Source organism: Acinetobacter sp. ANC 3781, assembly GCF_004331285.1.
In the GTDB taxonomy this organism is placed as follows: Bacteria; Pseudomonadota; Gammaproteobacteria; order Pseudomonadales; family Moraxellaceae; genus Acinetobacter.
Genome location: NZ_SJOH01000008.1, coordinates 1 through 57,671 on the forward strand (window position 1 = coordinate 1; position 57,671 = coordinate 57,671).

General features: G+C 42.6%; 46 protein-coding genes and 4 tRNA genes (1 of these 50 running past the window's edge). 28 read left to right on the forward strand and 22 right to left on the reverse strand.

The genetic code is table 11. The features are described from left to right. Positions 1–273, forward strand: a 273-nt coding sequence (locus tag E0H89_RS07350) for a 4Fe-4S dicluster domain-containing protein (protein WP_171459141.1), incomplete at its 5' end; no start/stop codon positions are given. 148 nt (positions 274–421) lie between these two features. Here E0H89_RS07350 and tusA read toward each other — a convergent pair. Next, positions 422–679 (reverse strand): sulfurtransferase TusA, encoded by a 258-nt coding sequence (gene tusA / locus E0H89_RS07355; RefSeq protein WP_131215973.1) that lies wholly within the window; start codon positions 677–679, stop codon positions 422–424. Positions 680–881: 202 nt separating this feature from the next. Between tusA and E0H89_RS07360 the strand changes: the two genes are divergently transcribed. Together E0H89_RS07360 and lnt are read left to right on the forward strand one after the other, a co-directional pair. Next, positions 882–1,721, forward strand: a complete 840-nt coding sequence (locus E0H89_RS07360) for a CorC family transporter (RefSeq protein ID WP_131215975.1) — start codon at positions 882–884, stop codon at positions 1,719–1,721. Next, the gene (gene lnt, locus E0H89_RS07365; protein WP_131215977.1) at positions 1,718–3,277 is read left to right on the forward strand and encodes an apolipoprotein N-acyltransferase; all 1,560 of its coding nucleotides are present in this window, start codon (positions 1,718–1,720) and stop codon (positions 3,275–3,277) included. Before E0H89_RS07360 ends, lnt begins: the two co-directional genes overlap by 4 nt. Positions 3,278–3,503: 226 nt before the next feature. Here lnt and E0H89_RS07370 read toward each other — a convergent pair whose 3' ends face one another. The 3 genes from E0H89_RS07370 to gspF form a co-directional block, all read right to left on the reverse strand. Next, entirely contained in the window at positions 3,504–3,839 is a 336-nt protein-coding gene (locus tag E0H89_RS07370) for a hypothetical protein (RefSeq protein ID WP_131215979.1), read from the reverse strand. A gap of 282 nt (positions 3,840–4,121) precedes the next feature. After that, entirely contained in the window at positions 4,122–4,559 is a 438-nt protein-coding gene (gene gspG, locus E0H89_RS07375; RefSeq protein ID WP_131215981.1) for a type II secretion system major pseudopilin GspG, read from the reverse strand. Between the two features lie 39 nt (positions 4,560–4,598). After that, entirely contained in the window at positions 4,599–5,804 is a 1,206-nt protein-coding gene (gene gspF / locus E0H89_RS07380) for a type II secretion system inner membrane protein GspF (protein ID WP_131215983.1), read from the reverse strand. Positions 5,805–5,956: 152 nt separating this feature from the next. Here gspF and E0H89_RS07385 point away from each other — a divergent pair, with 152 nt between their 5' ends. The 7 genes from E0H89_RS07385 to E0H89_RS07415 all read left to right on the forward strand — a co-directional run bounded on the left by E0H89_RS07385 (position 5,957) and on the right by E0H89_RS07415 (position 13,730). Then, positions 5,957–8,179: a primosomal protein N' gene (locus E0H89_RS07385; RefSeq protein WP_131215985.1), complete on the forward strand. Its 2,223-nt coding sequence runs from the start codon at positions 5,957–5,959 to the stop codon at positions 8,177–8,179. Between the two features lie 59 nt (positions 8,180–8,238). Next, the gene (locus tag E0H89_RS07390; protein WP_131215987.1) at positions 8,239–10,080 is read left to right on the forward strand and encodes a monovalent cation:proton antiporter-2 (CPA2) family protein; all 1,842 of its coding nucleotides are present in this window, start codon (positions 8,239–8,241) and stop codon (positions 10,078–10,080) included. Positions 10,081–10,130: 50 nt separating this feature from the next. Next, positions 10,131–11,006, forward strand: a complete 876-nt coding sequence (hslO, locus tag E0H89_RS07395) for an Hsp33 family molecular chaperone HslO (protein WP_131215989.1) — start codon at positions 10,131–10,133, stop codon at positions 11,004–11,006. A 652-nt stretch (positions 11,007–11,658) separates the two neighbouring features. Then, a complete protein-coding gene (locus E0H89_RS07400) occupies positions 11,659–11,904 on the forward strand; it encodes a hypothetical protein (RefSeq protein WP_131215991.1) in 246 nt (81 codons plus the stop codon). Between the two features lie 142 nt (positions 11,905–12,046). Further along, positions 12,047–13,015: a DnaJ C-terminal domain-containing protein gene (locus E0H89_RS07405; RefSeq protein WP_131215993.1), complete on the forward strand. Its 969-nt coding sequence runs from the start codon at positions 12,047–12,049 to the stop codon at positions 13,013–13,015. 10 nt (positions 13,016–13,025) lie between these two features. Beyond that, positions 13,026–13,364: a chaperone modulator CbpM gene (locus E0H89_RS07410; RefSeq protein ID WP_131215995.1), complete on the forward strand. Its 339-nt coding sequence runs from the start codon at positions 13,026–13,028 to the stop codon at positions 13,362–13,364. Positions 13,365–13,463: 99 nt separating this feature from the next. Further along, complete coding sequence (locus E0H89_RS07415; protein WP_131215997.1) at positions 13,464–13,730, forward strand: HP1242/YdcH family protein; 267 nt, start codon at positions 13,464–13,466, stop codon at positions 13,728–13,730. Positions 13,731–13,857: 127 nt separating this feature from the next. Here the strand turns inward: E0H89_RS07415 and E0H89_RS07420 are convergent, their stop codons facing one another. From E0H89_RS07420 to E0H89_RS07445, 6 genes are all read right to left on the reverse strand, one after another. Next, positions 13,858–15,093: a magnesium transporter CorA family protein gene (locus E0H89_RS07420; protein WP_131215999.1), complete on the reverse strand. Its 1,236-nt coding sequence runs from the start codon at positions 15,091–15,093 to the stop codon at positions 13,858–13,860. A 258-nt stretch (positions 15,094–15,351) separates the two neighbouring features. Next, complete coding sequence (gene pnp / locus E0H89_RS07425) at positions 15,352–17,439, reverse strand: polyribonucleotide nucleotidyltransferase (RefSeq protein ID WP_171459144.1); 2,088 nt, start codon at positions 17,437–17,439, stop codon at positions 15,352–15,354. Between the two features lie 263 nt (positions 17,440–17,702). Continuing rightward, complete coding sequence (rpsO, locus tag E0H89_RS07430) at positions 17,703–17,972, reverse strand: 30S ribosomal protein S15 (RefSeq protein WP_067722305.1); 270 nt, start codon at positions 17,970–17,972, stop codon at positions 17,703–17,705. A gap of 978 nt (positions 17,973–18,950) precedes the next feature. After that, positions 18,951–20,726, reverse strand: a complete 1,776-nt coding sequence (gene recD, locus E0H89_RS07435; RefSeq protein ID WP_171459142.1) for an exodeoxyribonuclease V subunit alpha — start codon at positions 20,724–20,726, stop codon at positions 18,951–18,953. 63 nt (positions 20,727–20,789) lie between these two features. Further along, complete coding sequence (locus tag E0H89_RS07440; RefSeq protein WP_131216005.1) at positions 20,790–24,491, reverse strand: UvrD-helicase domain-containing protein; 3,702 nt, start codon at positions 24,489–24,491, stop codon at positions 20,790–20,792. A 6-nt stretch (positions 24,492–24,497) separates the two neighbouring features. Next, complete coding sequence (locus E0H89_RS07445; RefSeq protein WP_131216007.1) at positions 24,498–28,190, reverse strand: exodeoxyribonuclease V subunit gamma; 3,693 nt, start codon at positions 28,188–28,190, stop codon at positions 24,498–24,500. 184 nt (positions 28,191–28,374) lie between these two features. Here E0H89_RS07445 and E0H89_RS07450 point away from each other — a divergent pair, with 184 nt between their 5' ends. Next, entirely contained in the window at positions 28,375–28,881 is a 507-nt protein-coding gene (locus E0H89_RS07450) for a hypothetical protein (RefSeq protein ID WP_131216008.1), read from the forward strand. A gap of 67 nt (positions 28,882–28,948) precedes the next feature. On the opposite strand, the gene pap is transcribed toward E0H89_RS07450, so the two are convergent. Continuing rightward, positions 28,949–30,367 carry a polyphosphate:AMP phosphotransferase gene (pap, locus tag E0H89_RS07455; protein ID WP_131216010.1) on the reverse strand — a complete coding sequence of 473 codons (1,419 nt, stop codon included), beginning with the start codon at positions 30,365–30,367 and terminating at the stop codon, positions 28,949–28,951. Between the two features lie 207 nt (positions 30,368–30,574). Between pap and E0H89_RS07460 the strand changes: the two genes are divergently transcribed. From E0H89_RS07460 to E0H89_RS07525, 14 genes are all read left to right on the forward strand, one after another. Further along, a complete protein-coding gene (locus tag E0H89_RS07460; protein ID WP_131216012.1) occupies positions 30,575–31,279 on the forward strand; it encodes a DUF8198 family protein in 705 nt (234 codons plus the stop codon). A gap of 165 nt (positions 31,280–31,444) precedes the next feature. After that, entirely contained in the window at positions 31,445–32,389 is a 945-nt protein-coding gene (gene ubiE, locus E0H89_RS07465) for a bifunctional demethylmenaquinone methyltransferase/2-methoxy-6-polyprenyl-1,4-benzoquinol methylase UbiE (protein ID WP_131216014.1), read from the forward strand. A gap of 11 nt (positions 32,390–32,400) precedes the next feature. Then, on the forward strand, positions 32,401–33,069 hold the full coding sequence (locus E0H89_RS07470) for a ubiquinone biosynthesis accessory factor UbiJ (protein WP_131216016.1): 669 nt from the start codon (positions 32,401–32,403) through the stop codon (positions 33,067–33,069). Between the two features lie 6 nt (positions 33,070–33,075). Next, positions 33,076–34,695, forward strand: a complete 1,620-nt coding sequence (locus E0H89_RS07475) for an ABC1 kinase family protein (RefSeq protein ID WP_131216018.1) — start codon at positions 33,076–33,078, stop codon at positions 34,693–34,695. A gap of 167 nt (positions 34,696–34,862) precedes the next feature. Then, positions 34,863–35,942 (forward strand): patatin-like phospholipase family protein, encoded by a 1,080-nt coding sequence (locus E0H89_RS07480; RefSeq protein ID WP_131216020.1) that lies wholly within the window; start codon positions 34,863–34,865, stop codon positions 35,940–35,942. A 251-nt stretch (positions 35,943–36,193) separates the two neighbouring features. Next, complete coding sequence (gene hisIE, locus E0H89_RS07485; protein WP_131216022.1) at positions 36,194–36,985, forward strand: bifunctional phosphoribosyl-AMP cyclohydrolase/phosphoribosyl-ATP diphosphatase HisIE; 792 nt, start codon at positions 36,194–36,196, stop codon at positions 36,983–36,985. 10 nt (positions 36,986–36,995) lie between these two features. Then, the gene (locus E0H89_RS07490; RefSeq protein WP_131216111.1) at positions 36,996–38,501 is read left to right on the forward strand and encodes a UvrD-helicase domain-containing protein; all 1,506 of its coding nucleotides are present in this window, start codon (positions 36,996–36,998) and stop codon (positions 38,499–38,501) included. Positions 38,502–38,531: 30 nt separating this feature from the next. Continuing rightward, entirely contained in the window at positions 38,532–39,899 is a 1,368-nt protein-coding gene (locus tag E0H89_RS07495; protein ID WP_131216024.1) for an AAA family ATPase, read from the forward strand. 354 nt (positions 39,900–40,253) lie between these two features. Beyond that, positions 40,254–43,094 (forward strand): monovalent cation/H+ antiporter subunit A, encoded by a 2,841-nt coding sequence (locus tag E0H89_RS07500; protein ID WP_131216026.1) that lies wholly within the window; start codon positions 40,254–40,256, stop codon positions 43,092–43,094. Between the two features lies 1 nt (position 43,095). Then, the gene (locus tag E0H89_RS07505) at positions 43,096–43,461 is read left to right on the forward strand and encodes a Na+/H+ antiporter subunit C (protein ID WP_131216028.1); all 366 of its coding nucleotides are present in this window, start codon (positions 43,096–43,098) and stop codon (positions 43,459–43,461) included. Beyond that, positions 43,461–45,269 carry a monovalent cation/H+ antiporter subunit D gene (locus E0H89_RS07510; protein ID WP_131216030.1) on the forward strand — a complete coding sequence of 603 codons (1,809 nt, stop codon included), beginning with the start codon at positions 43,461–43,463 and terminating at the stop codon, positions 45,267–45,269. The genes E0H89_RS07505 and E0H89_RS07510 overlap by 1 nt, the downstream gene beginning before the upstream one ends. Before the next feature lie 2 nt (positions 45,270–45,271). Then, complete coding sequence (locus tag E0H89_RS07515; protein ID WP_131216032.1) at positions 45,272–45,793, forward strand: Na+/H+ antiporter subunit E; 522 nt, start codon at positions 45,272–45,274, stop codon at positions 45,791–45,793. After that, a complete protein-coding gene (locus E0H89_RS07520; RefSeq protein ID WP_131216033.1) occupies positions 45,790–46,065 on the forward strand; it encodes a monovalent cation/H+ antiporter subunit F in 276 nt (91 codons plus the stop codon). Before E0H89_RS07515 ends, E0H89_RS07520 begins: the two co-directional genes overlap by 4 nt. A gap of 11 nt (positions 46,066–46,076) precedes the next feature. Further along, positions 46,077–46,478 carry a Na+/H+ antiporter subunit G gene (locus E0H89_RS07525; protein ID WP_131216034.1) on the forward strand — a complete coding sequence of 134 codons (402 nt, stop codon included), beginning with the start codon at positions 46,077–46,079 and terminating at the stop codon, positions 46,476–46,478. 286 nt (positions 46,479–46,764) lie between these two features. Here the strand turns inward: E0H89_RS07525 and E0H89_RS07530 are convergent, their stop codons facing one another. The 11 genes from E0H89_RS07530 to tpiA form a co-directional block, all read right to left on the reverse strand. Continuing rightward, positions 46,765–47,064, reverse strand: coding sequence for a hypothetical protein (locus E0H89_RS07530; RefSeq protein ID WP_131216035.1), 300 nt, complete (start codon positions 47,062–47,064; stop codon positions 46,765–46,767). Between the two features lie 161 nt (positions 47,065–47,225). Beyond that, positions 47,226–47,630: a ribosome-binding factor A gene (locus tag E0H89_RS07535; RefSeq protein WP_131216036.1), complete on the reverse strand. Its 405-nt coding sequence runs from the start codon at positions 47,628–47,630 to the stop codon at positions 47,226–47,228. Continuing rightward, entirely contained in the window at positions 47,630–50,341 is a 2,712-nt protein-coding gene (gene infB / locus E0H89_RS07540) for a translation initiation factor IF-2 (protein ID WP_131216037.1), read from the reverse strand. Before infB ends, E0H89_RS07535 begins: the two co-directional genes overlap by 1 nt. A 10-nt stretch (positions 50,342–50,351) precedes the next feature. Then, entirely contained in the window at positions 50,352–51,836 is a 1,485-nt protein-coding gene (nusA, locus tag E0H89_RS07545; protein WP_131216038.1) for a transcription termination factor NusA, read from the reverse strand. Positions 51,837–51,875: 39 nt separating this feature from the next. Beyond that, positions 51,876–52,400, reverse strand: coding sequence for a ribosome maturation factor RimP (gene rimP, locus E0H89_RS07550; protein WP_131216039.1), 525 nt, complete (start codon positions 52,398–52,400; stop codon positions 51,876–51,878). Between the two features lie 211 nt (positions 52,401–52,611). Continuing rightward, a tRNA-Met gene (locus E0H89_RS07555) sits at positions 52,612–52,688 on the reverse strand. A gap of 92 nt (positions 52,689–52,780) precedes the next feature. Continuing rightward, positions 52,781–52,857 (reverse strand) — tRNA-Met (locus E0H89_RS07560). Positions 52,858–52,928: 71 nt separating this feature from the next. Then, positions 52,929–53,005, reverse strand: a tRNA-Met gene (locus tag E0H89_RS07565). A 47-nt stretch (positions 53,006–53,052) separates the two neighbouring features. Beyond that, positions 53,053–53,137, reverse strand: a tRNA-Leu gene (locus E0H89_RS07570). A 53-nt stretch (positions 53,138–53,190) separates the two neighbouring features. Continuing rightward, entirely contained in the window at positions 53,191–53,520 is a 330-nt protein-coding gene (gene secG / locus E0H89_RS07575; RefSeq protein ID WP_131216040.1) for a preprotein translocase subunit SecG, read from the reverse strand. A gap of 13 nt (positions 53,521–53,533) precedes the next feature. After that, a complete protein-coding gene (tpiA, locus tag E0H89_RS07580; RefSeq protein ID WP_131216041.1) occupies positions 53,534–54,325 on the reverse strand; it encodes a triose-phosphate isomerase in 792 nt (263 codons plus the stop codon). A 280-nt stretch (positions 54,326–54,605) separates the two neighbouring features. On the opposite strand from tpiA, the gene pilB reads away from it, so the two are divergent. The 3 genes in view from pilB to E0H89_RS16845 are tightly spaced (at most 29 nt apart) and all read left to right on the forward strand, a layout consistent with a single transcriptional unit that may run on beyond the window. Further along, entirely contained in the window at positions 54,606–56,318 is a 1,713-nt protein-coding gene (pilB, locus tag E0H89_RS07585) for a type IV-A pilus assembly ATPase PilB (protein ID WP_131216042.1), read from the forward strand. 29 nt (positions 56,319–56,347) lie between these two features. Continuing rightward, complete coding sequence (locus tag E0H89_RS07590) at positions 56,348–57,574, forward strand: type II secretion system F family protein (protein ID WP_131216043.1); 1,227 nt, start codon at positions 56,348–56,350, stop codon at positions 57,572–57,574. Next, positions 57,574–57,671, forward strand: the beginning of a protein-coding gene (locus tag E0H89_RS16845; RefSeq protein ID WP_131216044.1) for a prepilin peptidase. Its footprint extends 763 nt past the window's final position; the window shows 98 of its 861 coding nt (coding positions 1–98); its start codon is at positions 57,574–57,576; the stop codon falls past the right edge of the window. The genes E0H89_RS07590 and E0H89_RS16845 overlap by 1 nt, the downstream gene beginning before the upstream one ends.

Below are 57,671 nucleotides of genomic sequence, written 5' to 3' on the forward strand. Positions count from 1 at the left end.
ACGGTACATGAAGAAAACCAGCCGGCGCATTTGAAGCTAACCGATGCTTCAATTCCAGTCAACGTCAACCTGCCGAAATGGGATGAGCCTGCTCAGCGCTATTGCCCGGCGGGGGTTTATGAAATCATGGAAAACAATGACGGCTCGAAACGTTTTCAGATCAATGCAGCCAACTGTGTACACTGCAAGACCTGTGACATCAAGGATCCCTCTCAGAACATCACCTGGGTAACGCCGGAAGGCGGTGGTGGTCCAAACTATCCAAACATGTAATGTCCTTGCGGCAGGTTAAAACAGTGTTTTTCCCGCCGCATCTTGCGAAGCAATACTTCTCATATCCAAGCATGTAACTTTTAATAACCCCCCCCCTTTCGAGGGGGTTTTTTATGTCATCTTAAAATGAAGACTAAAATATTCTGAATTAGCCTTTCTTGACCAAATAATGAAATTCTTTATTACCAGCTTCATCCAGCACTTCTTCTTGTAATAATAATTCATGACCCAAATGTATACAGAATTTTGGAATATCCCAAGACGTCGAATTATCCGTAGCATACACTTCCACCACATCACCCGATTTTGATTTACGAATCGCTTGATGCAACATCATTACAGGTTCAGGACAACGTAGTCCTCGTGTATTTAGCTGAATAGTGGGAGTAACAAGCGGTTCAGACATTCTTAAACTCGGTATTAAAAAATCATGGCTATTTTAACATAAACTTGAATGTCATCTTTTGCTTTCAAACGTCATCTCAAAATCACAAGAAATGATGACTCAAGCATTCATGGAATACAGCTATTTTATAGATAGACATCTATATTTTCTCGGGTATGATAAAATTTGTTTTTTTAGATATTAAGAGTCTTTAGGAAAGATCATGCACGAGGAATCAGGCCCGTCGTGGGGCATGCGCGGCTTACGTAAATGGTTAAGCACTGCACCCGAAACTCGCGACGAACTGCTAAAATTAGTACAAGATTCACGTCGTTTTTTAGAACCCGATACTGTTGCAATGCTTGAAGGCGTACTTGACCTTCCTGCGACAAAAGTCCGTGAGGTCATGACCCCACGTACATCGATGATTAGTCTACAAGAAGATGATCAGCTACTCGACATCTTGCATACCCTTGTAGAGTCTGCACATTCTCGCTTCCCGGTATTTTCATCTGACCAACCCGACAATGTGGTCGGCATTTTATTGGCCAAGGACTTACTGCCATTTTTGACAGAACCGAACAATAAAGTCGATATTCGTGCGCTTATGCGCCAGCCGATCTTTGTTCCTGAAAGTGCCCGATCCGACCAAGTCCTGCGTATGTTAAAAAATACCCAGACTCATATTGCAGTTGTGATTGATGAATATGGCACAACTTCTGGAGTAGTGACTTTAGAAGACATTTTAGAAGAAATTGTCGGTGAAATTGAAGACGAACATGATACGATCGATGAAGAGGCTCAATACATTATTCCGGATAATGACCCTCAAACGGCGAATACCTGGCTCGTTCAAGCACTTACACCAATTGAACATTTTAACAATGTTTTAGAGGCTGAATTTTCTGATGATGAAGTAGAAACTGTCGGCGGTTTATTGCTTCAAGAAATTGGTTTAGTCAGCGATTTACAAGGTCAAATCATTGAACTTGAAAATTGGGAATTCACCATTGTAGAAGCAGATGCACGTACTATTCATCTGATTCGAGCTGTCCGTAAATGAGAACATACTTTGATAAGCTGTTAAATTCCTCTCAACAAAAAAATCAGCTCCCGTTTATTTATCCCTTTTTAATTTCGTTGTTTTCAGGTGCCATGTTCAGTTTTGCGCTGGCACCGTATTATTACTGGTGGCTTGCACTGCTGTCCCCGGCCTTGCTCTATGCATCACTGCGTAAACGTTCGGCAAGACAAGCCTTTGGCATTGGCTGGGCTTACGGATTTGGCTTATGGTTTGTCGGTGCATTTTGGCTCTATACCTCTATCCATGTTTATGGTGATACCAGTGCCTTTTTAAGTGTACTGATGATTGCTTTTATGGCTTTGGTGATGGGTTTATTTACGGCCTTGCAAACCTGGATTTACCGTCGATTCTTCCCGGAAACACCGCTGACTTTTGCCCCACTTTGGGTGCTGTTTGAATGGACAAAAACCTGGGTATTCACCGGTTTCCCCTGGTTATTTGTCGGCTATGCCTTCACCGAACGCTTTTTGGATAGCTATGCGCCGCTATTCGGGATCTTCGGTGTATCATTTGTAGTGATAATGCTGGCCTGTGCGCTGGTTGAAATTCTGAATAGACGTGTATTCTGGATCATCCCTTCGGTGATCTTGCTGCTAGGTGCTTGGGCAGCGTCATATCTCAACTTCGTAGAAAAAAAGGATGAGAAGCCACTTTCAGTTTCCCTGATTCAAGGCAATATTCCGCAAGATTTAAAATGGCTTACAGAATATCAAGTCAAAACCTTGATGATTTACGCTAATTTAAGTCGTACAGAATGGGGACGTGACCTGATTGTTTGGCCCGAATCTTCCATTCCCATGTTCCAAACCGATATTGAACCTTTCTTGGATGCCATGAAAGTTCAGGCGGAAAAATCAGGCACAGCATGGGTCACAGGTCTTCCTTATTGGGATTTGAAAGAATCTAAATCTGAAGGCATGCCAATGTACTACAACAGTATTATGGCTATGGGTGACGCGTCTGAAGGGTTGTATAAGAAGCAGCGTCTGGTTCCATTTGGCGAATATGTGCCTTTATCTGGCTGGCTCAGTTGGGTCTTACCCGCATTACAAAATGACCCGTCAATGAGTGGTTTCTCTCGTGGTGCGCGTGACCAAAAACCATTAGATATAAAAAACCATGCTCTTGGCGCGGCTATTTGTTATGAAGTGGCTTATCCAAACCTGACGCGTCGTAATGCCAGTCAAAGCGATTACTTGGTCACTGTCTCTAATGATGCATGGTTTACCGGTACTGCGGGACCTTGGCAACATTTACAGATGGTGCAAATGCGTGCCAAAGAAAATGGACGCTGGTTTATTCGTGCCACCAATACTGGTGTAACGGCCTTTATTGATCATAACGGTCATATTGTGAAACAGGCACCGACGGATCAAACCGCAGTCCTTCGTGGCGAACTGCCTGCAATGCAAGGTAAAACCTTATATACGCGTCTGAGTGACTGGCCGATTCTTGGTTTCTCATTATTATTGCTGATTTTAGGTTGGATTTATCGTCCGCGTAAAATTGATATTTCGTTTAAGTCACGGCGTTAAGGTTTAAATTCTCTATCCTGAACGAGCTTTAAAGCATTGCTTTTAAAGCGAAGTGCAAGTGAAGGCTTAGAGAGACCCTTAAAATCGCCCCTCTCTTTAATCCTCTACCAAAGGTAGAGGAAACTCCTCCCTTTAAAAGAGGGAGGTGGAGAAGGATGAAATAATCCCTATACTTAATAAAACAAAAAACCGAGGTCAATGCCTCGGTTTTTTGTTTCAACTGATTTTATAACTGGGTAACTAAATAAGACATCATGGCTGTTAAAAACAGCATGGGGATATAACGATAAACATTGACAGCACCTTGTTCTAAAGCTGAAATCTGTTGTTGTTTTAATTTTAGTACAGTCGTTTTAAGTGCCGACCAAAAGCACAGAATAAACAGTGCGCTGAATAAACTGATAGCAAAAAAGCCCACCATAATCTGGCTACTTCCTTCTGTGGCATGCCATAAACTTAGAATACCTTGACTGATCGGAAGCAAACTCAAAATTAAAAGAACAGACTTGAGCATTGCCCAATGAAATTGGTTAATTTCATCCGATATAATTAATGCTTTCATTCCATTCTCCCCGGTAAAATCTTTACCATTCAGAACATTATGCAAGCTTTTTAATAAATGGAAAGTCTATTTTTATTCATAAACCAGTCTTATTGTAACCATCAAACATGGTAATAATTCTTATTATAAATCTCAAACAGGGATTATTATTTAAATATATTAAAATTCAATACCTTATTATATATTTTATAATTAAGATTTATTATCACTTCACTTAGTAATAAACAGTTAGATTAAGTGAAGTGATTATTCTATTAATTCAGAATAAATCATGCTTCTGAATTAAGGCTGATAATAAATATCGGCATTTGTTCCATCACCGCCTTCTTTACCATCGGCACCAAAAGAATATAAATCGAATGCACGACCTTCGGCACCGGGAATGACATATTGAATATCATTATCCCAACTGTCTTTTGGATAACCACCTTTGACATAGCCACCCTGCATCCAGTTTTTTGCTGAAGCCGGCTGATTCACCAAGGCATCTAACCCTCCATCCTGCATGGACGGATATTTACCGTTATCCAGTTTGTATTGATCTAAAGCACCCGCCACCCCTTTTAAGGTAATGGCAGATGTATCCACCTTGGCTTTTTCACCACGTCCCATAACATTGGGTACAATCAGCGCAGCCAATACGCCCAAAATCACAATCACTACCATGACTTCAATCAGGGTAAAGCCAGTCTGCTTGGCTTGATATATTTTCCCTTGCATATAACTCTCTCGCAAAAATCGTTATCTTTATAAGATGGATTAAATCATATTATTCATATTTACAATCGGCAGCATCACCGCAATCACAATCACCAGGACAATACTGGCCATTAACACCAACATTAACGGTTCAAGTAAAGCCAAGAGTGTTGAAATGAGGGTAGTGACCTCCCGATCCTGCATGATCGAGGCTCGTTCCAGCATGCGATCCAGCTCACCTGACGCTTCGCCACTTTTGATCATTTGTACCATCATCGGTGGGAAATAACCACTGCGTTCCAGTTGCGTTGCAAGGTTGCCACCTTCGGTGACTTTCTCGGCAGCCAGATTAACTGAATCACGAATCACCCAGTTATTGCTCACTGCGGCACCAATTTTAAGTGCATCCACCAATGGTACGCCCGACTGGGTCAAAATAGATAAAGTACTGGCAAAGCGTGCGGCATTTATACCACGCGATAATTTACCAAATAATGGCAACTTGAGTGTTAAACGATCAAACGCATAATGCCCGGCAGAAGTTCTTAAAAAACGCGCCAAAGCAATAAAACCAACTACACTGGCTATCAGTAAAAATGGCCATGCCACGCGAATAAAATCACTGGCCTTCATCAGTGCCACTGTAATCCAGGGCAGTGCATCTTTATTTTGGTCAAAGGTTTTGACAATATCTGGAACCACGTAGGTCATGAGGCCCATCACTATTGCAAAGGACATCAGCATCAGGATAATGGGATAAATCATTGCGCCCTGTACTTTCTTTTGCATGGCAAAGCGGTTTTCGGTGTAATCTGACAACTGATCCAGAATTAAATCCAGATGTCCGGAGCGTTCACCGGCAGCAATGGTGGCAATATATAAGTCAGGTAAACGTCCGGCTTGCTGCAAGGCATTGGCTAATGAATGCCCTTCCATGACTTTGGAACGTACTGACATCAACAAATTTTGCACATGGGCTTTTTCACTTTGCTTGCCCACGGCGCGCAGCGCTTCTTCCAAAGGAATTCCGGCAGCCACCAGAACTGAAAGCTGCCTGGTAAACAAGGCCAAATCATAAGCAGTGATTTTTTTCTGAAACCAGCGGGTGGAATTGTGCTTATCTTTTTGCTCAACAGGATCGACAGTCACAGGAATGAGTTCTTTATCTCTTAACTGTTGACGAATCTGACGTGCTGAATCTCCTTCCAACACGCCTTTTTGCTGCTTCCCTGAAGCATCAATGGCAGTAAATTGATATGCAGGCATTATGATGCTCTAATTTTCCAAAAATTGCTTCAGCGCTGTTGCGTCTGACCACCAAAATCATTCATATTCTTGGATATAAATGATTCGCTCACTCTAACATAACTCGACCTTTAGCACGACGAAATTTGATCAGGACGCTTTGACCCCAATTTATGCCAAATACACCATCGACTTCATCCGACCTTTATCGCATTCGTGTTGCAGTACCGGTCTATATTTATGACTGTTTTGATTACACTTTAACAGCTGAACAATACCAACAAGCTGAAGTCGGCGCGCGTGTTCTGGTGTCATTCGGACGACAAAATCTGGTCGGCATTATTGTCGAAAAATTAACCCAAAACACCCCGGTTGATCCGCGTTTTAAACTTAAAGCCATTACCGAGTTGCTGGATGATGAGGCAATTTTAGATTCGAAAATCTTAAATTTACTCACTTGGTCAGCTCAATATTATCAATTTCCGATTGGTGAAGTTTTTCAGAGTGCCTTACCCACCTTTCTACGTCAGGGAAAGCCATATAATTTATTGGCGCGAATGTGGAAAGTGCTGGATCTAAATGCGGAAACTAAAGTCACTCGCTCCGAAAAACAGCAACAAGCGTATAAAATTTTAAAACTGCATCCTCAGGGCACGACAGAAAATATTTTAAATTTAGCCGGGATTGAAACTGCAACACTCAAAGCGCTGGAAAAAAAAACCATTGTAGAATGTGTTCTGGAAAATCAGGATTTTAGTCCGCAGCCGGTGACGTTGGCGCAAATGCCGTTAACGGCGAATGAAGACCAAAAAAAAGCGGTACAACAGGTGCTGAAAGCACAAAAAAAATATCAGGCTTTTTTACTGGATGGTTTAACCGGTAGCGGCAAAACCGAAGTCTATTTGCAAATCATGCAAGAGGTCCTGAAACAAGGCAAACAGGTCTTGGTTTTAGTGCCTGAAATTGGGCTTACTCCGCAAACCATCAGCCGTTTCCAGTCGCGCTTTCATGGCAATATTGTGCTGCTGCATTCAGGACTGAATGATTCAAAACGCTTACAAGCCTGGCAGGCTGCACAAACTGGCAAAGCCTCGATTATTTTAGGCACACGTTCTGCCATTTACACCCCACTACCAAATTTGGGTTTAATTATTTTAGATGAAGAACACGACCTTTCGTTTAAACAGCAAGAAGGTTTTAGATATCACGCCCGTGATGTCGCGATGTATCGTGCACATTTAGAGAACTGTCCGATTATTTTAGGTTCAGCTACACCGAGCATTGAAAGTTATGCTTTAGCAGATTCCGGAAAAATGACGCGTTTGGAGCTGAATCAGCGAGCGGGTATCGCACTGATGCCAAAGATTCATCTGATTGATTTAAAAATTGCGCAGAAGCAAAATGGGATTAGCCAAAACCTGATTGATGAAATTCAAAAACGCTTAGATAAGAAAGAACAGGTTCTGGTTTTTTTAAACCGCCGTGGGTATGCACCGGTACTGATTTGTGAAAGTTGTGCTTGGCAAGCCAAATGTCCACATTGCGACGCTAACTTTACCGTGCACCGCCAGCCTTATCAGCATTTGCATTGTCATCACTGTGGCAGCATTCACCGCATGCCCGATCATTGTCCGCAGTGCCAACATACGGAACTGAAATCGATTGGCATGGGCACGGCTAAAGTTGAAGAACACCTGCAACAGCTTTTTCCCAATTTCGATGTGATTCGCGTAGACCGAGATTCCACCAGCCGGGTCGGTAGCTGGCAAAAAATTTATGACAAGATTCAGAAAAGTGAACCGATTATTTTACTTGGCACACAAATGCTGGCCAAAGGACACCATTTCCCTTATGTCACTTTAGTGGCTATTTTGGATATTGATTCAGGCTTGCTCAGCGTGGATTTTCGTGCCACCGAACGTACTGCTCAACTAATCGTACAAGTGGCTGGTCGTGCCGGGCGCGGTGAACGCAAAGGTGAAGTCTATTTACAAACCCTGAGACCCGATCATCCCCTACTCAATACCTTAATTGACAAAGATTACCGGCATTTTGCCAAGCAGACCTTAAAAGAACGTCAAGCGGCACTGTTGCCACCTTTTCGGTATGCCGCATTGATTCGTTGCGAATCAAAAAGTCAGGAGCAGAATCAGGAATTTTTACAACAGCATGCTCAAGCCTTAAGACAAATTTCTGAACATCTAATTGATATCTGGGGACCAATTCCAGCGCCGATGGAACGTAAAGCCGGGCGTTATCAGGCGCATATGGTACTGTTATCGCATGATCGTGCCCGATTGCACTTTTATATTCGTGCCTGGTGGCAAAACATGTTGCATCAAAAGCCATCAACCATGAAACTTACACTGGATATAGACCCTCAGGAATTAAGCTAAGCCAAAGTTTGTGCTTTGCTTAAATTTTTTGAAATTAGAATAAATTCTAGGACAGACCAATGTCGCTACTGTTACAAATTACGATTTTCCTTGGTGCTTCCCTACTCTTGGTTCCCTTGGCCAAGCGCTTTGGAATTGCCACTGTACTCGGCTATTTGTTTACCGGTATTTTACTTGGTCCCAGTGTCTTTAATATTGCCAGTGACCCGGAAGCGATTCAGGAACTGGCGGAATTTGGCGTTATTCTGTTGATGTTTATTATTGGGCTGGAGCTGCGTCCGCAACGACTGTGGGAGATGCGTAAATCCATCTTTTTGATGGGTAGCCTGCAAGTCGGCATTACTGGCGTTATTCTTGCCAGCCTTATCTTTTTTGCCTTAAACCAGAGCCTTTCTGCCAGCTTTGTGATTGGCATGGCACTGGCACTTTCCTCTACGGCCTTTGTGTTACAGCTTCTAGCGGAAAAGCAGCAGCTGAATACCACCTTTGGGCAACAATCCTTTTCTATTCTACTGTTTCAGGATATTGCTGCCATTCCCTTGCTGGCGATTATTCCATTATTGGCCGGCACCGAATCGACCCATCATGGGGTTGCCTATTTTGCAGCAATTATTGCGACCTTTAGCGGTTTGTTTTTGTTTAGCCGCTATATGATGCGTCCGTTTTTTCGTTTCGTGGCCAAAAGTGGTGCGCATGAACTGATTACGGCAGTGGGCCTGTTTATTGTCTTGGGCGTGGTTACACTGATGGATGTGCTCGGAATCAGTACCACTTTGGGAGCTTTCTTAACGGGCGTCTTGCTCGCCGACTCTGAATTCCGCCATGAACTTGAAGCCAGCATTGCGCCCTTTAAAGGACTGTTGCTCGGTCTGTTCTTTATGACTGTCGGCATGACCACCCAGTTATCCCTGCTGGTGGATATGCCTTGGCTGATTATCGGTGGTGCATTCATTTTAATGCTGATCAAAAGCATTACTCTGACTGTAATTGCTCGTTATTTAAAATATTCATGGCGTAATAGCTTACTGCTTGCCACCTGCTTATCTCAAGGGGGTGAATTTGCTTTTGTGGTGCTCAAAGTCGCCAGTAGTGAAAAAGTCATCACCCAAGCGATTCTTGAGCCTGTAACCTTGATTGTTACACTTTCCATGGTGCTCACCCCAATGCTGTACTGGCTGATCAGCAGCTGGATTATTCCTTTAATTGATAAAGAAAAAGTACCTGTTTATGATGAAATTCCAGATACGCATAACCCGATGATCATTGCCGGCTTTGGTCGTTTCGGACAGATCATTGCCCGTATTGCCCATTTACAGCATCAATCCTTTACCGCAATTGATAGCAATTTAGAAAAAGTGGACTTCGTGCGCAAGTATGGCGGTAAGGTATACTATGGTGATGCCACCCAACCTGATATCTTGCGTTCGGCAGGAATTGAACAGGCCAAAGTTTTTGTACTGGCAATTGATGATATTGAAGACTCGATGAATGTCGCACGTCATATTCGTTTAAACTATCCAAACCTGAAACTTTTAGTACGGGCACGCGATCGTCATCATGTGCATTTACTGCGTGATTTAGGGGTAGCCCATATCTGGCGTGAAACGTATTTATCTTCATTGGGAATGGCCTACCGTGCCTTGCGCGAATTGAATATCAGTGAAGAAGATGCGAATAAAAGTATTGAATTGTTCCGTGATTACGATGAAAAGTTATTGCTTCAGCAACAACGGGTCTATACCGATGAACAAAAAATTTATGAAACACATCGTAATGCTTTAGCAGAGCTTGAACACTTATTTGAAAGTGATGCCCAGATTCGTCAAGAACCTACTGGCGTCAATTTACAACGCGGCTTAGCACATCAGCGTATTGATGTCACAAGAGATGATAGTAACTAGCTTGTGTTTTACAATGTAGACACCATTAACACCGGCTATTGGAGAAATTTATGTCTGAATTACGTCAACGCTTTTATATTGAGAATTGCCCGGTTCGTGGTGAAGTGGTGCATCTCGAAAAAGTTTTGCAAACCATTCTTGCTCAACGGGATTATCCTCAAGCCATAGAAGTGCTTTTAGGGGAAATGCTCAGTGCTACAGCTCTGCTCGCCAGCACTCTTAAAATTAAAGGCCGGATCAGCCTGCAAATTCAGGCAGCTGGAACATTCAAGTGGGCAATGGCAGAATGCGATCATTTGGGTCAGCTACGCGCTTCAGCAGATTACGAAGAAGATCCACGTTTCTTTCAAGCCAAAGACAGCAGTACTATTTTAACGTCTCTGGTCAATCCGGTGCTGTTTATTAATATTGAACCTGAGTTTGGTGAACGCTATCAAGGTATCATTGCCCTTGAACATCCTACATTAGCGGGTTGTTTGATGCAGTATTATGATTTATCTGCACAAATTCCGACAAAAATTCGCTTGGCCAGTACTGCAAAACAATCTGGCGGCTTACTGATTCAGCTGTTACCCCGTAATAGTGAAGAAGAGCAGCACTGGGTAGATGAAGATCTCTGGCCGCGTTTGACCCTGTTAACTGAAACCTTAAAGCCAGAAGAGTTAACTGAGCTTGAAGCAACAGAAATTCTTTACCGTTTATATAATGAAGAAGATGTACGCTTGCCAGAAGCCGAGCACTTAAGCTTTGGCTGTACCTGTTCCAAAGAGCGTTGTGCCAATGCATTGATTCAAATTGGGGTCGATGCGGTTCGTGAAACCTTGGAGTTTCAAAATCCAATTACCATGGACTGCCAGTTCTGTAGCACCCGCTATACCTTTACCGCCGAAGAAGCGTTTGGGTTATTTGGCAAACATCTAAGCTAAAGTTAGCTCCAATCGTTAAAACAAGAGTGGCAATATAGCTGCTCTTTTTTATCAGAAAATTTAAGCTTATATTCCTGTTGTGGTCTTATCTAAAGCTGCGTAGTTGTAGTCTGGCTATTTTTGAGGAAAATCTTCCTACAGATCAAAGCAAAAAATGACAATAACCCTTTATGTCTACAATATAAAAATAATCAATTGCATTCGGAATATAGGGATGAATAAAAAATATTTTTTTGTAGATTATTGCTTGTCAACACAGCTTTATTTATGCAGCAATCTTGAGCTTCACCAATAGATGAATACCCCTTGAAGACGAAGTAGAATATGCGCAGACAAACGTATTAATGACCAAACAAAGAATGGAGTTTATGTGGGAAGGATTATCAATGTGCCTCCTATTCCCTGTCGAACTGCAATTGATCATTAGGAAAAATATAAGGCTGCCTTAAAAAATGCACCACCGATTGTTCTCCACCTTCCTCTCAGGCATTCAACCGGACTTCAAAAATAAAGACGACCTTCTTAATGATCATGTTCTAGCTTTCAGGTCATACCTACCAAAAAAACGCATACTGAAAGTAGCAAAAAACCCGATGATTCTTATGAAGGAATCATGGTAACCACCCGAAATGTGCGAGGGGTAACAAACAAAATGACGATCCGTTCTAACTGCCCAGGTAACTTAAAAATAAAGCCTTTCTGGATTTACCTTTTACCGGAGGGCTTTAAACAAATTCTGGATAACTCAGATGAACTTAATCATGATCGGGTTATAGATCCTATCAATAATACTCTACAAGGCAAGTTACCTCTAAGTTCGAGTGACAAACAGTTAAATGCTCAAAGCTATGTTGGGGTTTCAGTAATTGGGCCTAGTGCAGCCTGGATCAGATATTGATCTTATTCAAAATTTCTAAAGGCTGCTCACTGGGAGCTTTTTTGTCATAATTTGAAACAATAAGGTACAGATCTACACTATTTCAATTTTATTAAAGGTTCAATAATGATTAAAACCTAACCAATTTTAGCTTCCTATTTTTATGCCTAAAAGTCATTATGAAGTTCTTGGCATTACGCGTAATGCCACACCCGATCAAATCAAGAAAGCCTATCGAAAATTGGCTCGAAAATATCATCCCGATGTAAGTAAAGAAGCGGATGCGGAAGAGAAGATGCAAGGCATTAATGTTGCCTACGACACTTTAAGCAATGAAGAGAAAAAAGCTGAATATGATTTTCAGCTTGACCATCCTGAAGCTTTTCATCAATCGGGGACACAGACAGGAACCGGCGGTTTTGACAATGCCCACTTCTACCGCCAAGGATTTAACCAGCAAGACCATTCAGAATTTAGTGGCTTTGAAGACCTTTTTGGACGTTTCGGTTCAGGCTTTGGTGGAGGGAATTATCAATATCAAAAGCAGCAAAGACAACAGCAGCGTAGTTATCAAGGTGAAGACCAACATGCCAGTATTGAAGTTGATGTGGCGGTTGCATACCATGGCTCAACTCAACAGATCACTTTGCAGATTCCGACTTTAAATGCTTTTGGCGAAGCTGAAGTTCAGCGCAAAACTTTACAGGTCAAAATTCCTAAAGGAATGAAAGAAGGTCAAAGTATCCGTCTTTCCGGACAAGGTCAAACGGGAATCAATGGCGGGAAAAATGGCGATCTTTATATTGAAATTCACTATAAAGATACTGAGAAAATTAGAGTGGAAGGTGCGGATATTTACTACACCATCAATGTTACACCCTGGGAAGCAGCCCTAGGACAAACTATTGAAACTTCAACACCTGAAGGAACAAAAGTTCAAGTAAATCTGCCTAAAAATGCCAAGACAGGTCAGCAACTTCGGCTAAAAGATAAAGGGATACCCAGTAAAACACCCGGTCATTTATTTCTGGTATTAAATATCGTGTATCCAGCTGCGCAAACTGAACATGAACAGCAGGCTTATCAAGCTTTTGCAGAAGCTTTTTCAGCATTTAAGCCTCGCAATGGTTAAGGAGACAATCATGACCACTATTCATTATCGTGAAATTGTATGTGATGGGTTTAATCATGCCGAAGTCATTGATGAACATCATAGTTTTGATTTAAAGCATTTTGCTGATGCGTGTGGACAAAGTCCGGAATGGGTTTTACAACTGCTTGAATACGATATTTTAGACACCCGCCCAGAAGAACGCATTCACCAGTTCTTTGGTGATGATGTGTCTCGTGCACGTCGGGCTTATCGTTTACAACGCGACTTTGATGCCAGTCTTTCTGCGGTGGCGATGATGCTGGATTTAATTGATGAAGTCCAACATTTACGCAAGCAAGTTAGACACATGAATGTAAAAGACTTTTGATTGAGTCTTTGAAACTGAATCGTACTGCTATATAGGGGCAAGTACATAGTTGTTATTTTTATCCTGAAACCAACTTTTTTGTGAGAATAATCTAGGCTTATGAAAACCAAAGAATGCAATAAAAAAGTGAAAAAGATGTTTCCAGAGCATCAGGAACTCATCCATAAACTGCGTCATGATGATCCTCATTTTGCAAAAATATTTGAGAGTCATCAGGAACTGGATAAAGAAATTGCTCAACTTGAACTCAATCCGGTTCATCTGATCAATGATGATATTGAGTCAATGAAGCGCAAAAAACTTAAAATAAAAGACGAGATTTATAAAATACTGACGCGAAATACTCAAGTGGTTGATCCTTCTTAATTTTTAGTTTTAATGAGAAAAGACAGATCATTCCACTTAGCTGATTTTAAGTTTAAAGCAACTTATCGAGTGGCACTTAAAAACAGGATTTCTTTTTATAAAAAGTGATTTATAAAAAAGCAAATCCCTATTTCAACTTGGTCATTTTTTCAACTCCTTTTATGGTTTCTTTAACAGATTGCTTAATTGGCTCATAGTCCAGGAACCAAAATAGATTCACGTGTTGATCTTTATGTTGTTGTGCCAACAGATCAATTACGCTCCGCTCCCCTCGCCCCACCAAGTGTCTGCGATAAAAATAATAAATCAGCAACACCGTGGTGATGAGCATGACGATTAACATACTCCAAAACCCGGTTGGGGATTTTAAACCTGGAATAAACTCAAAGTTCATTCCATAAACCCCGGTTAATAAAGTCAGCGGTGCAAAAATAGCGGTGATAATGGCCAGGATGCGCATATTTTCATTGGTTTGATTGGCAATGGCCGAAAAATGTAAATCTATTGCTGCTTGAATGGAAGCACGGAGACGAATCGTATGTTTTTGAATTCTTTCTACATGGCTGACCAAATCATTCATACGGACCAGCACAATATCCTGTCGTTCAGACTTCTTCTGGCCTTTTAAATGTGGGTAATTATCGACAATTTCATCTCTTAGTTCTTGTAAAGCATCAATTTGTTCTTCACAAAGATTTTCCACTTGCTGGAAAGACATACTTTCTTGTAATAACTGATTCCACTTCGCAAACCGGCGATGACCTTGCAACAATTCCTGCTGCCAAAACTCAACCCGTCGGGTGAGTGGCACACGCAAATCCAGATAACCATCCACCATACTGTTGAGCAAGCGCAAAGATAAATCGAGTGGTGTAACTGGAAGTTTTCGTGACTTATTCTGTTCTTGAGTAGAACGGATAAAATTGGTTTCAATACGGGAAATATAATTTTCTATTGCTTTATTACCTTGCTCACGCACCGTAATCAGCACTTGAGGTGTCATGATAAAACTAATCGGTGTGGTGGCTAAACCAAAGGTGTTTTCATGCTGTTCAAGCGCCTGCTCACCCGTTTCTATTTCATCATCTGGGGTAATCAGTTTACGAAAAATAAGTAAATCATATTCATCCATAGTATCAAATGCGCAAGGATGTTCTAAATTCAGAATATCCCTGATATGAAATTCGTTTAAGCACACAGGTGTATGCTGATTTATTTCTTTTTGCCATACTTCCGCACGAGTGACCACATCAGCCCGAGTACAATCGATCCAGATAAATTCCGGTTCAGCTTCAGTGTTTAGCTGTTTTTGTACAAAAATATGATGTTCTGTCGGATGTTGATAGAAATAATAAACCTGCATTAAAACAATTCTCTATTCACAATTTTGCTTTTTTGTTGTTACTCGATAGAAACCTGAGCAACTCCATCTATCGGTCTTAAAATTATGAGCTGCGCTGCAAACTTAAGCAATCAAATAACGTTTTATTTCTAGATCTCTCAATCTAAGTCAACTCTCAAAAAAAAGCCCCGAGCAAGTCAAAGTTATTCCTTTGACCAAGCTCAAGGCTTTTCATATATTTTCGTTCACATGAATTAACTCATGTGAATATTCAAGACATTAAACTTGTTCGATGTCTTTCATAGTCAATTTAATACGACCACGGTTATCTACGTCAGCAACTTGTACTTTAATTTCCTGACCTTCTGTCAATACGTCTGCAACATTGGCAATACGTTCGTTAGAAATTTGAGAAATATGAAGTAGGCCGTCAGTACCTGGCATGATGTTTACAAACGCACCGAATTCAACAATACGAATCACTTTACCTACGTAAATTGTACCTGGCTCGATTTCAGCAGTAAGTGCCTGAATTTTAGCAACCGCAGCAGCTGCAGCCGCTTTAGTTTCACCAAATACGCGAACTGTACCGTTATCTTCGATATCAATTGCAGCTTTAGTTTCTTCAGTGATTGCACGAATAGTCGCGCCACCTTTACCGATCACATCACGGATTTTGTCCGGGTTAATGTTAATCACTTGGAATGTAGGCGCATGCATAGAAATTTCAGGACGAGCGCGTGAAATCACTTGGTTCATCTCGTTCAAGATGTGCATACGACCCGCATATGCTTGGTTCAATGCAGCTTCCATGATCTCTTCAGTGATACCTTCGATCTTGATATCCATTTGAAGCGCAGTAATACCGTTTGCAGAACCGGCAACTTTAAAGTCCATGTCACCTAAGTGATCTTCGTCACCCAAGATGTCAGAAAGAACAGCGAAACGTTCGCCTTCTTTCACTAGACCCATTGCGATACCCGCAACTGGTGCTTTAAGTGGAACACCTGCATCCATAAGTGATAATGAAGCACCACAAACAGAAGCCATTGACGATGAACCGTTAGATTCAGTGATGTCAGATACAATACGGATGACGTACGGGAAGCGGTCAGCAGGTGGAAGCACAGCTTGGACACCACGGCGCGCCAAACGACCATGACCGATTTCACGACGTTTAGGACCAGATTCACGACCCGTTTCACCTACAGAGTATGCAGGGAAGTTGTAGTGCAACATGAAGTTGTCAGTTTTAGTGCCTGACAATGTATCTACCATCAATGCATCACGTGTATTACCCAAAGTCGTTGTTACCAACGCTTGAGTTTCACCGCGTGTGAACAATGCTGAACCGTGTGCACGACCCAATACGCCCACTTGAACATCAATAGCACGAACAGTTTTTGTGTCACGACCATCAATACGTGGCTTACCAGACAAGATGTTGTCACGTACTGTACGGTATTTTAAGTCTTCAAATAATTCATTTACTTCGTCAGCAATACCAGTTTCGTCATTTTCTGGAACGAACTGAGCAACAGCTTCAGCATAAAGTGCATCAAGTGCCGCATAACGGTCTTGTTTAACTGCAATTGTGTAGGCTTCAGAAATTTTTGCTTCGAATGCATCTTTTAATTGACCAAGAAGCGTTTCATTTTTAACTGGAGCAACCCAAGTTGATTCAACCGCACCCGCAGCTGCAGCAAATTCTTTAATCGCTTGAATCGCGATTTGCATTTCGTCATGACCGAAAAGTACAGCACCCAGCATTTGGTCTTCTGAAAGTTCTTTCGCTTCAGATTCAACCATCAATACTGCAGATTCAGTACCCGCAACAACCAAATCAAGATCAGATTCTTTCAATTGTTCGTTGTTCGGGTTAAGAATGTATTCGCCGTTGATTAGACCAACACGCGCGCCCGCGATTGGACCACGGAATGGAACACCTGCAATCGACATTGCAGCTGAAGTACCGAGCATTGCAGCAATGTCGGCATCCATGGTTTTGTCAGAAGAAATAACAGTCGCTGTTACTTGAATTTCGTTATAAAAACCTTCTGGGAACAATGGACGAATTGGACGGTCAATCAAACGTGAAATTAAAGTTTCAGCTTCAGACTGACGACCTTCACGCTTACCATAACCCCCTGGGATACGACCGGCAGCATATTGTTTTTCTTGATAGTTAACAGTAAGTGGGAAGAAATCCTGTCCTGCTTTTGCTTTTGGTTGTGCGACAACAGCAACAAGTACCGTTACGCCGCCCATAGTAATGACAACTGTGTTGGCTTGACGTGCAACACGACCAGTTTCAAGTACAACTTGGTGTTGACCGAACTGAAATTCTTTACGAATAATATTAAACATCGACATGTATTTATATTTCCTAGTTCTTGTGAACAACTATTCTAGTGGAGACCCCTAAGGTTTGGCATTCACATTACTCAGCTGTAAGTATAAATGACAAAGCTTAGAAGCCGACCTCACCAGATTTTCAAAACACTAATTTAAGACACAAAGAAGGAGCGAAACATCGCCCCTTCCCCTTACCTGGTTGGAGCCAGGTAGACTTTCTTTTTCAGTCTGACAGCATTCAAAATGCAATAGTCCGAAAAATAAGTTTAATCGAATTAACGACGTAAACCTAAAGCAGCGATCAAAGCGCTGTAACGAGTAGTATCTTTACCTTTAAGGTAGTCAAGAAGCTTACGACGTTGGTTAACCATACGGATAAGACCGCGACGGCTATGATGGTCGTGTTTGTGTTCTTTAAAGTGACCTTGCAAATCATTGATTTGTGCAGTCAACAAAGCTACTTGTACTTCAGGTGAACCAGTGTCGTTTTCAGCGCGAGCATATTTAGCAACGATCTCTGCGCGATCTGCGTTTGTTAAAGCCATTCGATTTCTCCGAGATGCTTAAAAAATTACATATGATAGGAATCAATTGATTACTCAATTGACTGCCGTGCATCACTACAGCAAGTGCGCTATTTTAAGGGAAAAGTCGGGTGATTGCAAAAATAGAAACGTGTTTTCATCTTTTTATTTCAATTCACTGATCCGCTATAGCCTTTCTTTTTCTATCTGTAAATTTAACTTACCAATTTAGCAATAAAATCACGCCTTACCCTTCCATCTTTTATTATTTTTCTATTTTGAGAAGTATCCTCTTAAGTAGTCGTATCCATTGCCTATATCACACGAATAAAAGATAAAAAAAAGCCCAAGCTAGGCTTGGGCTTTTTTGCGCTGTAGTTTCTTATGTTTTAATAATTATTATTTTATTTATAGTAATAATGTTCGCTTTTCGCGGTTATTATTATAAACAATCCTTGTGTAACTGGTACTTCCCTGTGAAATTGATTTTGACATAAAGCTTTGTGTAAAGAAGTCGCCTTTTGCGTATCTATTTGTAAGCTTTTACGTACATTAATTATTTTTTTATTAATGCTATACTGTGATTAATTTATCATTTCCCTTTAAATACAATAACTAATTGGTCATATACTATCTATTACATACAGAATCTGACATTTGAGCCCAAGTTAAAATACACCGATCAATATTTTTAGTGTTCATAACAGATTAAGTAAATCATATTGTGAAAAGCGGTATTTTTTGCATATAAAAAAGCCCTGTAGTCTCTCCCAAAACTACAAGGCTTAGCGGCTGTAAGTTTCCTCTTTTTACTTACTTCACTGTAAGTTCGCTGTCTTTCGACATTATTATTATATTTTATGGCGATTTTACCCAACTTTCCGTGTTGAGCTTTTTATGTGCAGCCATCATCTCAAAAATGATCTTAAAGCTCTATGCGTCAATTTCTCGAATCGATGTAAGCAATTTCGTACAAAAATAAAGATTAGTTATTTATTATTAACAATCGAGGCAAGAATCCAATAAATTGTTAACCTTCTCTAATACTCCACTTTTCCTCATGGTTTTAACGGTTAAAGATTGTACTAAAGCATCTTGATCTGCCAAAAGACTCACCACCTTTTTGGCACGGGTGATAGCGGTGTACAGTAACTCTTTACTTAATAAATCCTTTGCTGTTTCATCTAAAACAACTGCGGTATGAGTAAATTCCGAACCTTGCGATTTATGAATCGTCAGTACAAATGCCGTTTCTATACTTTTTGGTAAACGGGTAGCCGGCACCCATTTTTCCAAACTGGGGAAATAAACTTCAAATTGTGACTGTCCATCTCGACTGCGTTTAAAGCAGATCCCGATATCACCATTTGACAAACCCAGCTGGTAATCGTTATAGGTCATCATCACTGGACGACCGACATACCAATCCCCTTGCTTGCTCATCTGTAATGATAAAGCCTCCAGTAAGCGCTGTTCGACTTGCAAATTCAGTTGGGTCAAACCCAAAGCGCCATGTCGGATGGCGGCCAAAATCCGATAATCATCAAAAACTTTAACTACTTGCTGCACCCAAAGTTCAGGTTCATCGGCAGTTAAATAGCTTTTCAGTGCATTAACATAAGGCTGATAACCCAACATCAGTTTGTCGTAATAGGATGTTCGATCAAATTGCTTGGACATATTCGGTGGCAGATATTCCAGTTGAATCTGGTCATCCATTTCGGATTGAAGAGATACCGATTGAATTTCACTTGGACGAACCACTTGCTGGGCAAACTTTTCTAGCAATGTTGCGCCATTTTGAGTAGCTTGTTGCGCCTGAATAAATTTCGCCATTTGCCCAATGAGTGCACCTTCCTTAAAACGGCGACTGCTGACCAAGTTCACTCGATTCTCGGCTAAAGCGGGAACTTGTTGTAAATCTGCCAGCACCGAACCGACATCTACAGCAGCCAACTGATCTGCATCACCCAATAAAATTAAACGTGCATGATCTGGCACTGCAGACAGCAGCATGTTGGCCAAACTTAGGTCCAGCATCGAGGCTTCATCAATTACAATCACATCATAGGGTAAAGGTTGTTTGGCATGAAATCGCGGCTGATAAGTCGTTCCTAAACCCAATAGACGGTGAAGCGTAATAGGACTAAGTTGTTTTAAATCATCAGTGACCAAATCTTGTAACTTTTCATCGTTCAGCGAGTTTTGCAGCGCCTCTTTCATGCGCTGCGCAGCCTTACCGGTGGGGGCTGCCATGGCAATGCGGATACTCGGCATCGCCTGGTTCAGCACGGCAATAATACGTGCCAGGGTGTAAGTTTTTCCGGTTCCCGGCCCACCAGTAATGATATTTAAGCCTTGCTTCGCCACCATACTTAAGGCTTTTAGTTGATGTTCATCGCTCAATAAATTTCGATAAGCCGAAATATCAACAGCTTCAATAGCTTGCTGCTTTAAACGCGCAACTTGCTGCGCCAAAGATTGTTCCAGCGCCCAATAGCGATACAAATACAATCTTTGATCTTCATATACAAAGGGAGCGATATGTTGCTGAATATTGGCTACTGAGACTACTAAATCATTCAGGGTGTCGGCTTGCGCTTGAGTTGCAGAAATACAACTGTCGCCTTGTTGAATTGCTTCCAGAACCTGTTCAATAATATCATGGTCATTTTCATCCTGTGCTGCCTGACTAAAAGGCTTCTGGCGAATAAACCGACTCCAAGTGCTGATCCATTCAGCGCTTTGATCATCTTTATATTGTTTATTTTCCACACAGTTATCCTCAAAGTTATCCACAGCTTAATTGTTTGTTTAAAAGCTATTAATTTCGTTAAATTAAGCGATTTTGCTGCTTTTACCTTCAGCAAAATAGCCCAAAATAGCATCAAGACGCAGGACAAATTCAGCATCTGGTTTCCAGTGATAAAAACCCTGTTCAGCCTGTCCGTTCATGCCACGTAAATACAGATAACTTGCACCGCCCAAATGTTTTTCAATGGCATAGTCCTGCATTTGCACCGTTAAATAACGGTGTAATGCCACCAGATACAGGCCTGCCTGTAACCAGTAGCTGGCTTGCGACATACTCTGCCGAATTTCGCCATCAACATAATGCGCTTGATCGGTGCCTAAAAAGTTACTTTTATAATCGGCAATATGATATTGCTGACCATCAAAATAAACCAGATCAATTGAACCGGTTAAATACCGCGCGGAATTGGCCTGATTGAAATCTAGCATTTCAATACCATGTTCGGCATAGAGCTGATGAATACGTTGAATCGCTAAGACATGGTCTGATAGAGACAAATAAAAGGGAAATTCAGCCAGATGTTCATGTTCAGTCAGTTGATTCAGTTGAAAATCCTGATGCAAAGGGGTAGCTAAAACCTGTTGCAACCATTCACTCATCCAGGCAATCAGCTGTTCTTCATCCTGCTGCTGAAACTCTTGTTCATATTTATTTGATAATTCTAACCATAAACCTGGATAGTCATTCTTAAAACGGCGGCGAATTTCCAGAGGCCAGTCCTGCTGATCTTTGAAATCAATATGTTCAAAGATTTCGTGCAGGAAGGTTCCAGCCACGGTTCCCATCGGAAAATTACGCTTGATCCATGACAGCGGTCGAGTCGCTACCGTGGCAACCGGTTCAATCACGTGAATTTCATCTGCCGCGCTGAGCATTTGGTCGGTATTTACCGCTAAGGCATCGATGGCTTGTTTACGCGTTAAATGTTGCGCCAAGGCACTAAAACTGGTTTTGGAACGTGGATAAAAACGCTTTTTTGGAAATTCCAAAGCCTGTAAAGGCAAAGGTGGTTGTTGCTGCTTGACCTGTAACTTGATCGGCTTGTCATTCAGCAAAGCTTCCTCTGCACTGGCGGGATGAATAAAAGCTTGTCCGCGCCAGAAAGCCAAACCATGATTCGTTTTGCCGTCCTGATCTTGCAACATGGCATAGACCCGATGACTGGCTCGGGTCAACGCCACATACCAAAGCCGATGTTGCTCTGCCACGGCACGAGCATTGTGCTGATCAATTGCGCCCTGTTGCAGCAAGTTCTTGTCATTCACCGCCACCACACGCTGCACCTCCACTTTTCCAGTTACCGGATGGACATGTTCTACAGTGGAAAAATTCAGGGTTTTGTTCATTTCCCTGAAGTCTTTATCGGCACCGAGCAAGAATACAATTTTAAACTCCAGACCTTTGGACTGATGAATAGTCATCAGTTGCACCCCTGCCTCATTCGACAGTTTACGCTCCAGTTCCCACTCGCGTTCCGCCGGAGATTGCAGTTGTTTCAAATACCAGTGATAAAGCTTTTGTGCGCCTTGATATTGCTCACTGTGCTGACTCAGCAATTCGGTCAGATGGCGCAAGTTCACCACCGTGCGTTCATTATCCCGGCTTTGGGTGGCGACCAGATTTTTCCAGACTTGAAATAAATTCAGACAATATTGCCACGCGGTTAAAAAGCCTTTTTCCAGCCACATTTCACGAATGCAGTCGAAGTCGTAAATGAACTGGCTTAAGCCATCCGCTCGGGCTTCAAGCTGAATCAGTTGTTGCAAATTAAAGCCCAATAATCGGCTGAGTAAGGCCCGCTTAATTTTGCCTTCATCATAGGGATGCAGGATCGCACTTAGTACCGCGCCAACATCTTTGGCGACTTGATGATCAAACACACTGCGTTTCGACGGGCGATTGACCCGAATACCGAGGCGTTCCAATTCATATTGGGCTTTATCCAGACCATCATGATTTTTCGATAAAATCGCGATGTCATTTTCAATCAGATATCTGGGGCCAGTTTTTTCTGCCAGATAGAGTTTTTCTTCAATCCCCTGATTCAGTAAATCCCGAATTTTCCATGCGACCTGAATCGGCTCTGCTTTTTTATCGCTCAATTGCAACCAGCGTAGCGGCTGATGATTTTCACCCTGTGCATCAATGAGCGGTGGATGGGGACGTACACCAGCCTGAACTGGACTGTAAAACACCTCTTCACCAAAATCCATCTGGCGCTGGAATAAAGCATCGACCGCTTCTACTAGTGCTTTAACTGAACGATGGTTGTGTCGCAAACTGTATTCCTGACCTTGCTTGGACAGCACATCGGCTCGGGCCTTGTTATAGGTCAGCATGTCGCCACCACGAAAACCGTAAATTGCCTGTTTCGGGTCACCCACCATGATCATGCAGCCTTGCATATAGCGCTTCTGATCCCGCCAGATTCGCGCCAGCATATCGTCCTGATCCTGATTGGTATCCTGAAATTCATCCACCAAAATCAAGGGATAATGGGCCTGCACAAACTTTGCAAAACGCAGCCCTTGCTCGCCTTGCAAGGCTTCCGCCAAAGTTCGAATTTGCTGGGCAAAGGTGGTTTCACTTTTTTGCTGCAGCACTTGTGGCAAGCGCTTTTTGACTTCGCGGCTAAGATAAAATTTCAGATAGGCATCCAGTAAATCCAGATCCATATTCAGCTTAGACAAAGCCTCGCAAAAACTTTTCAGTGCTTGAATCAGCCCGTGGTGCTCGAACTGATGCAGCACATCTTCGGCACATTTATTTAAGACTTTTTTAGTCGCCAGATCCGTCAAGTTTTTCAGGGTATTTTCAAAATGTGGTGCAAATAAAGCATAACAGCGCTGTTCAGCCAAAGCCTGAATAAAAGCCGGTAAATCATCACACAACGTACGCTGCATCAAGCCATCAGTACGCCATTTCTTACCAATCACCGAATGATATTGTCCATCAGCCGAATAATATTCGCTTAAGGTGGAAATCAGGCTTAAATCCAGCTGAATAAAGTTATCCACTAGCTGTTCAAACTGGTTTAAATCCAGTTCTGGCGCAGTGACTTCCTGAAACTGTGCCGAAGCGAAGTTCAGGGTGTTTTCCACAACAGGAACATAGGCCTCCTGCGACTTCAACTTTTGATTGAGCAACAGATAATTGACCACATTTTGCGGTTGCAATTGAATCCATTCGCGCAAGACATCATGAATTAGTTGATGGGTATAACTCTTGGCATCATCGGTGATATCAGCCCGTTCAATCTTGCCGCTTTCAAATGAAAACTCGCGCAACAGCTTTTGGCTGAAACTATCCAAGGTACCGACAAACAGTTCATCCAGCTGGTCAATCACCAGTTTCAAACGCTCACTAGCGAAATCCACCCGCGTGGCATAATCGCTTAACACCTTTTGAAATAAAGGATCTGTTTCAGCGGCAATTTTGGCCTGAATTTCAGCATCGGTAAGTTTTTGGCAGCTTTCAAAATAACGTAAGGTTTCAACCAGACGCAGCCGAATCCGGTTTTTCAATTCAGCTGCAGCGGCACGGGTAAACGTGGTAGCTACCACCTGATTCGGCAAATACTGATTCAGGAATATCCGCACCATCAAACTGGACAGGGTAAAGGTTTTTCCTGTGCCGGCCGACGCTTCAATCCAGTGTAAACCTTTGAACTGCATATCCATAATCGGATTAAACGACGGCTTTTTTAATGTTTGAGGATGATTCATTTACTCTTATTCCTCAATCACTTGTTGATGCCAGAACACGGGCTGATAAAGCTGATAGGAAAATTGCGCACAGGCATCTTCTAATAAAGCGGTCGCATCCTGTTCCTGCAAAATAAACTGCCAGTCCCGATGCATTTTAGTCGCTTCGTTATCCGCGACCGAAAAACCGGTAAACTTGCCATCCTCATGCCAGTCTTTATAGAGCACATCCATATCGTCAATGCACATCTGGTTCTGTTCATTGGCTTGCCAGTCATGCTGTTTGTCTTTTTCAGCAATTTTTAGCAGCAAGGCGGCTGGTAAAACCAGCGGTTGGCTTTGCCCATATTTCCAGGCAGCCAGCCAGTGATCCAGCCACTCGCGTGCTTTGTTCGAAGTGACGCCATGACATAAAATGGTTCGGTCACTAAACACTACAATCCGCGTTAGCTTTTCACCGCCTTCACCCATATTCAGATAAGCCAGCCAGAGCAGATATTCCAGCCAGACTTTGGCACGACGTTTGGCACGCGCACTCGATGCTTCCAGACTGACCCATTTTTCTGCACTATTTTTTGGCAGGGTAATATTCATATAGACCTGATCATTGACCTTCCACACCTGCTGCGTGGTCGGTGTGACCTCAGGCGCATATTTTAGCAACCGCGCTTTTAAACGTTCTTGCTCCACCACGCTCATCTGCCAGCTAGTTTGCTGCAGTTTGCCAATCGGCAATTGATCCATCAATAATTCAGGTTGCGCCGCACCCTCCTGCTTTTGCAAGAACTGGCGCACTGCATAACGTGCCAGACCATCCAGTAACAAAGGTTCTTGCACCGCAGGTAAATCTTCGAGGCGCAAATTTTCTACGCCTAGGGTTTTTAAATAGAGCCGTGCAGGGAAAGTCACATCCTGAATCCATTGATGACTGTCCAGCACCTGAACCTCTTGCTGCAGATTTTGATATGGCGTATTCACCCAAGACGAACGCTGTCCCGTGGCATGGCGAAGCTGCCCAGCCACACAGAACCATTGATCCTGATAACGCACCGGTCGAGTCGACTCAAATCCCACCGGATCAAAAGGCAATAAAGGATGGACATGATAAAGTGACTGCAATTGTTCAGGCACTACCACGCCATTAATCTCCACGGTTGCATCCGCTGCTGTATCGGGCTGTTGAGTCTGCACAATAAAAGCCAGATGCTGAACCAGTTCCTGCAACACAGTCGATGGATCACGTACTTCACCATCATTAATATCGAAGCCGTTATAAAACAGCCATAAGTTATTCTGCGCCAACAGCAGATTATCTAAAAATGCGCCTTGATCATCTTCCAGACGGGAACGGTCCCCCAACTGGGGTTTCAGTAAATCCATCAAATCGAAAGGTAAATGCTGGCTGCGATTTGGAAACTTGCCGCTATCAAGTCCAAGCATCACAATCAATTTATACGGTACAGGACGAATCTGCCCGATTTGGCTAAAGGTGATTTGACCGGTCGGTTCAGCATGTTCCAACTGGGTTTCCAGCGTGTTATTAATTTCCGCCAGCAAATAAGGCAAGGGCAAGCTTAAACTGCGTAAGGCATGATGATCATGTTCATCATAAAAACTGGCCAGTGTCAGCATCCGTTCCTGTTTTTTGATAATTTTATAAACCGCTGTTAAGGATTCAACACCACTTTCTTCAAACTCGGCAATGTCCTGCATCAGGTGTTTTAGCCAGTGCTCTACAGGTACAGTTTTACCCTGCTCATGTGCAATCATCCAGTCACGACGTGCATCAAAATCATGATAAATTTGAATCAACTTGGCAATCAACTCAAAGTCGTTTGGCAGGACTTTGGCAAAACTCAGCGTGCCTTGAAACAAGCTATGTTCAGGAATGGCAATGCCCAAAGCCAAACGATCAAGCGCAAACTTAAAACTAAAACGATAGTCCTCATCGCCCTCACACAAACTACGCTGTAAATGCTGGGCATCCAGTCCACGTTTAAAGCCGGCATCTATCAGCAATTCAGTGATTCGTTCAATTGAATTGACTTCTAAAGCGTAGCGCTGCTGGGTGGCACTTAAGCTAAGCCAATCGGCAAAATCTTCGATAGTAAAACGCCGTTGAATCAGCTCAATACGCCCCAGCACTGCTTTCCAGGCATTCAGCGCATCCAGTTGGGTCACGCCGGCAATTTTAATCGGCAGATAAACACTGTCTTTGAACAGTTGATGACTGCTCCCCGTTTTTTGCTGAATCAGGTCGCGTTCACTGGGTGGCGGTGCAAATACACTACGAATTAAGGGTTCAAGCTCACTCAAGCTTGGGCTTAAAACCAAGATGTCATTTGGCCTGCGTGGTGCATCTTTTGTGCCTTGTGCCAGCCAATGAGTCAATTGTTCTTTTAAAACCTCGAGCTGTCGCAAACTGGAATGGCAGACATGGATCTGAATCGAATCATCCTGCTCATCCAAAATATATTGATGCTGTTCTGGTTCGACCAGATACAGCACATCGGACTGAATTTTACCGAGCAGATTACTTTGATATTCATCGACAAAGGCATCTGCCCAGACCCCATCTTCGCCGGAAGACAAGTTGGACAGCAATGAAAAATGATCTCGCGCCTGTTTACCAAAACGGGTCAGTAATGGATGGCGCGATTCACGCTGTTCTGCATTGAAGTTTAAGGTGAATTCCTGAAAGAATTTCTCAATATCGGCATCACTGGCTTGCGGATTTTTGGCAATAAAGCGTTCTTTGACCCGTACGTCGTAACGCGCTTTCCAGTTCGGATCGACACTGTCTGCCCAATATTCCTGTGATGGGTTGTAATGTAGAATATAGATGTCAATGTACTGCCCTAAACGGCGCAAAAATGCCAGTTGCATCGGCGGCAAATCGAGTAAGGTAAAAATTACCAATTGTTGCGGCAGTTTTTTTAAAGCCGCTTTACGTGTTTCAGGATCATCCAGAATTTCCCAGAACATGGCATCAATACTTTGCATTTGCTCAAAGTCCTGATGAAACACTTCCTGCCATAACCAGCGCTGCCACGCTTCCAGTTCACGTGCCTGATTTAAGGTAAATTCGGAAATTTCAGTATTGGTTTTAAAGAACATGTCTTCAATGGAGAGTGCTTTATTTTGCCCCCACGCCTGTAACCAGTTGGTTTGGCAACTGCACATCTTCGGCGGACAATTTTTCTGGCAATGCCCGCGATATTCCATGTAATGGCTAAACAGGCGTGACACCTGTTCTGCCACCCAATACAGCATGCCCTGCTTTTTCAGCTGTTTTTCGATGCCTTGCTCTAAACGGTCGGCACTGTCATAAATCCGCTGCACAATCGAATGTAAAGGGTGATCGTGTACCAAAGAATTTTGTTCAGCCTGAATAAAGGCTTTGAGTGCCTGAAAAACGCGCCACTTAATAATAATGCGCGGGATATTGGCTTTACGGACTTGTTCTTTTTGCTCAGTCAGCACCCATTGATAGGCTGACCATTGAAAACCACGAATACGATGATGAAACTGGGTATTGGCACTGATGCCTTTTTGTTCGGCCAGTTTTTGTGTCAGCCAGGCTTCAACTGCATGCGACGGTACAATAAAATGCTGGGTTTGCAACACTTGAAAAGGCGTACTCGCAGGCTTATTCACGGTCGTCAGCATAGCATGTACCAGTACATCAATACGTTGACTTTGAATCACATGAATTGCCATAAATGAGCTACACCTTTAATGTTAGAAAATGAAATGCCTACAAAACCATAAAAATTATTTACTATACATCTGCATCTGTCTATGTCACTTTTAGATTTCAGCTCGAATCAAAAACATGTTTGAAATTCGCGCCTTAATAATGATTGAATATAAAAACCAACATCAAGTTCAAGGTATTTACATTATGAAAATAGATACAGTTCCAGACTCAATAGATCCAACATTAAATTTGGAAACCATTCGTGCAGAATGCTTAGAACTTGTGAAAAAACGTGCTTATTTTTCTGCAGGTGCTGCCGTCGTTCCCGTTCCGTTTCTGGATGTTGTCATCGACGTCGGAATTTTGTCACAACTCATTCCAGAAGTGAATGCACGTTTTGGTTTAGCTCCTGAACAAATCAGTGTTTATGATCCAGAAACCAAACAAGTACAGTGGAATGAACTGCGTAAACGTGGAGTCGAATTCTCCGGTTTGGTCGTGGCACGTACTGCCGTGAAAAAATCCCTTAACAACGTGGCAGCCAAGGTCATCACCAAACAGGTAACTAAATTTATTCCTTTAGGCGGGCAAATTATTGCGGCAAGTTTAGGTTATTTTGTGATGAAAAAGGTGGCCGAGGCACATGTAGAAGAATGTTACAAAATTGCCAGTGGCATTCAGCAAAAACAAAAAGCCCATGTCGTGAATTAAACCTTATGTGCGAAATCTTACATGATCCAAGCTGCTTATAATCAAAAATAATCTTAAAGCTGAGAGCTTATTCCGCTCTCAGTTGTTTTAAAATAGCGCGTAATACTTCTAAACGCGCGGTATTTTTATCATTGTTGGCAATAATATACCACGGTGCATAAGCGGTACTGGTTCGTTCAAACATATCTGCCGCAGCATTTAAATACTCATCCCATTTTTCACGATTACGCCAATCATCTGCGGTAATTTTAAAGCGTTTATGCGGGGTCTCTTCACGTGCCTTAAAGCGCGCTTCTTGTTCATCCTTACTAATGGCCAGCCACAATTTAATCACCACCGTTTGGCTCTTGACTAAATCTTTTTCAAAACGGTTAATTTCATCATAAGCGCGTTGCCACTCGACCTCACTGGCAAAACCTTCTACCCGCTCGACCAATACCCGCCCATACCAGGAACGGTCAAAAATGGTAATATCTTCATCGGTCTGTAATTTATTCCAGAATCGCCATAAATACGGGTGACGCAATTCATATTTTTCAGGTGCGGCAATGGTGTGAATATCATATTCACGTGGATCCAGATTTTTGACAATCCGTTTAATTGCACCGCCTTTACCTGCCGCGTCCATCCCTTCAAAAACAATAATGGCTTGACGATCATCAAAACGCAGGGCTTCGGCCACTTTTAGGGAGAGTTTTTTCAACTCTTTTTTATAGTCTTCATTACTTGAAGGCTGGTTTTCTGGATGCAATAAAGCCTCTGGAACAATCGCTTGTTTCCATTCAACTTGGGTTTTAGCTAAGTGTTCTGGACAATCCTCTAAGGCAGCTAAAATGATGCGTGCAAATTGCTGATCCCGTGCTTTTTCATCCTCACATTCAATCACCGTCCAGTCATCGGTAAAGCGCTGGCGCAGCTTTTGTACATTGTCATATTGCTTTTTATTGCGCCAGTCCAGACCATGCAATTTATGCCAGTGCACTTCACTCGGATCCATATTGTCGAGTCGTTTCTGCAAAGATTTCCAAGACAGGTCAAACCAGACCTTAATCACATCAACATGATTATTTTTTAAATCCTGCTCAAACGCCCGCATATCTTCAATATAGGCATCAAACACAGTTTCATCTAGCGGTTTAGACACATGCAAGGCGGTGACCAGCAAATCACTGTACCAATTGCCAAACATCACCATGATTTGCCCTTCAGCAGGAATGAAAGGTGCATAAGGTTGCCAAAAAGTTTGCTTCTGATCCAGCATAATCGGTGGATCGGCCTTGACTCGCAAATAACGCGGATCGACCCATTCACGCAGTTGCTTAACCGACTCCCCTTTACCTGCCAATTCAATTCCATTGACTAAAACCAGCACGCTCTTGGCATTTTTTTGGTCGCGGGTATTTTTTAAAAGATATTGCGCTTCAACCAGGCTCAAGGAGAGTTCATCTTCATCCATGAGCTGAATTTCTGTTTTTTCTGAAGGCATCTTATTCTCTAATCTATTGTTCTTCATTGCAGTATAGCGAAGCTCAAAACCACACAACAGAGCAAGATGTTCAGTTTATGTTGCTTAGAATTGATTGTTTCGACATCAAACTGACCGAGTTAAAATCATTTTTCTATCACATTGTCATAGCGACTTCATCAATCTCCCTCTAATATTCGTCTATCTAAAAAATAATAGAGACGCATGATGTCAAAACTGGCTGCATTAGATGATTTATTAGAGTTGTACTACCAATTGAATTATCATCAGAACCCTGACATTTTCCAACGTCTTCGAGATGTGCAAGCCTGGCAAAAACAGCGCATGCAAAACACGCATGTCAAACAATTTGCAGAACGACACAATATTTTAATGTCCGAATACTTTCTGAATCGACTGTATGGCGGTCCAGATTTTGATGCTTTAGCAGAGCAAATTGCCCGTTTAGCCAAATATGCCCATAAAGCAGAAAAGCTGATTCCGGAAAATGCCATTAAAACCGGCACATCTGGAGTGGAACTGGCGATTTTAGCCGTACAGCTAGATGAACAAGTCGCCATGCAATTGCTCGAAGATTATCATCCCCATGAAACTTTAAATGATGAGATGATGCGTCTGACTTATCTTAAACTGAATCAGGGACAACATCGCCTCAAGCAGTTGGGTTTACTGGATCAGCTCGGTTTTAGCCTAGATAAATACATGCGTTCATTCATGGTTTATACCGCATTTAAAATGTGTAAAGGCACTGCTCAAAAATATAACTTTCAGGTGATGTATGAGTTTATGCAGGATGGCTTTTTAGCGATGAAACCGTTAAAGTCGGCAGAGAAGTTTGTCAAAGATTTTACTGCGGTTGAACGTCAAATCATTCATAAAGTTCATGCAGGCGACCCTAATCCGTTTCAATAACGTGATGCTGTGATGGAAATAACAATGAGCTGCGAATAAAAACACAGAGCAGATTTCTGTATATTATTCATAACAATTGCATGCTGATTACTGTACAACGTCTTAGAATCTGTCATCATGCAAGCACTGCAACATTAACCCTATTTTTATGTTAGGAGTGACTCTATGTCTAACGAAAATCAAACGCCTACCTCTACACCCGAGTCGGCACAAAATACAGACAAAGTGAGTCCATTCTTAACTGAACCATTACCGCAAGGGACAGCCCAAGGTCAGCAACACACCTTACAACAACAGTTGACCGATACGCCTGTCACCGGTTCAGTTCCTAAATACAATCTGCCGCGTGGCGCAAACACCGGTAATGTCGGTGAAACCACTCACTTTGGTTTTAAAACGGTAAGCAGCGAAGACAAAGCACAAAAAGTCGCTGAAGTCTTCCATTCTGTAGCCAGCAAATACGACATCATGAATGACCTGATGTCATTTGGTATTCACCGTTTATGGAAGCGCTTTGCGATTAACATGTCTGGCGTACGTCGTGGTCAGCATGTACTGGATATTGCAGGCGGTACAGGCGACCTGGCTAAAGTATTCAGCCGTGAAGTCGGCCCTACCGGTCATGTGGTTTTATCAGACATTAACGAATCAATGTTGAATGTCGGTCGTGACCGTCTAATTGATGCCGGCTGTACCAATGTGGACTTCGTTTTAGCCAATGCTGAAACTCTAGAGCCGTTTGCAGACAACAGCTTTGACCTGCTCACCATCAGCTTCGGTTTACGTAACGTAACTGACAAAGATGCGGCACTTGCTGCAATGTACCGCGTACTTAAGCCAGGTGGTCGTTTATTGGTGCTTGAGTTCTCTAAACCAGTATTTGAGCCGTTCTCTAAACTGTATGACTTGTATTCGTTTACCGCTTTACCGATCATGGGCAAAATTATTGCCAATGACTCGGAAAGTTATAAATACCTGGCAGAATCCATTCGCATGCACCCTGACCAACGTACCCTTAAAGGTATGATGGAAAATGCAGGCTTCCAGAACTGTGATTACCACAACTTAACCGGTGGTATTGTGGCGGTTCACCGCGGCTTTAAACTTTAAGGTTTCATGCTATGTGGTCGATTCTGGCACTCGGTGCAGTTGAACGATTAATTCATCATGTGATTGATCTGGATGCGATTACCCGTATTCAACTGAATGAATTACAAGGCAAAATGTTGCGTGTGGTGATTGATTCACCACAGCTTTCTGTCGATGTATTCTTTGACCAAGACAAAGTTCGTTTAGAACCAACAGTCACAGGTCAAAGCGAGACACCCTCCATCTTTGAACAGCGTCCATTCGATAAAAATGACCAGCTTTCTGAAGCAACGGCGACTTTACAGGTTAAAAATGTGGTCGAGCTGTTGAAGCTGTTACTGGCGGATGAGGTCGGCAATATTCCGCTACAAGGTGACTATCACCTGTTGCAGGATATTCAACGTATCATGCAACAGGCCGAACCAGATTTAGCCTCGCATTTAAGTCCGTGGATTGGTCCTGCCCTTGCGCATGAACTGGGTAAAATCCAGCTGGCACCGAAACATTTAAAACGTACGCTTTCAAGCTATGCGTTCTTTGCCGGAGATGCATTAAAAGAAGATACAGGTTTGTTTGCCCCACGCTGGCAAATAGATGACTTAAATCAAGACACCCGAATTTTCAATCAAAATTTAGATCGTGCCGAAGCCAAAATTCAGCAGCTTCAGGCACAGATTGATTCAACTCAAAACCAGGTATAAACATTTATGATTCCGCACGTTTCACGTTTACTCGAACTTTGGCGCATCGCCGCGCACTATAGACTCGACACGTTGTTTCCTGCAGAAGAATTACCTGAAAAAGCCCGTCATGTTCTCAGCTTGATTCGCATGCACCCTGCTGCCTGGTCTAGCCGTGAACGTAAAAATCCACTCAAGCTGAAAGAAGCTTTAGAGGATATGGGGCCGCTAGCGATTAAACTCGGGCAATTGCTCTCGACCCGCCGCGATTTGATTCCACCCGAAGTTTTACAACAATTGGTGCTTTTACAAGACAAAGTCAAACCGTTTGACAACAACGTTGCCAAAATGCGTATCCAAGAATCGCTAAAAGCCGATGTAAATACCCTGTTTGCCCGTTTTGATGAGCAACCGCTTGCAGCCGCGTCCATTGCTCAAGTGCATACCGCAGCGCTACATGATGGCCGTGAAGTGGTGGTAAAAGTCACCCGCCCCAATATTCGCACTCAAATTTTGCAAGATTTTGAAATTCTGGATTGGCTCGGTGCTGCCTTAGAAAAACGCTTGGAAGCAGCACGTGCACTGCATTTATCGGAAATTATTCAGGACTATCGTCAAATCATTCTGAATGAACTGGATTTGACTTTAGAAGCCGACAACACTCGTCGTATGCGCCATTATTTTACCGGCTCAAGCATGATGTATGTACCTGAAGTATATATGGACAGCAAAGACGTGATGGTGGCTGAACGCATCACTGGTGTTCCCATTTCCGATATTGCCACTTTTGACCGTATGGGCATGAATCGCGCGGACTTGGCAGAGAAAGGTTTAACCATTTTCTTTACCCAAGTATTCCGTGACAACTTCTTTCATGCCGACATGCACCCGGGTAATGTGTTTGTTGAAACCATTAACCCGAGTAATCCACGCTTTATTGCGCTGGATTGCGCGATTATGGGTGAACTGTCCAAACACGATCAAATGACCGTGGCACGCATGTTACTGGCAGTGATGAACAGCGACTTTATGCAACTAATTCTGGTGGTGCATCAAGCCGGTTGGATTCCACCAGGTACAGACCAAGATGCTTTAGCACGTGAAATGCGTCGTACTGTGGGACCCATGGTATCGAAGCCTATGCATGAGCTGGACTTTGCCGGCATCCTGATTCAAGTGATGGATATTGCCCGTCGTTTCCACCTGGAAATTCCACCGCAGTTAATGCTGTTGCTGAAAACATTAGTGCATGTCGAAGGCTTGGGAACAGACCTTTATCCTGAACTGGATATCTGGAAACTGGCGAAACCAATCCTCACCGACTGGATTAAAGCGCAAATGAATCCGCAGAAAAACCTGAAGGAATTGGGACAAAAAATTCCTGATCTTTTACTTGGTGCACAGGATTTACCTAGCTTGATGATCGACAGTTTGAATGGTCTAAAAAATCAGTCTGCTTGGCATTCAAAACAGTTAAATGAATTGCAAAGCATGCGTTTGCAAATGGAAAATCAACAAAAACGCAGCTGGATTTTCGGTAGTTTGATGGCGATCTTATTATCGATTGCGATTATTGCGCCGTGGTATGTTTCGATTCTGCTGATTGTATTTTCCAGCTTACTTGCTGTTTGGCGTGTAGTGAAATAATCAAACATACTTTCCTCTACCGATATGTTTAAACAGCGGGATGATTTAAATCATCCCGCTGTTTTTCTATATAATGACTGAGCAGTCAACAACTGATGACTCTCGCCATTGTTGCCTATATATAACAGCTTAAAATAACAGCACACTTGTATATTCAATGATAGATCATGACGCAAATCCTGCAGAAACGTCCGCCTGCATTAAACTTACGTGCCGGATACCTTGCTCGTGAACTGATTGTAAAAGAAGGTTTACAAGCACGCTTGGTGGATACTATTCCCGGAGCAGCAGGTGGTCCAAAAGGTATTGGCATTCAGGGTTTAGACCAAGCCATTTTTGGCGATTTCTTGGCGCAAGCACCGCAGCGTAGAACTTTGGTTGGTTCATCGATTGGTAGCTGGCGTTTTGCCAGTATTCTTGCTTGGGGTGCTAAAGAAGGCACTGAACGTCTTTCAGAACTTTATACCAACCTGTATTTCCATAAAAAAATGTCACGTCACGATGTGGGCAATATTTGCAGAGGCATGTTGATTGATCTGATTCAAGGCAAAGAACAACAACTGGTGAATCATCCTGACTATCATCTCGCTGTGATTTCAATTAAAGCCCAGCATATTTTTCAGAGTGATCATTCGCTGCCATTACTGGCATCTGTAGCAGGCATTATTGGCAGTAATGCACTCGGTCGTAAACACAATCGTCTGTTTATGCAGCGCGTGATCAGCCAACCTGAAATTGGTACACAATTTAAAGTAGATGATGATTTTGTCACCCATTATCAGACTTTAAATAGCGATAATGTTACACCTTGGCTCATGGCTTCTGCTTCTATTCCCGGTGTTATGGCAGCGATTCGTGATATTCCCGATGCACCCAAAGGCAGTTACCGCGATGGCGGGTTAATTGACTATCACATCGACCTGCCTTTTGAGAGTCAAGGGATTGTGCTTTATCCGCACTTTAGTGACCGCATTACACCCGGCTGGTTCGATAAAATGTTAAAAAAACGTCAAGCCAACCCTGAAAATCAGGCACGAACTTTACTGATTTCCCCTTCACAAGAATATTTGCAATCCTTACCTTTGGGTCGCTTGCCAGATCGTAAGGATTTCACCTTAAAAGGTTTAGATCAGAAACAGCGCATCCAAATGTGGAACCAATGCGTGGCAGAAAGCCAGCGTCTGGGCGATGAATTTCTCGAAATGGTGGAAAAACAAAATTTCCCGCAATTTATACAAAATTTATAAAGCCGTTTTAGGCTGCCGTCCGTATAGCCTGAGCTACACTTTTGGTTTCAAATCTGCAGTCTTTTCAATTCTTTTGATGCTATAAAAATAGAGCACAATATTTTTAAGCTTTTATATTGTAAAGAGATCAAGCGCAATTATGCGCATACGGCGTATATTTTTTTCTCAAAGCAGTGCTAATCACGTACACTATGCGATGGCGATTTTCATTCGCTCTTTTTAATTTTGAACATATTTTTGGTGAAATTCTCATGAACAACGTGCAATGGCTCGATGAAGTAAAATTTAACGAACAAGGTCTGATTCCTGCCATTGCACAGCACCATCAAACTGGCCGTGTGCTCATGGTTGCATGGATGAACCGTGACGCTTTAACCTTAACTGCAGAAAAAAAACAGGCGGTTTACTTCTCCCGTTCACGTCAAAAATTGTGGCATAAAGGTGAAGAATCCGGTCATTTTCAAACCGTGCATGAAATCCGTCTGGACTGTGATGCCGATGTGATTGTGTTACAAATTGAACAACACGGCGGCATTGCCTGCCATACCGGCCGTGAATCATGTTTCTACCGTAAATTGACACCAAATGGTTGGGAAATTGTCGATGCACAATTGAAAGATCCAAGCCAAATTTACGCTGAAAAATCTGCCCAATCACATAATCCCCATACGCTGGTCATGAATGCCTCAACGGCCCAGTCTGAACAGGTCGAAGTACTGGATTATTTGGGTCAGATGATGACAGAGCGCAAAGCAGCCGATCCAGATTCATCTTATGTAGCCAAGCTGTATCACAAGGGCTTAAACAAGATTTTAGAAAAAGTCGGTGAAGAAAGCATTGAAACTGTCATCGCAGCGAAAGACTTTAAAGCTGAAGCGCATGAAGACAATAAAAACGACCTGATTTATGAAGTGGCGGATTTATGGTTCCACACCATTGTCATGCTTGGCTATTTTGATCTTGAACCACAATTGGTTTTAAATGAACTGGCACGTCGCCAAGGCTTATCCGGCCTGGTTGAAAAAGCCAACCGTCAACATTAAGCCCATGACTGTGTCTAATTCGCAAAAACCAAGCCCGACCTATGAGCAAGCCATTGCTATAGACAATGGGCGTTTAGGCAAATCCTTTAAAGTGATTGCTTATGCAGGCACAGGTAAAACCACTACTTTACAAATGATCAGTGATGCCATGCCCGAGCGGCGTGGCATGTATCTGGCGTTTAATAAAGCGATTGCATCAGAAGCACAAAGTAAATTTCATCGTAATGTCGACTGTCGCACCTTTCACTCACTGGCTTTTCGTAGCGCGCCGCGTGGCGTAACTGACAAATTGCGTTTACCGCGTTTAAGTCCGAGTTTCATTGCCAAGGAATATCGCCTGCAACCGATTACCCTGCGCCGGATGATGGGTGGACGTTATGAAAAGTACGTAATGATGCCAAGTCGTCTGGCCAGTCTGGTTGCCAATGCGGTGAGTTATTTCTGTTCGACCAGTTCGCAATATCCTGCCCCCCGTCATCTGCAGGCACCGAGCTGGTTGCATCCCGACGATATTACAGAACTACAAAAGCATCTTTATCCTGCCATTGAACGGCGCTGGTTAGAGTCGATTGATCCGAATCATCAGGCCGGTATTGGTCATGATATTTATCTGAAACTCTGGGCATTGTCTGAACCGAATATTCCGGCAGATTATGTACTGTTTGATGAAGCGCAGGATGCTGATCCATTGATGCTGGGAATTTTGCTGCGTCAAAGAAATACCCAGGTGATTTATGTGGGGGACGCGCATCAACAGATTTATGCTTGGCGTGGTGCAGTCAATGCCATGAAACAGCTGCCCTTACCTGAATCCCGGTTAACCACCTCATTTCGTTTCGGGGAAGAAATTGCCTTGAATGCCAATGCAATTTTGGGTGCTTTAAATGAAACCGTACCTTTACTTGGTAATCCACATCTCCACTCTAAAATAGTCAATAAACCGCATATCAAACAACGTGATGCGATTTTATGCCGCACCAATGCCCGTGCAATGGAATTACTGCTTGCCGGTTTGTTGCATGGCGACAAGGTCAGTTTGCAAGCCGACCATGTCAAACTGAATCGCTTTGTCGATGCGGCCAGCATGCTCAAACAAGGCCGCCGTGTCGTTGATGTACCTGAACTGGCCTGGTTCAATTCCTGGCATGACGTACATGAATACTGTGAAACCAATGACGGCAGTGACATTAAACCTTTAGTGAAACTGGTCGATGATCACGGTACTGATCCACTTAAAAGAGCGCTGGCGAAAATTACCCCGATTGGACAGGCAGACTACATTATCTCGACAGCACACAAAGCCAAAGGTTTAGAGTGGGACCGGGTACATATTGAAGATGACTATCAATTTAAGGTCAATGAAAAAGACCATAAAATTAGTGACGAAGAGTTAAGATTACTTTACGTTGCCTGTACACGTGCTAAAGTAAGTTTAAATATTCACCACATTTACGATCTGGTACAACAACTTAAAAAGCAAATGCCATTATCGCTGCGTAAAGCTGTGGGAGAATAATTCCAGCTTATTTTGCAATACAGGTGTTTTATGAAAATCGAATCTGTTCAACTTAAACACGCACTGCATTTTGCTGATCTCAAGCTGAAATTTAACGACAAACCTATCACCCTGATTCTTGGCGATCAAAGCTCAGGCAAAACTGCGATTTTAAAACTCACTTATCAGGCGCTGACCTGGTTTGCCGCACGCTACAAAGACTTTCGTACTGCAGGTCTAGTGATGCTTGATCAGGACATTATGCTTACACGCTTGCAATCCAAAATTGATATTCGGGTTAGAATTCCCAATGATATTGGTATCTTAACCCAAGCCAGTGAACCACAAGCCAAAGCGCTTTCTAATTTCGATTGGCAGCTGTACAAAACTCTAAATAGTCATGGCATTGGCACCAGCAAAGCCGAAACCCAGCAATTGGAAAACTTGGTCGAACTTTATCAAAATGCGATCAAACACGATCAGTTGCAAGGATTGCCGCTCATTGCCTATTATCCTGCAGAACGTTTTGTCAATGAAATGAATCTTCAGAGCAAGAATAATCCGGCCGTTTTCCAGACCTCATATGCTTATGAAATTTCAACTATTTCTTATACGACCTTTAGCCGTTTTTTTGAATGGTTACGTGAAATTAGTGATATTGAAAATGCCCAAATTGCACAACTTTTTCAACAATTGCTGTCCAATCCATCTATCCAGAAAAATAAAGATACAGATTTTTTGCAACAATTGGTCAATGCTCAAAAACAAATGAATGCACCCAGTCTGGATGCTTTAAAACAGGCATTAAGCACAATAATTCCTGCTTTAGAAGATATTTATATCCAGTACCAGCCCAAATTAAAGTTGATGGTGAGTTATCAAGGCAAAACCATGCTTTATCAACAACTTTCCAATAGCGTTAAAAACTGGATTGCTCTGGTGGGCGATATCGTACGCCGTTTATGCTTGCTCAATCCGAACAGTCTATATCCATGTCTTGAAGGGGATGGAATTTTACTGATTGATGAGATTGATCATCAGCTTGACCAAAATTCTACGCAAGTCATTTTACAGCGCTTGCATCAGGCTTTTCCGCGGCTACAAATTATTGCTACCGGCAACCGTAGCGAATTACTGGAACATGCTGCAGATTATCAATGTTTAAAACTTGAAAATAAACAGATTTTTGATATGCAGTTACAACCCTTAAAAGATAAGTTTGATCATATTTATGAAAATCTGGTTTTTAATGAAGAAGTGATTGAAACAGAGGCATGGCTTGAACCCGAATTAGAAAGCATCACCCCACAAACTATGTTGCAGCAGATTCAACAACATTTAAGTATAGAACAACAAGCTGAATTGCTTCATTTAATGAGTCAGCAAAATAATACCTCTTCACCCCATTCCCTACCCTGAAACAAAATATTGGATGCATTAAAAGAGTCGATATTTTAAAGCGTTATTTTTAAATTTTAATCTCTCTAAACACACGACACTCAGAAAGGCTTGAGCGGGCGTATAATAAAGTCAGCTGGGCGCAAAAAGAATTGATGTTGTTTTACTCATGTAATAAAATCAAGTATCTTTAAAGTTTTATAGTAAAATCCGATTTTACTGTCACTTTTTACAAGTTGCGCAACACAGCTTGTTTTTCAGTTTTTTGAATTCAATTTGGCTTTCAAGATTGAGAAGTTTTGGATCGCTCCTTGTGGTCCTGTAGTCCTTGAAAGATAAGATTCACCCTTAGGTTTTACAAACCTAATCACGACAATGGATATCAGTGTGCTACCGATTATTATATTGTTACCGTTAGTACTAGGCACAACCCTTGTCTCGTGGCTGAAAAATTTTTCACGCGGGCTAACCGCTTTAGCGGCAATTGGTGTCAGTCTAAGCAGTCTCATCTTGTTATTGACTCAAGCAAAATATGTTTTTAATGGCGGAACCATCACCCAAAGCTGGTCATGGTTACCCCAGTTAGGCATCGATTTAAGCTTTCGTCTGGATGCTTTAGGCCTGTTATTTTCTCTGCTGATTAGCGGTATCGGTACCCTGATTTATATTTATGCCTATTATTATTTAAGTCCAAGAAACTCTCTCAGCAAACTTTACCTGTTACTGATGTTCTTTATGGCAGCCATGCTAGGCATCTCGCTGTCGAATAATTTAATTTTAATGCTGATTTTTTGGGAACTGACCAGTATTTCATCGTTCCTTTTGGTCGGTTACTGGAGCAATTACGAGGCTGCGCAACGTGGTTCGCGTATGGCGTTGACGATCACCGGGCTGGGTGGTCTGTCGATGCTCGGTGGCTTTATTCTACTCGGTCAAATTACTGGAACTTACCAGATAGACCAAATTTTAATGATGACAGAGAAAATTCAAAGCCATTCCTTGTTTGTTCCTACTCTATTGCTGATTTTAATCGGTGCATTTACCAAAAGTGCCCAGTTTCCCTTTCATTTTTGGCTCCCCAATGCCATGGCGGCGCCAACACCTGTATCGGCATATTTACATTCGGCTACCATGGTCAAAGCCGGAATTTTCCTGCTGGCACGTTTTACCCCCATTTTTGTCGGTGCAGCGCTTTATCATAATATTGTAACTTTCGTGGGATTATTTACCCTGTGTATGGCGGCTTTTTTTGCCATTTTTAAAGAAGATTTAAAAGGCTTACTCGCCTATTCTACCATTAGTCATTTAGGTTTGATTGTCTGCCTCTTGGGAATTGGATCGCCGCTCGCGATTGCCGCAGCCATTTTTCACATCATTAATCATGCGACTTTTAAAGCAGCCTTGTTCATGATTGCCGGGATTATTGACCATGAAACCGGAACTCGTGATTTACGCAAGTTAAATGGGATCTGGCAATTATTACCCTTTACTGCAACCCTGACCATGATTACTGCTGCCTCTATGGCTGGCGTGCCGCTGACCAACGGTTTCTTGTCAAAGGAAATGTTCTTTACTGAACTACTGAACAATCTCTCTGGGCCAGTGATGATTTTCTCGGCAATTATGGCCACACTGGCAGGGATCTTCGCGGTCGCTTATTCAGTACGTTTGGTGCATGGGGTCTTTTTTGATGGTCCGCTTGGACCACAAGTCCCCAATCAAAATGCACATGAGCCGCCTTTCGGCATGCGTGCACCAGCGCTTGTCCTGGCTGTTTTATGTATTTTAGTCGGTTTGGCCCCTGCCCTTTTGGTTGAAAAGATTGTCAATTCAACCACGCGTGCCAGCACTCAATTACCTGACTTTGCAGGCACCCATCTGGCAATTTGGCATGGCTTCAATGCCCCTTTAGTGATGAGTATTATTGCGCTATTGGGTGGGGTAATTTTCTATTTCGCTTTTGCCAAAAACGGTAAAATCCGTGAGATTGACCTTGATCCTTTACTGGGTAAATTCCAAGGCAGAATCCTGTTTGATTTATTCTTAAAGCATCTGTTAGTCAATTCACGTAAGTTTAAACGTAAAACTGAAAATGGTTCACTGCAAAGCTATTTAACGTGGATTGTATTATTTAGTGCTGCATTACTGGCCATGCCACTGCTTAATCAGGGACTCACCACAGGTACACGTGAATTAACTCATGCACCTGCAATTGCGATTGTGCTTTGGCTGATCTTGTTCTCTGCCTGCTGGATGATGTTGTGGTTCCATCATGAACGGATTAAAGCAGTCCTGATCAGCGGTGCTGTCGGTTTAGTGGTGACCATGGTTTTTGTGACCTTGTCTGCACCCGATCTGGCCTTAACCCAGATTACAGTTGATGTGGTTACCACCGTACTCTTGCTAATGAGCTTATCCTTATTGCCACAGCTTACCCCGTATGAATCCAGTGTCTCACGTCGCTGGCGTGATGCAATCATTGCCATTGGTGGCGGTCTCGGTATCGGCTGGATTGCATGGCTGATTTTGACCCGTGATCACAACTCGATTTCGTGGTTCTTCATGCAGCAATCGATTCCACTGGGCGGTGGAACCAATGTGGTGAATGTGATTTTGGTCGACTTCCGTGGTTTCGATACCTTTGGTGAGATTACCGTACTCGGTATTGCTGCCATTGGTGCCTTGTGTTTAATGGATGGCATGCGTACCCACGGCACCACTATCACCCAAGGCCTAACTTACCGTTTTAACCCCTCTCCATTAATGTTCCGTATCACTGCATCCTGGGTTTTACCATTGGCCCTAGTGGTCAGTCTTTACATCTTCCTGCGCGGTCATAACTTGCCGGGGGGTGGATTTATTGCCGGTTTAATTACCTCACTTGCCCTTTTGATTCAATATATTGCACTGGGTCAAGATCAGGCCGAACAAATGCTGAAAGCCAAGTCCGGACGCTTATATGAAATCTGGATTGGTTCCGGCTTAACTATTGCCGGACTGACCGGAATGGGTGCCTGGTTCTGGGGACGTCCCTTCCTCACCAGCGCACACATCTATATCTCACCACCAGTTTTAGGTGAAATTCATCTGGCTTCTGCTGCCTTATTTGATGTCGGGGTGTATGTCACGGTTGTTGGTGCAACTATGCTGATGATTTCAGTCTTAGGTGACTCTCGTCATTCCAGCATGGCTGGCCCAGTATTGAAGGGAGAATAAAATGATCAGTCTAGAATTTTTACTCGCCTCTGCTATTGGATTACTGACAGCAACGGGAATTTATCTTATTTTGCGTGCCCGTACCTTTCCTGTGGTTCTGGGCCTTGCCATGATTGGTTATGCGGTCAATTTATTCCTGTTTGCCATGGGGCGGATTCAGGTCAATGCTCCAGCGGTTCTGACTGAAACCACCAAGGCAACCGATCCGTTACCACAAGCTTTAGTTTTAACAGCGATTGTCATTGGCTTTGCAACTACCGCCTTTATTATACAGCTGGCTTTACGCAGTCGTTATGAAACCGGAACAGATCACGTTGACTCTAAAGAGGATATTGTGCCAATTGACCCGCGTGAGGATGAGCCTTAATGAATGCTGTCATCCAGTTTTGGACTGAACATACCCCTATTTTTAGCATTTTAATTCCAGCTTTTACCGCATTTATCTTGGTACTTTTGGGGAATCCAGGCGCAGGTGCATTATCAGAGGACTGGCGTCAACCCTGGCGTCGCGGGATTAGTTACATCTCATCCATTTTGGGCCTAACCACGGCTATTCTGTATTTAAACTTGGCCAGTAATGGGCAAATCAGTATCTATAGTTTAGGTGAATGGTCTGCCCCATTCGGGATTGTCTTGGTGCTAGATCAGCTGTCTGCCCTGATGCTGGTTCTTACCTATGCCCTAGCGGCTCCTATTTTATGGTATGCCAGTCATGAATGGGATACACGAGGACGCTATTTTCATGTCATGTTCCATTTCTTGCTCATGGGCTTATGTGGTGCATTCCTGACAGGCGACTTATTTAACCTATTTGTATTTTTTGAAATCTTGTTGATGGCATCTTATGTGCTGCTGGTACATGGACAAGGCAAGGCACGTTTTCAACTCGGAATTCATTACGTCACCATTAACTTACTGGCCTCTGCCCTGTTTTTAATTGGTTTAGGCATGATCTATGGCAGTGTGGGCAGTTTAAACATGGCAGATGTCGCGCGTCTGATTCCACTCTTAGAACCTGACCAACACAAACTCGCAGTCGCAGGCGGCTTACTGTTATTTGTCGTATTTGGGATTAAGGCCGCCATGTTGCCGGTAGGTTTCTGGTTACCGAAAACCTATGCCGTGGCAACAACGCCTGTTGCAGCAATTTTTACCATCATGACTAAAGTCGGCATTTATGCGATTCTCAGAATTAATGGTACCGTTTTTGACGATGATTTAAGCCACAGCATTTTAGCGAGCTGGTTACTGCCGATTGGTCTTATCACCTCTATTTATGGGGTAATCGGGGCGATTGGTGCAGAACGCTTACGTCGCTTCGTTGGTTTTATGATTCTGTCTTCGATCGGAACCATCTTAATCGCGATTTCATTGTTTAATACTTTGGCATGGGCTGCGGCACTTTATTATTTAGTGCATAGCACCCTGATCGGGGCTGCATTTTATTTGCTCTCGGGCTGGATTACTTCACAACGTGGCGTATTTAAAGACCATTTCAATATTGCACCGCAAATGAAACAACATAAAGTGGTGTCATTGGTGTTCTTTTTAATTGCATTGATGATGGCCGGTTTACCGCCATTCAGCGGTTTTTTAGGCAAAGTTTTTATCTTGCAAGCCACCTCACATTCACCTTATCAACTGGTGATTATTATTGTGGTGCTGATGGTGAGTTTACTCAGTATTATTGCATTTACCCGAATTGGCTTTGTGCTGTTTTGGCGTGCAACCGTGCCTGAAGACAATCCAAATAAAGAAGAGTTTAAAGCCTATCAAGCTTTGCCTGAACAATCACCTGCACGAAATGATAAAACCATCTATTTACTGCTTTCGGGTTTAGTCATCTATATGATCTGTGCCGGCCCTATTCAGCAATATATGTTTAACACGGCTGAACAAATGCAAAATAACGTCCTCTATGAAGGTATTATCCTGCATAAAGACAATCTTAATCAGGTCATTAGCATTCAACCTTATGATCCTGAAAACCTGCCTGAAACCAAATATGGCGGTGAAACGGTTGATCCTAATGCGCATTTGATTCCCTATATCATTTCTGAAAAAACGCTACAAGGTGAGCATATATCCGAGTATAAACAACGCCAAATCAATCAACAGCAAACGCAGGAACCTGTCCATCCAGATGATGCCAAGCTCAAACCGAGGGAGCCTTAACCATGCAAAAAACATCTTTCCGGGAAAATTGGTTACCGCATCCATTTGTATCGGTGATTGTGGCTTTAAGCTGGGTTATGCTGACGCATAACCTAGATGCAGCAACACTTCTTATGGCTTTGTTGCTCGGGATTCTGATTCCGCGAATGGTTAATCCATTTATTACCCGTACGCCAAATATCAACTGGCGACTGGCTGTAAAATTATTTTTTGTGGTGCTGTGGGACATTATTGTTTGTAATATTCAAGTGGCTAAATTGGTTTTGGGACCAACCCATAAACTGCATCCCAAATGGTTTCGCGTACCTTTAGAAACGCAGCATGAACAAGTCAATGTCTTACTGGCGCTGATTATTACCACTACTCCGGGTACCGTGACTGCAGGAATTGATGATGATCGCGGTGATATTTTAGTGCATGCCTTAAGTACTGATAATACCGAAATAGATATTCTAGAAATTAAAAATCGTTATGAAAAGGCACTCATGGCTATTTTTGCTGTAGAAGTAGGAGAAGATTCATGAGCATTTTGCCTTATGCACTCGGCATATGCATGGTGGCTATCACTATCTCGATGTTTCTTTGCCTGGTCCGTTTAGTTATGGGTCCATCCATTGTGGACCGCCTTCTGGCGCTAGATACCTTATTCCTCAATGCCACCTGTTTAATTGTGATTTTAGGTATTTACTGGACCAGTACTGCCTTATTTGAAGGGGCGTTATTAGTAGCCATGCTTGGATTCGTTTCTACCGCAGCCCTTGCACGCTACTTTACTACTGGCCATGTGGTCGATTAGGAGAAACAGAGATGCAACTTGCGATGGAAATTCTGGTTTCGATTTTTTTATTGATTGGCTCATTCTTCATGCTCGTTGGCGGTATTGGTATGGTTCGCCTACCCGACTTATTTATGCGTCTACATGCTCCGACAAAATCCAGCACCTTAGGTTTAGGCAGTTTTTTAATTGCAGCCATGATTTTTGCAGCATTTCAGGGTCGGTTTGGTTTTGCGGAACTGTTATTGACTCTATTGGCGTTCATTACCGCGCCCGTATCTGCAAATTTGATGGCGCAAGCCGCTTTACATTTGCGCTTACGCTCAACCGGTGGTGAAGTGCCTGAAGCGATTGAGCGCCCTTTACCTTGGCAACGCAGCCGTCGTCGTGCTCCGACTGAAGACAAAAATAGCTCACATGATGATCTGGCCTGAAATCAGGTTCATTTTGCCGAGCTTGAATGAAAAAAATTTTTACTTTAAGTTTTGACTCAGTTGAAGTTACAGTAGACTGAGTCAATTTAATTAATTTTCAGCCAAAACTTTAACCTTTTCTTTTTCAAATTCCTGTTTAGTGAGCACACCCTCATCTAATAATTTTTTAAGGCTGTAAGTTCCTCATATTTAGCTACAGCGAGATTATTATTTCCATTCTCAGCTTTCTCAATTCACTCAAATAGTCGTTCTACCCGTGGAAAATCCCCCAATATATATGGAGGCTTTACAACAGTTTCAGTAAGGCTGCATGCATTGCTTTATCTTTAGATGCGCAAAAAGTAATTGATGCGTGTTGGGCATTTTCTTGCACAGTTTGTAATGATACAAAACCTGTTGCTGCTTTCCGGAAAACACGATATGAATCTTCACTCCTCTTTGTCGACTGATCCCATATCACATTCCCGCCGCCAAAAACCGTATTTTCAAATGAAGACCTACTTTTTGAAGCCAATTGAATAGACGGTACACTTGAGCAACTTGAAATGATAAGTACAGAAAAGATAAAAAACAGCTTATTCATCATATTATAGCTTTCACAATGAAATTTCAGCCCGTCAAATCTTTTAAACAGTCTTTAAATTAATTATAAAATCAATTATTTAACTTAAAAGTAAAAGTATTCAATTATTGAAAATCATCTAAATAAAAAAAAGCCACCCGGAGGTGGCTTTTTTATGACATTAATTATTCATCATCTTGCTTTGCTTCAGCAGGCGGTAAATCCTTCACTGCTTCTGCAATCAGACCAAACATATAATTGCCGTAAGCATTGGTTTTGTCATAATGGAAACGCAAACGTGGCGTAATACGTGTCTTGATACGACGACTCAATTCGTGACGCAAGAACCCAGATGCTTTATTCAATACATCTAGAGTTTCTTTGTTGGCGGCTTCACTTTGGTCATCACCAAGTTCACGACCCATTACAGTCACATAAACTTCGGCATATCCTAAGTCTGCGCTAACTTTCACCGCAGAGATGGTCACAAGACCACCTAAGCGTGGATCTTTCAGCTCCTGACGAATCAGTTCAGACAACTCGCGCTGAACTGAATCACCCATACGCTTAAGACGCTGACTACCCGCCATTAAAGACTCCGTTTAATCAATTGAACATCGTACACTTCGATCTTATCGAGTGCTTTGATGTCTTTATAGCCTTTCACCGCAAGACCACATTCCATACCGGCACGAACTTCTTCAACCACTTCTTTATAGCGACGAAGAGATTCAAGCTCACCTTGGAATACAACCACGTCATCACGTAATACGCGAATCGGTTTATTACGATGCAACATACCTTCAAGAACCATACAGCCCGCAGCCGCACCGAATTTGCTTGAGTGGAATACTTCACGTACTTGAGCCACACCAAGAATCGTTTCACGATGCTCAGGAGCCAACTTACCGCTCATCGCTGCTTTCACGTCATCAATCAATTCATAGATGATGCTGTAGTAACGAATATCAATGCCGTCTGCATCCGCTTTTTGACGTGCTGTAGTATCTGCACGTACGTTAAAGCCAAGCAGAACTGCTTCAGAAGATTCAGCAAGAGTTACGTCTGATTCAGTGATTGCGCCAACACCAGAACCAATTACACGAACGCGTACTTCATCTGTTGCCAATGCTTGCAATGCTACGGTCAATGCTTCCAAGGTACCGCGTACGTCAGTCTTAAGCACCACGTTCACATAAGGCACATCTTTTTTGCCCATAGACGCCATGATGTTTTCAAGACGCATTGCACTTTGACGTTCAAGACGTTTTTCACGTTCACGTGCCATACGTGCATCAGCGACTTCGCGTGCTTTCTTCTCATCATTAACAACAAGAACTTCATCACCCGCCATTGGCGCTTCAGGAAGACCCAAGATTTCTACTGGAATCGAAGGTCCTGCTGATTTAATACGTTTACCGTTTTCATCCACCATCGCACGAACACGACCGTAAGATGAACCAGCAAGCACCAAATCACCCACATTCAATGTACCGTTTTGTACAAGAATAGAAGCAACCGCACCGCGGTCTTTATCTACACGTGCTTCAATGACCACACCTTGTGCAGCACCTTCTTCAGATGCTTTCAATTCAAGCATTTCTGATTGAATCGAAATAAGATCAAGTAGTTCATCAATACCTTGACCAGAATGTGCAGAAACCATGGCTACAGGTACGTCACCGCCCCATTGTTCAGGTACGATCTGTTTAGCAGTCAATTCATTCAATACGCGATCTGGATCGGCAGATTCTTTATCCATCTTGTTGATTGCAACAATAATTGGCGTACCTGCAGCACGCGCATGATCAATTGCTTCTGCAGTTTGTGGCATTACACCATCATCAGCAGCAACAACCAGAACCACGATATCAGTCGCTTTCGCACCACGTGAACGCATAGAAGTAAACGCTGCATGTCCCGGTGTGTCTAAGAAAGTGATAATGCCTTTATCCGTTTTAACGTGATATGCACCGATATGCTGTGTGATACCGCCCGCTTCGCCCGCAGCCACTTTGGTACGACGAATACGGTCAAGAAGCGATGTTTTACCATGGTCAACGTGACCCATGATGGTTACAACTGGCGCACGAGTGGTTTGAACGCCACGCGCTTCTTCAGCTGCTTCAAGTAAGTTATCTTCAGCTTGAGTATCAGAAACTAGAACAGGGTTATGCCCCATTTCTTCAACTACGAGTGCCGCAATTTCTTGCTCAATCGCTTGGTTCTGAGTCACAAGCTCACCCATTTTCATGAGCGATTTGATGACTTCACGAACTTTAATCGCCATCTTCGCAGCTAAGTCTGCAACAACAATGGTTTCACCGATTTCAACATCATAAATTTGTTTTTTAACCGGTTTTTCAAAGCCATGCTTGTTGCCTTGGCTGGTTTTCAAACCACGTTTAGGCTGTTTACTGAAGCTTTGCTCTTCTTGACCACGACGTCCACCTTTTTTCGGTGCACGTGCAGTTGGCGTATTGGTACCACGTTTGATTTCGCGGTCTTCTTTCGCAAATGAATCTTCATAAGCCTGACCAACAAGACCAGCCGCCAATGGAGAATCATCGACCACACGAATTGTTGCAGTGGTATCTTCAGAGGTGTACTTAGACGCCATCTGACGCATTTGTTCAAGCGTACGTTGTTGAGCTTCTTCAGCCGATTTACGACGTGCTGCTTCTTCAACTGCTTTTAATTGCGCTGATTGAGCTTCACGTACTTTTTTCTGTTCAGCTGTTTCAACTTGCTTAACCGTTTGTTTCACAATCGGTTTGTTATTCGACTTACGCGTTACCACAACAGCAGCCTTGGAAACTTCTTGCTTAGCTGTTTGTTGCTGAGCAGCAGCACGCATTGCTTCTAAAGCCTGTTTTGCTTTAGACACGCCAGTTTGGTTTGCAGCATCTGCAGGCGCAGCAGCTTTGGGTTCAACTGCTGCAGTAGTTGCAGTTTGTTGACCTTGCGCTTTTGCCAATGCTTCAGCTTTAATTTGTTCAGGGTCTGGCTTGGTAAATGTATGCTTCTTGCGAACTTCTACATTAATGGTTTTCGCCTTACCTGATGTACTTGCCACTTTAGCAGTACTGGTTGTTTTACGTTTCAACGTGATTTTTCCTGCATTCCCATCGTTTTGACCATGAATTTTCTTCAAATGGTTAACGAGAGTATTTTGTTGTTCAGTGGAAATAATATCGTCAGCTTTACGTTGTGGTAAGCCTGCGTCACGAACCTGCTCTAGGAGCTTCTCAACAGGACGTTCTACGCTGAGAGCTAACTCTTTAATCGACTTGTCCGGCATATATTTCCTCCTAGTTAAACCATGATTCGCGCGCTTTCATAATGAATTGGCCCGCTTTTTCAGCACCTAAACCTTCAATATCTGCAATATCGTCCGTTGCCTGGTCTGCCAAATCATCTACTGTTACCACACCGCGAGCTGCAAGTGCATACGCGATTTCCTGTGTCATCCCAGCCATTGCAATGAGTTCTGCACTTGGTTCCTGGATGTCTTCTTGTTGTCTTAAAGCATCAGCCAAGGTAATTTCTTTGGCACGGCTTTGCAATAATTCAACAGTTTCAGCATCTAATTCAATTTCATCGAATGTTTCAGCTGGAACATAAGCAATTTCTTCAAGAGAAGTAAAGCCCATTTCAACCAAAGCCATTGCCAAATCTTCTTCAATATCCAAACGTGTCACAAACATGTCGAGATACTGTTGAGCTTCATTTTGCTGACGCGCGTAGAATTCCTCTTCGAGCATCATATCCAATTTATAGCCAGTCAATTCAGAAGCTAAACGAACATTTTGACCTTGTGATCCAATGGCACGTGCCAACTGATCCGTTGCTGCAAAAATAATATCTGCGCTATGGACATCTTCATCAATCACAATACTCGATACATCAGCAGGCTCTAAAGCGCTAGCAATATACTGTGCTGGATCATCAGACCATACCACTACATCAATACGTTCACCGTTCAATTCTGATTGTACCGCTTGGATACGTGTACCACGCATACCAATACATGCACCCACAGGATCAATACGATGATCGTTGGTTTTCACAGCAATTTTAGCACGAACACCCGGTTGGCGTGCAGCTGCTTTAATTTCAATGATTTCTTCAGAAATTTCAGGAATTTCTTTCTTCATTAACGCAATCAGCATTTCTGGGCGTGCACGTGACAATAGTAATTGTGCGCCACGACCTTCACGATTCACGCTATATAAAATGGCGTTCATACGTTGCTTAGGACGAAGAATTTCTTTAGGAATCATTTCTTCACGAGCAAGATATGCTTCAGCATTGTCACCCAAGTCAATAATGAAGCCATCTTTGGTTTGTTTTTTCACTTCACCGTAGATAAGTTCACCAACTTTAGATTCATATGCATCAGCGACTAAAGCACGCTCAGCTTCACGAATTTTTTGCACAATCACTTGTTTCGCAATTTGTGCAGCAATTCGACCGAAGTCAATCGACTCAACTTCAAGCTCACGAATATCACCGATTGCCCATTGTTCCGGGTCAAGATCCGAGATTGCATCCTGACAGGCAGGCATTTCATGATCTTCGTCCGCTACCACTTCCCATTGACGGAAAGTACGGTAGTCACCCGTCTTACGATCGATTTCCACACGTAAACGTGCTTCTTCTGCATGGGTGCCTTCGTAAAATTTCTTTTTAGTCGCAGCAACTAAAGCTTGTTCAAGCGCTTCAAAAATTGCATCACGACTTACACCTTTTTCGTTACTAACCGTTTCTACTACGGTAAGAATTTCACGAGCCATAAGTCACCTATTCGTTCAGATTCTTATTGATTGAATGAATTAATCTTGAAAGATCAAATTTGATTTGTCGATATTATGACTGTCGATTTCAAGTACGTGTTGATTTTCAACTTCGACTTGAATAATTTCATTCTCAAGATCAACAGCAATCAGTTTCGCTTGGAATTTACGACGGTTCTCTACAGCACTGATCAGACGTAAAGCAATTTGCTGCCCAATATAGGCAGGCATTTGCGCAAGTTGAAAGAAAGGACGATCCCAACCTGGAGAAGACACTTCAAGTGAGTATTCGCCAGAAATTGGATCATGCACGTCAAGCATTGCGCCTACTTGCTGGGTTACGCGAACACAGTCTTGTACGCCAATACCCTGACCTTGTTCAAGCTCACCATCTTCATTCATAACAGGTTGTGTGTTATTTTCGTTGGTTTTATCAATATAGATACGCAATAAAGAACGCTTACCCTGAGGAATAAATTCAATTCCCCAAAGATCTACATTACAAGCTTGCACTGCAGGAGTTATAAGGTCTTGGAGTGCTTGAGTTTTATTTGATAGCTTCATTTACTCTCGTCATTGTTGTGCGATTCAATGGTCAATATGACCAGTTCAGACTAACTCAACTATATTAGTAGTGAAACATGACAATTTGACCAATGGATGTCGACACTACACGATAGCCAATAAAAAAGGGCGTAATCGCCCCTGTGTACACAGAAAAACCAAAGTCCACTGTGCAAAAAGGCCCACCATTTTTGTGAGCCTTTTAGAAACTTGGTAGCGGGAGCTGGATTTGAACCAACGACCTTCGGGTTATGAGCCCGACGAGCTACCAGACTGCTCCATCCCGCAACAACGTGCAAAAATTATATACAATTCATTGAGCATTTTCAATCAAAAACTGTTCAATGGTTGCTTGATTAAGTTGCACCCTAATCAAAAAGTGGTAGCGGGAGCTGGATTTGAACCAACGACCTTCGGGTTATGAGCCCGACGAGCTACCAGACTGCTCCATCCCGCAACAACATGCAAAAATCAATCACCATTTAAATATTATTTAAATCGCCTATTTAGTTTGCTTCTAAATAGTATTGGTAGCGGGAGCTGGATTTGAACCAACGACCTTCGGGTTATGAGCCCGACGAGCTACCAGACTGCTCCATCCCGCATCAACAGATTTGCTGCACAACACCAACTTATGTTCTGGATTACAAGTTGGTGCGGAAGGGGGGACTTGAACCCCCACGCCCGAAGGCACTACCACCTCAAGGTAGCGTGTCTACCAATTCCACCACCACCGCAGCTGTGTCGCATTCTAGTCGGATCAAACCCAAAAAGAAAGAACTAAATCGCGTTATTGGCCTGTTTTCGGTGCGACTGGCGAAGTTTCATTCGAATTCACCGGAGCAGTCGTGGTAGTTTGCACCGATTTCAAGCTATAAGCATCTGTGGTTTGTTTTTTGGCAAACACTGCTAAAGTTAAACTGGTGACAAAAAATAAAGCTGTCAAAATACCCGTTAAGCGAGTCATGAAATTCGCTGAACCTGAAGCACCAAATACAGTCGCAGCACCGCCGCCACCAAATGATGCGCCTGCATCTGCACCTTTACCATGTTGTACCAGAATCAATACAATCATTAAAATGGCTAAGATAATATGTACCACCAGCACAAAAGTTTGCATGCTGAACTCCTAATTATTTTGTATTTGCAAAAGCCTGAGCAATTTTATAGAAAGACTCTGCATTTAAAGATGCACCACCAACCAGCGCACCATTAATATCTGGACAGGCAGCCAACTCTACTGCATTTTCAGCTTTAACACTACCGCCATACAGAAGGGCAATGCCTGGACCGAACGATGTAATTTGAGTTAAGCCTTCACGAATTTTGGCATGCATGGCTTGTGCATCTTCCGGGGAAGCCGTTTTACCGGTACCAATTGCCCAGATTGGTTCATAGGCAATCACAATCTTTTGCCACTGTTCAGCTTGAACCACTGCGGCAATATCACAGATTTGTTGCAATACCACCTGCTCTGCTTGGCCATTTTCACGTTGCTCCAGGCTTTCACCTACGCAGTAAATAATGGTTAATCCTGCATTTAAAGCATTTTTAACTTTTTCATTCAGTATTTGCGCAGTTTCGCCAAAGATCTCGCGACGCTCCGAATGACCAATCAGTACAAACTCAATTTGATGATCTTTCAGAAGTTCGGCGCTCACTTCTCCGGTATAGGCACCTGTACCTGCCATACAAGAAATATTCTGAGCAACGGTATCAATAGGGCGTACTGAACTTGCCAATTCCGCTTGAACACTGGCCAAGGCAAGCATGTTAGGGGCAACACCGATACGACATTTTTCTTCTTTAATTTCATTGTCTTGCAATAATTTTTTAAAACTTTTGATCAGCTCTTTGGTGTCTGCCTGCATTGGGTTCATTTTCCAATTGCCAACAACCCAAGGAGTAATAGCCGAACCCGACATACAGTAACCTATTAAAAACAATTCATTTAACCGCGCGTATTCTACACGGAATTCAATATTTTTTAGAAAATTTTCACCTGGCTTTTTATGTCATTATTATTTTTTACACGTTATTCTTGAATTCTCTATAAAAACTTTCTCCATGTAATTACGACTGGTTCAAGCTTTTGTCTAATATTAACTAGATGACAACATTTTCAGATATGGTATTTTTATATAACAAAAGTATAATTTAAAAATACCAATTATAAACAAATTGATTGAGCGGGCATATTAAAGCATGACAGCATTACAAGGTTCACCAAGATTCACTGGTTTTATTCGCCGTTTGGTTGAAGATGGCTTAGTTTCTGCTGAAAACATGCAGAATGCCGTATTAAGTGCAAAAAAAGCCAATCAAGATATTGTTCCTTTTTTGATTGATCAATTAAAACTTTCTCCCTTGGATATTGCCGAGAAAATTTCTCAAGAATTTGGGGAACCACTTTTTGACCTCAGCGTATATGATTCTGCACAAATTATCCGCGAAGGAATTGATGAAAAGCTAATTACCAAACATCGGGTTTTACCTATTTTTAAACGTGGCAACTTACTTTATGTTGCCACCAGTAATCCCACCAATATGGATGCCATGGATGCCATCCGCTTCAGTAGTAAAATGAATATTGAAGCCGTGATTGTTGAACATCCAAAATTAATCAAACTGATTGAACAAAACTTTGCCGAAGCAGATAGCTTCGAATTTTCTGATGATGATATCGATCTAAATCTTGAACAAGAAGATCTTAGTCAAAAAGACGATGAAGAACATGATCAAAAAGAAGATGAAGCACCGATTGTTAAATATATTAATAAATTATTGATTGATGCGATTCGGATGGGTGCTTCAGATTTACATTTTGAACCCTATGAAAAAAGTTATCGTGTTCGCTATCGTGTCGATGGTGTTCTACGTCAAATTGCTAACCCGCCATTACAACTCGCGACACGTTTAGCCTCGCGCTTAAAAGTGATGTCTCAAATGGATATTTCTGAAAAGCGCTTACCGCAAGATGGCCGTATTAAACTTAAACTCTCAAAATCCAAAGCCATTGATTTTCGTGTTAACTCACTTCCTACCCTATTTGGAGAAAAACTGGTACTGCGTATCCTGGATCCATCCAGTGCGATGCTGGGTATTGATGCATTGGGCTATGAACCCGAGCAAAAAGAATTATTTATGCAAGCTCTGGACAAACCTCAAGGTATGCTGTTGATCACAGGCCCAACGGGTTCCGGTAAAACCGTTTCTTTATATACCGGCTTGAATATTCTCAATCGTGAAGATACCAATATTTCGACGGCCGAGGATCCTGTGGAAATTAACCTGGAAGGGATCAATCAGGTCAATGTCAATGCCAAAGTCGGCTTAACCTTCTCTGCTGCCCTCAAGTCATTCCTGCGTCAGGACCCTGATATTGTGATGGTCGGTGAGATCCGAGATTTAGAAACGGCAGAAATTGCTGTTAAAGCGGCTCAGACGGGTCATATGGTCATGTCAACGCTCCACACCAACAGTGCACCTGAAACCTTAACGCGCTTAAGGAATATGGGCGTCCCTTCCTTTAACATTGCTACCTCTGTAAACTTGGTAATTGCGCAACGTTTAGCTCGACGTCTATGTCCACAATGTAAAATTCCTGCTGATGTTCCAGAACCAAGTTTACTGGAAATGGGATTTCGAGAAGAAGATCTTAAACACCCGGATTTTCAAGTATATCAACCTGTCGGCTGTTCAGAATGTCGGGAAGGTTATAAGGGTCGTGTCGGTATTTATGAAGTCATGAAAGTGACACCTGAAATTTCGAAAATTATTATGGAAGATGGCAATGCACTTGAAATTGCAGCAGCATCTACAAGATCGGGGTTTAATAATTTACGGCGTTCAGGGTTAATAAAGGTCATGCAGGGGGTGACTTCTCTTCAAGAAGTCAATCGTGTGACCAGTGAATAGAGAAAGTATTTAAAAATAAGGATAAATTCATGGCTGTCAAAAAAGCACAGATGATGCCCACCTTCAGTTATGAAGGGGTTGATCGTAAAGGGGAAAAGCTTAAAGGAGAATTACCTGCACGTAACATGGCACTTGCAAAAGTGACTTTACGCAAACAGGGAATTACCATCAAGACGATTCGGGAAAAAAGAAAAAATATTCTCGAAGGCTTAATGAAAAAAAAGGTATCTACACTTGATATCACCATTTTTACACGCCAGCTGGCGACCATGATGAAAGCAGGTGTACCTTTGGTACAAAGCTTTGAAATTGTTGCTGAAGGTCTTGAAAATCCCTCTATGCGCGAAGTGGTGTTAGGCATTAAAGGTGAAGTCGAAGGCGGAAATACCTTTGCCGGCGCACTCAAAAAATACCCTCAATATTTTGATAACTTATTTTGCTCACTCGTTGAATCTGGTGAACAGTCCGGTGCCTTGGAAACCATGCTTGACCGGGTTGCTATTTATAAAGAAAAAAGTGAACTTTTAAAGCAAAAAATTAAAAAGGCCATGAAATATCCTATGGCTGTTATTGTCGTTGCACTTGTTGTGACCATTATTTTGATGGTGAAAGTCGTCCCTGTCTTTCAGGATTTATTTAGTTCATTTGGTGCAGATTTACCGGCATTTACTAAAATGGTTGTCGGTATGTCGGAATGGATGCAAAAATACTGGTTTGTTTTAATTATTGTCATTGGTGCCATTATAGCCGGTTTTATGGAAGCAAAAAAACGCAGCAAAAAATTTCGTGATTTCCTCGATAAAGCAGCGCTCAAAGCCCCTATTTTTGGAGACCTGGTGTATAAAGCCATTATCGCGCGTTACAGTCGTACTTTAGCAACCACATTTGCTGCCGGTGTACCTTTAATTGATGCTTTAGAGTCAACCGCTGGTGCAACAAACAATTGTGTCTATGAAGAAGCGGTGATGAAAATTCGCGATGATGTTGCCACAGGTCAACAATTGCAATTTGCCATGCGTGTCACCAACAAATTCCCCTCCATGGCCGTGCAAATGGTCGCAATCGGTGAGGAGTCAGGTGCATTGGACAGTATGCTGGACAAGGTGGCGACTCATTTTGAAAATGAAGTCGATAATGCTGTTGATGGCTTAACTTCAATGATGGAGCCATTAATTATGGCTGTACTTGGCGTCCTCGTTGGTGGTCTAGTTATTGCCATGTACCTGCCAATTTTCCAAATGGGTTCTGTGGTGTAATGCAAGAATTTATCTCTTATTTTATCAATAACCCAACTGCGCTTTATTTTGCAGTTGGGCTTTTCAGTCTCTGTATTGGTAGTTTTCTGAATGTCGT

What these genes read in the sequence shown, in the direction of transcription:
- hslO (WP_131215989.1), top strand. Translation starts at nt 10,131, where the DNA reads ATGTCTGAATTACGTCAACGCTTTTATATTGAGAATTGCCCGGTTCGT.
- E0H89_RS07495 (WP_131216024.1), top strand. Translation starts at nt 38,532, where the DNA reads ATGAAAATCGAATCTGTTCAACTTAAACACGCACTGCATTTTGCTGAT.
- E0H89_RS07475 (WP_131216018.1), top strand. Translation starts at nt 33,076, where the DNA reads ATGATTCCGCACGTTTCACGTTTACTCGAACTTTGGCGCATCGCCGCG.
- E0H89_RS07505 (WP_131216028.1), top strand. Translation starts at nt 43,096, where the DNA reads ATGATCAGTCTAGAATTTTTACTCGCCTCTGCTATTGGATTACTGACA.
- E0H89_RS07515 (WP_131216032.1), top strand. Translation starts at nt 45,272, where the DNA reads ATGCAAAAAACATCTTTCCGGGAAAATTGGTTACCGCATCCATTTGTA.
- E0H89_RS07415 (WP_131215997.1), top strand. Translation starts at nt 13,464, where the DNA reads ATGAAAACCAAAGAATGCAATAAAAAAGTGAAAAAGATGTTTCCAGAG.
- hisIE (WP_131216022.1), top strand. Translation starts at nt 36,194, where the DNA reads ATGAACAACGTGCAATGGCTCGATGAAGTAAAATTTAACGAACAAGGT.
- E0H89_RS07410 (WP_131215995.1), top strand. Translation starts at nt 13,026, where the DNA reads ATGACCACTATTCATTATCGTGAAATTGTATGTGATGGGTTTAATCAT.
- infB (WP_131216037.1), bottom strand. Translation starts at nt 50,341, where the DNA reads ATGCCGGACAAGTCGATTAAAGAGTTAGCTCTCAGCGTAGAACGTCCT.
- pnp (WP_171459144.1), bottom strand. Translation starts at nt 17,439, where the DNA reads ATGTTTAATATTATTCGTAAAGAATTTCAGTTCGGTCAACACCAAGTT.
- E0H89_RS07360 (WP_131215975.1), top strand. Translation starts at nt 882, where the DNA reads ATGCACGAGGAATCAGGCCCGTCGTGGGGCATGCGCGGCTTACGTAAA.
- ubiE (WP_131216014.1), top strand. Translation starts at nt 31,445, where the DNA reads ATGTCTAACGAAAATCAAACGCCTACCTCTACACCCGAGTCGGCACAA.
- pap (WP_131216010.1), bottom strand. Translation starts at nt 30,367, where the DNA reads ATGCCTTCAGAAAAAACAGAAATTCAGCTCATGGATGAAGATGAACTC.
- pilB (WP_131216042.1), top strand. Translation starts at nt 54,606, where the DNA reads ATGACAGCATTACAAGGTTCACCAAGATTCACTGGTTTTATTCGCCGT.
- E0H89_RS07590 (WP_131216043.1), top strand. Translation starts at nt 56,348, where the DNA reads ATGGCTGTCAAAAAAGCACAGATGATGCCCACCTTCAGTTATGAAGGG.
- E0H89_RS07450 (WP_131216008.1), top strand. Translation starts at nt 28,375, where the DNA reads ATGAAAATAGATACAGTTCCAGACTCAATAGATCCAACATTAAATTTG.
- E0H89_RS07390 (WP_131215987.1), top strand. Translation starts at nt 8,239, where the DNA reads ATGTCGCTACTGTTACAAATTACGATTTTCCTTGGTGCTTCCCTACTC.
- E0H89_RS07445 (WP_131216007.1), bottom strand. Translation starts at nt 28,190, where the DNA reads ATGGCAATTCATGTGATTCAAAGTCAACGTATTGATGTACTGGTACAT.
- E0H89_RS07370 (WP_131215979.1), bottom strand. Translation starts at nt 3,839, where the DNA reads ATGAAAGCATTAATTATATCGGATGAAATTAACCAATTTCATTGGGCA.
- E0H89_RS07525 (WP_131216034.1), top strand. Translation starts at nt 46,077, where the DNA reads ATGCAACTTGCGATGGAAATTCTGGTTTCGATTTTTTTATTGATTGGC.
- rimP (WP_131216039.1), bottom strand. Translation starts at nt 52,400, where the DNA reads ATGAAGCTATCAAATAAAACTCAAGCACTCCAAGACCTTATAACTCCT.
- E0H89_RS07470 (WP_131216016.1), top strand. Translation starts at nt 32,401, where the DNA reads ATGTGGTCGATTCTGGCACTCGGTGCAGTTGAACGATTAATTCATCAT.
- lnt (WP_131215977.1), top strand. Translation starts at nt 1,718, where the DNA reads ATGAGAACATACTTTGATAAGCTGTTAAATTCCTCTCAACAAAAAAAT.
- E0H89_RS07530 (WP_131216035.1), bottom strand. Translation starts at nt 47,064, where the DNA reads ATGATGAATAAGCTGTTTTTTATCTTTTCTGTACTTATCATTTCAAGT.
- E0H89_RS07510 (WP_131216030.1), top strand. Translation starts at nt 43,461, where the DNA reads ATGAATGCTGTCATCCAGTTTTGGACTGAACATACCCCTATTTTTAGC.
- E0H89_RS07500 (WP_131216026.1), top strand. Translation starts at nt 40,254, where the DNA reads ATGGATATCAGTGTGCTACCGATTATTATATTGTTACCGTTAGTACTA.
- tusA (WP_131215973.1), bottom strand. Translation starts at nt 679, where the DNA reads ATGTCTGAACCGCTTGTTACTCCCACTATTCAGCTAAATACACGAGGA.
- nusA (WP_131216038.1), bottom strand. Translation starts at nt 51,836, where the DNA reads ATGGCTCGTGAAATTCTTACCGTAGTAGAAACGGTTAGTAACGAAAAA.
- E0H89_RS07400 (WP_131215991.1), top strand. Translation starts at nt 11,659, where the DNA reads ATGACGATCCGTTCTAACTGCCCAGGTAACTTAAAAATAAAGCCTTTC.
- E0H89_RS07535 (WP_131216036.1), bottom strand. Translation starts at nt 47,630, where the DNA reads ATGGCGGGTAGTCAGCGTCTTAAGCGTATGGGTGATTCAGTTCAGCGC.
- E0H89_RS07440 (WP_131216005.1), bottom strand. Translation starts at nt 24,491, where the DNA reads ATGAATCATCCTCAAACATTAAAAAAGCCGTCGTTTAATCCGATTATG.
- E0H89_RS07420 (WP_131215999.1), bottom strand. Translation starts at nt 15,093, where the DNA reads ATGCAGGTTTATTATTTCTATCAACATCCGACAGAACATCATATTTTT.
- E0H89_RS07520 (WP_131216033.1), top strand. Translation starts at nt 45,790, where the DNA reads ATGAGCATTTTGCCTTATGCACTCGGCATATGCATGGTGGCTATCACT.
- E0H89_RS07385 (WP_131215985.1), top strand. Translation starts at nt 5,957, where the DNA reads ATGCCAAATACACCATCGACTTCATCCGACCTTTATCGCATTCGTGTT.
- secG (WP_131216040.1), bottom strand. Translation starts at nt 53,520, where the DNA reads ATGCAAACTTTTGTGCTGGTGGTACATATTATCTTAGCCATTTTAATG.
- rpsO (WP_067722305.1), bottom strand. Translation starts at nt 17,972, where the DNA reads ATGGCTTTAACAAACGCAGATCGCGCAGAGATCGTTGCTAAATATGCT.
- tpiA (WP_131216041.1), bottom strand. Translation starts at nt 54,325, where the DNA reads ATGTCGGGTTCGGCTATTACTCCTTGGGTTGTTGGCAATTGGAAAATG.
- E0H89_RS07405 (WP_131215993.1), top strand. Translation starts at nt 12,047, where the DNA reads ATGCCTAAAAGTCATTATGAAGTTCTTGGCATTACGCGTAATGCCACA.
- gspF (WP_131215983.1), bottom strand. Translation starts at nt 5,804, where the DNA reads ATGCCTGCATATCAATTTACTGCCATTGATGCTTCAGGGAAGCAGCAA.
- gspG (WP_131215981.1), bottom strand. Translation starts at nt 4,559, where the DNA reads ATGCAAGGGAAAATATATCAAGCCAAGCAGACTGGCTTTACCCTGATT.
- E0H89_RS07480 (WP_131216020.1), top strand. Translation starts at nt 34,863, where the DNA reads ATGACGCAAATCCTGCAGAAACGTCCGCCTGCATTAAACTTACGTGCC.
- E0H89_RS07460 (WP_131216012.1), top strand. Translation starts at nt 30,575, where the DNA reads ATGTCAAAACTGGCTGCATTAGATGATTTATTAGAGTTGTACTACCAA.